This is a genomic window from Pseudoalteromonas fuliginea (assembly GCF_000690055.1).
In the GTDB taxonomy this organism is placed as follows: Bacteria; Pseudomonadota; Gammaproteobacteria; order Enterobacterales; family Alteromonadaceae; genus Pseudoalteromonas; species Pseudoalteromonas fuliginea.
Map to the genome: position 1 here is coordinate 1 of NZ_JJNZ01000020.1, position 57,671 is coordinate 57,671.

Here is a 57,671-nt window from a genome sequence, read left to right on the forward strand (position 1 = left end):
TAACACCCATACAAAAACTGGAAAAGTTAAACAACGAAAATTCTACAGATAGCCTCCATTAAAAATGGGGGGATTACCGGGGAAGCCCTTTTAAGCCAAAATAAAGCTACTGAAACACCCGTAATTCCTTCCAAAACGCCAATTAAAACAATACCAAACCAGCTTTTTATATTCTATGAAAAATACAGTAATCAATTGAACCAAAATAGGAACTCAGCTATGGTTGATTCATCAATAAAAATAAATAAAAAACGAGTTAATCTACAGGCTCGTTAGCCTTTTTCAAGGAGCAAGGATGAATTTTAAAAGTGTGGTTAAGTGGTTTTTGGGAGAAGATGGATACAAAAAGAGGGATTTAACGGCAATAGAAGAGTTAAATCGCTCTTTTATGATGGCTGCTAAATGCAGATACCTGGCTTCAGCAAGACTAAAGCACTTAGGAGAAGTCGCATCCCATACAACAACCTTATTATCTATGCTTCTAATTTTTATGCCTCTAATGCAGATTGCGGGATTAGAGTTTTCTTTTCCTACGGTTTTGATGAATGTAATTCAAGTCTTTTTGGCTGTTTCTGTTTTAGTGTTTTCTGTAATAAACACCAAAGCACGGTATAGTTTGAGAGCTGAGAAGTTAAATCAATGTGGAGATAAAATTAAAGAATTACAAAGACAGCTAAGCTTTGATCTAAATAATAATAAATCACCATGTTATCAAGACTTTCATAACCGTTATTTAGATATTGAAGTCGACTCAGAAAATCATGCTCGAGTTGATTATTGTTTTGCGCGTTTGCACCTTTCCACTATTTATAATTTGAATGGAGTTAAGAGGTTAGTTGTCATTATTAATGCGTACCTGAGAAAGTGGTTTACATTTATTGGCCCTGTTTTTATGTTTTTAATGGCTTCGTTAATAATCTTAGATATGCTAAAAATCATATCTGTTCTTAGTGATATATTGGTTCCGCTATTACCAAAAGGCTAACAACACGCCCTGAGGTGGACGGCAAGCGCTAAAGCTCACTTTCCATCGCAAATTTTAACAGCGGTGATCCCTTGCTTTTCAATGCAGTTAAGTAAGTTGATTCATCGTAAAATAATTAAACTAGACACCTACTCTAACTCGTTTACGTGTAGCACTTACTCATTTAGGTATTTCTAAAAAGCAGGCTAAAAATATAGAGCGCGCATACCGCGAATACCCAAGCGTATAATATTTAATAATAACGGCTCAATAGTCTGTTTTTAAAGGTATTAAAAGCCGAACTTAGTAAAATAAGCTCGGCTTTTTTGTGTCAGGTTGTTTTGTGATTAGGGTTTGTTTATCTATATTTTTTCTATTTTTATAAGTGTTTAGGTTTTTCATAAGATTTATTTTGCTTATTTTTTCATGATGGTACTTTCATTAAGAAGGAAAGGTAAATGAAACTAAACAAACTAATAATCCCCCTATTTTTATCAGTAAATAGCGCTGTAATTTATGCTAATCAAAATGCCAGTGAGCTAATTGAGCCCATTATGGTAACTATCCCTGCTGGTAGTTTTCAAATGGGTAACACCGAAGACGAAGATGCTCAACCTATTCATAAAGTGACACTAACTGAGTTTAGTTTAGGGAAATATGAAGTAACCGTAAGAGAGTTTCGGCAGTTTGTTGAAGAAACTGATTATGAAATGCCAACCAAGTGCATTCATCAGTTAAATGGTTGGTTTAATTATGGAGAAACCAATGGTTCATGGGAGAATAACTCTCTCAATACTAGTGATTTTCAACCAGTAAATTGCACTGGTTGGCTCGCAGCCAACGCTTATACTCAGTGTCTAGCAAAAAAAACTGGCCGTCCTTATCGTTTACCGAGTGAAGCAGAGTGGGAATATGCGGCGAGGGCTGGTACAACTAGTAAGTATTACTTTGGTGACGATCTTGAACAAGCCTTAGTTTGTGAATACGAAAACACCGCCGACTTAACCGGTGAGAATATTTTACAACGGGACTCGAGTACGAGTTATGTCAATTTTTTTAATGGCAAATCGAACTGTGTTGATCACGCGGCTTATGCAAGCATCGTTGGAATGTACAAACCTAATCCTTTTGGATTGCACGATATCGTTAGTAATGTGGTTGAGTTCATTACTGATTGTTATAAAGATAATTATAAAAACGCGCACAATAATGGTCAGGCTTGGATAGATAATGATTGTAAATACAGGGTAGCACGAGGAGGTAGTTGGCATTGGAATACTTTTCCCGTAAGCCAGAGGGGCGTTGTGGGTGAGGATTTTGTAGGGGCGGTAGAGGGGTTTCGAATTGCACTAGATGGAGCTGCTCCAGCTATACCTAGCAACACTGTAAAATTTATCAAAGCGCTCAAAACAGCTCAACGCAGTGAACAATTAAGGCGTGATGCTGTTTTACCTTACCCTGCCACTGTAACAAACTTAAAACTAGATAAAGAAGCGGGTATTATTACCTTAAAGTGGGATAAAAGTTCCCAAAGTGATATTGAAAGTTATCGAATCTATAGAAATGCAGCTACTGGCGGCGTGTTTAAACTATTGGCTGCAAATATAATTGAAACTACATTTAAAGATGCCAATATAGATAACCATCAATATGAATATACTGTTGTTGCGGTAAGGCATAACCAACAAGGTGATTACAGTAATGTCGTAAAAACGCCGACATCATGGGTGCATGCACCTGGCTGAGTGGAAGCAGAATCTGCCATTAAGTTCAGTAACGCTAGCATAGGAAGAACCTCTGATATTGATGGTAAATTTAATTTAACTGGAGGGGAGGGAATTAGTGATAATGCGATAATAAACTATCAGCTTGAAGTTGCACACTCAGGAAATTATAACCTTAGCTACCGTGTAGCGGCTCCTAGAGATACAAAAGGTTTTGCAGTTGTAATCAATGGTAAGGAATTAGCAGTAGAAAAAATAACGAGTACAGGTGGTTATAAAAAATGGCAAACACAAAGAGGATCCACTTATTTTTATCTGAAACAAGGTGAAAATAAGCTGACCCTAAAATCACTTGATAAAAACTGGAAATTAAATTGGGTAAGCTTTAACCCAAATTAGTTTCTGTAAAGTATAAAATAAGAGGCCGTGGTATTGCTGTCTCTTACTATTTTAAATCCAGTTTTGGATAACATTATAAATTTAATGCTAACAGTTTTTTTTCATTATTACGTCGCCAGTAGTCAGTCCCTTTTTTATCAATATATTGAGAATAAAAATCATAATTATCTTGCATACTTTGGGAGCTACAAATTAGTAACGCCATATCTAAGCTGAGATAAAGATCACCCGCCAACTCAGCTTGCTCAAAAGTGCGCTGTGCATGAGTTGTAAATGCATCATCATTTTTCAGTGCTTGAGCTAACAATGTTTTTAAGTAGGAGTTCTTGGCATTATCCGTAGTAATACCATTAATAAGATTTTGTGCTTCTGCCAGATTATTTTGATTTATATAATATTCCATCAATTGCTGACGACTGCTTTGTGCAGCCCAAAAATCAGGTGTTAATTTAGCAAGCTCTAGTACTTGTTTTAAATGAGGCTCTTTATCTTGTGGGCTTTTAGCAAAAATAGCATAGTGATAGGGTACTATAGCAAAGTGATAGTTAGGTATTTGATAATCCTTCATTTTATTTTCTGCTTGTTGTAAATAAAGGTATTTATCATCCTCTTGCTGATGCTTATGGGCTAATACAGATAGATAAGTTAAGGCGCTTAGCTCTCGTCGTTTATCTTGTGCATCAAAAGCTAATTGCACTGAATTAAGTAGGCTTTGTTTAATTGCCTTGGTTATGGTCTATCCAAGATTGCGTAAACCACGCGTCTGCTTGTCTGTGTAAATCATTAATACTTTGATACTGCTTAATAGCATTACTGAGCTTATATTTACTTAAATCAAATAGCTCTTTACGGATTAATACCTCACTTTGAAAGAGCAAAGCATTACCTACATGGTGTGTCTTATTTTGTGAAATAGCTATTTTTTCTAGTTTATTTGCCATCACCATCGCTTTATCAAGTTCTCCCATCATTATATAAGTATTAGCTAGATGACCAAGGATAATGAGATCATGTGGTGCTTGCTGATGAGCAATGGATAAATTTGCTTGCTTGAGTTCGAGTGTTTGGGCTTTATTAAGTAATTTTAAAATAACTGGCTGCTGTAAATGTTGTTGTAACTGATTTAAAGCGGCTTGTTGATTTACTCCAGATAATTGCCCTTGCCAATCTGCAAACGGGCCTTTTAATATAAAATCAATATATGTCAAATTATGATGTGTGCGAATAGTGCCAGATAAAATCAATGGGTGTTCTTTTGCTAAAAGCGGGTATTCAAACTCCGCTGAAACCTGAAAATGCGCCGTATTTAGCTGAGGTAATTCGGTAAAGTTAAAGAGTTCAGTATCATTGAGTTTAAAGGTTTCCGTCCCTCGTTGATTGCTTATTGCTATATAAGAAATATTAATAACTGAGCTCTCATCTGTTTGAGGTTGGTCAGTACTGTTATTAATGATAGTAAATACAAGAAGGGCAATACCGGTAAGTGCAATGGTTATCCAATGGTTTCGGTTTTTTGGTTTTGATAAAGTATTTGCATGCTGCAGTGGTTTATTTTGACTGATGTTGCAGTGTGCCTCAATATCAGAATGTTTAGAATCAATTTGGAGTTGCCACTGATAACCTCGTTTTGAAAAGGTTTTAATTGCGTGGTTACCCAACAGTCTCCTTAGATTGCTAATACTTTGAAAAACAGCTTGTTCCGATACAACTTTATTTTGCCAGACATGAGATAAAATATCTTCTTTGCTAAAGACTTGATTCGAATGCTCTAGCAATAGTTTTAGTACTTTGGCTTCATTGTGTCGAATGGCTAAGTCATCACCATTTTTTTTAGTACACAGCTTGTACTATCAAATTCAAAATTATTAAATTTATAACGCATTGTTTTTATAAAAATGGATCATTTGGTTATTTATTTCACTCATCTTAACTTATTAGCTGATAAAGAGTATAAGTTTGTTAATCATATATTAAAAATACTATGGCCCTGTATCCTGTGCAGCTAAAGGGGGCAATCCATGCTTGTCGCAAATAATTGTGAGTCCAGTGGGTGAGGGCAACGCAACCCCCGATTAAGGATTGGTTGCTATGAAACTATAACCTCCCCCTCACTTTTGTGCTTTTTGAAGTAATATCTAAAACCAAAATGTCTGCCGATTTATGTTCGCTTTTGAGTAAGATTATATTGTCACTTACTGCGGTTATTTGATCACAAAATTTCGCACAAAACTCTTCGGTTTTACTACTTAAATTTTGTACACCTAACTCGTAATCATAATAGTTTATTAATGGCTTGCCATTTTGTGTGTATTGATAATAAAAACCATTTTTTTCGGGATATATTTGAGTAAATAAATAGGGACTTTTGAGTAAAGTGTTATCTGAATCATGAGGTATAACTTGACCTTTTACAAAGCTCAGTAGTTCGTCTTTATGGTTTAAAAAGAATGTATCATGTGCTCGTTTTATTTTTAATGTCGTTCTTTCATCAGTTGTAAAATTAAACTTTACTAGTTCATCATTGTGAGTTTTTTTATCAACATACAATATAGCGTCAGATTTGTTGTACCAAGCTATAGGCTCACCAATAATCACGTTTAGCCATTTTATCGAGAATAGGTTTGACTCCAACTCAATAATAAACGGTTTGTTATTTACACTGCTCGCTATACGCTTTCCTGACCAGTGCCAAACTGGTTTGGTTAAAGCAAGTTCTTGCTTTGAATTTTCGAATAATATTCGTTCTTTGTTTGTCTCAAGATGTTTGACAAAAATCTGAGGATAGCCATTTTTTGTTGATATATAGGCTATGTGTTTTTCATCTGCTGAAAGCGCTGCAGCTTTATCAATTGTATTTGAGTTTATTATTTTTTGGGGAGGTGAAAGCTGTTTTAATTTACTCAGTAAAATGTCTTGATCTGATTTAGCTTCAATAAAGTACACTTTATCTTTAATAATTTGCGGATAAACTAAAAAGTTATAACTTTTGTAGTTAAGCGTTGTGAGGTCACCATTTAATGAGAGTTGCTTTAATTCACTGCCATTACTAAGCAATAGAGATTCACTGTTTTCAAACCAAGTTAAGAAGTACCAGTTATGATCTATTTGTCCGATTGAGACAACATCATTACTATCTAAGTTTAACAACTTTACTTCTGATAATGCTTGTTTATTAAAACCGACTAACGCTAATTGTGTTTGAGTCGGAGACAAAGCAAGTTTATAAGGTTTAAAGTAGTCATTTGGTTTAAGTAATTTTTCAGTTTGTCCTGACTCCAAATTATGCCGATATAAACTAACGTTTCGGCTATGCTCCGAACTGTTTTGATTGGCCAAATAATAAAGTTGTTGGCGCTTATCTATAAAAAATAAACTATTCCAAGTTATATCGTTACGCGAAAAAAGTAGCTCTTCACTTACTACTTTTAGTTGTGCGTCGAGTAGCAAACGATTAAATGAAATACCTTTCTCACCTTGGCATGAATACACCAAGGCATTTTTGTGAGAATCCCATGCAAGGTAGGTATATGCGTTTAAAGTATCCTTTAAGGGCCAACTTGAGCCAGTTACTAGATCTTTAATTAATATTTTTCTCTTGTTTGGTTGATTGGTATTTTGAATATACGCCATAAATCGTCCATCAGGACTGATTTGCATATAGCGCTCTTGTTCATTGCTTGCAGTTATTGGTTTTAGGTTTAACAAAGAAACCTGTTTGCTTGTATCTGATAAACTAAAAAATACGCTAATTAGGATGAAAACAGGAATGAGGAGTAAAGATAATTTTAAATACTTTATAAGGGGGCTTTTTCTTGATGATGCCTTTGCTTTTTTTTCTGGAAAGCTAACTTCTGAGTCTAGGCTGTAGCCTCGTTTAGGATGTGTTTTAATAATGCGTTTGTTGTCATCAGATAACGCTTGCCTTAACAAGGCTATATTTCTACGAACTGAGTTTGGACTGTAAATTGCCTGAGGCCAAACAATTTCAAAAAGCGTTTCAGCTGCAATAACTTTTTTGGGGTTTTGTGCCAACGCCTTCAAAAGCGCCATTACTTTTGGTTCAATTACCTGAGATTTTTCTTTATATATAATCTCACCGGTTTTGATATTAATTAAAAAATCATCAATATAAAATTTATTTGGTAGTTCGTTTACGCTCAAACCTTTCCCATCCCACTGTTATTAATAGATATATATCCCTTAAGCTTTTCTTAACGTTTTCTTAATTACTAATTCATCGCTTTCTCTTGGTAACAACAGTTAAAAAGGAATCGAAAGGTCAGCGCCATATTAATAAATAAATTACAAAAGGAATACATTATGAAGCGATATTTAGTAACACTATTATTTTTAATAACAATTATCTGCAATCAAGCGCTAGCAGCAGATAAGCTAAACTACAATAAGCTAGCTGATGAGTTTATATCTGTTTTAAACAGCAAAGATTTAAAACAGGTCGAAGATTTTATTGTAAAAAACTTTTCGCCGGATGCACTTTCTCGCTGGGATAATACAGGAAAAGATCGTTATGTTGGTTATTCGATGAACGTAGCACTTTTTCATGGGTCATTAAGCCTACTTTCAACGGAGCTTGATACTTCCAATAACCGCATACAGCACATTAGTAAAGTGTATTCAAAAAATACCGACATGCAGTACGAAATAGTTATCGATTTTAACGAAGAACAAGCCGTTACGGGCTGGTTTGTTGGAGAAAATCCCAAAAGCCTTGATATGATTTCTTTAACTGAGTCACAATTAGTTAATGAGGTAAAAAATTATAGCAATCTACTTGCTATAAATGGCATTTTTTCAGGAACAATACTGCTTGCCAAAGGTAACAAAGTTTTATTTACTAAAGCGCATGGCTTAGCCTCTCGACGCTATGACGTTAAAAATAATTTAGATACTAAATTTCAAATAGGTTCGATGAATAAGATGTTTACTAGCGTCGCTATTTTGCAACTTGTGGAAGCAGGAAAAGTATTGCTCGATGATCCGATTACTAAGTTCATTGATAAAACCCTTTTAGGTAAGGGAGACTTTGATAAAATCCAGATTCACCACTTACTAAGTCATACATCAGGAATTGGTAATATAGCTGGGTTTGACGAAATACAGCATAAAGTACGTTCACTTGAAGATATTCAACACTTATACAGCTCCATTGAAACAACGTTTAAACCAGGCTCTCAATGGCGATATAGTAATGCAGGTATGTTATTACTTGGTCAGGTGATTGAATCTGTTACTAAGGAAAGTTATTTTAAATACATTGATAAAAACATCTATCAGAAAGCTAATATGCAACATAGTGGTAGTTTTGATTTGGATGTGCCTATAAAGAACACTGCGCGTAACTATTGGTTTTCAGTAGAAACTGGAGAAATTACTGAAAACTTAATGTTTCAATCAGTTAAAGGAGGTCCCGCTGGAGGTGGGTATTCGACAGTAGGCGATTTATATAAGTTCGCTTTAGCAATGCAAAATGGAATTTTAATTAGTCGTAAACTTTCCCAAGAAGCTCTTACTTCGAAGCCCGAACTTGGTGCAGAAAACTGGGGGTATGGATTTTCAGTGAGAGGCGCTGATAATAACAAAATAGTGGGTCATAATGGTGCTCATTTAGGTATGACTGCCAGACTAAATATGTATCAAGACAAAGGTTACATTTTAGTGGTATTAGGTAACTTTCAATCTTCAGCATGGCCTATTGTAGCAAAAGTAGAACAGTTGATAGAGCGTTTGTAATAAGTACGTTCTAAGGAAATAAGTTGACGGGATTGGTCTTTTCTCCAGTCCCTTTTTAAATATTAGCAGGTGCCTACTTTTATATTTTTCGCACAATCGTTAGGCATTACTCGATTGACTCAGATTGGTAGCAAGGCGATTATCAAATTGATTGAATAGTAATTGAGCCCGGCTTGCCTAGTTTGTGTTTATTCAAATAGGCAAAAAATCACTAAAAGTGATCTATTAAACGCAGTGCTTTAAAAGTGGAATATAGCATTGGTTGTAACTAATCTAACAGATTCGACCTCTCAGTATTTTTTTTCTGGTAGTATGGACAGGTTATAAGCAGTTTAAGCAGTGAACACACTATGTTAAGTCCTTTTTTTCAGCAGCATGCTGATTATGTTTCTATCTCTCGTGAGCAGGGTTGTCGATTCGCTAAATGCGTTGCTGATGATTACAATCCACTTCATGACAAAGATGCCAAAAAGTTTTGCGCGCCAGGAGACTTACTTTTTTCATTGGTACTAGACCGCTACGGTATTAGTGAACAAATGGAATTTACTTTTGCCGGTATGGTTGATGAAAACACCAAACTTAACTTCCCTGAAGGAGCCGATGAGTTTGATGTTACCAATGGCGAAAAAGTTATTTTAAAGGTAAAGCGCAGCGGTAAAACCAGCCAATGCCCAGCACTAACTAATAGTCTAATAAAAAATTATGTTGAGTTTTCTGGTACTACCTTTCCGCATGTAATTATCCCATTAATGGGCAAGCAAGAGGTAATGATAAACCCTGCTCGTCCGATGGTAATTTACGAATCAATGCTTATCAATCTTGATAATCTTGATATAACAGCACCAGAACTTGAGTTTGCAGAGCCTAGTTTTGAGTATGCCGGTAAGCGCGGAAAAATTACACTACGTTTTAACCTGTTAGAAAACGGCGTTAAAGTGGGCAGTGGTGAAAAGCACATGGTGGTTTCGGGTATTCGCGAATACTGCCAAGCAACAGTTGACGATTTAATCGCGTTTTACAACGAACGTAAAGCAACACTAAAGCCAGCTTAAAGCTACAGCAAATTATAAAAGGCGCTAAATACAAAGGTTATTTAGCGCCTTTTTTATTGTTTTAGCGCTAAAGCGAAAGTGAGCAATCACGATTAAATACTTTTCTGGGCTGGTTAATTTACGCAGTACAGTAATATGCGTACAATAGCGCTCTTTGTTATTTTAAAGCTAAGCTTATGTCTGTCACTACGTTCTCATCACTTAATCTCGACCCGTTATTATTAACAGCGATTGAGCAAAATAATTACACTCAACCTACCGCAATTCAGATTAAAACCATTCCGCCTATTTTAGCCGGAAGTGATGTAATGGGCAGCGCGCAAACAGGTACGGGTAAAACAGCTGCTTTTGTTTTACCGCTGTTACATAAGCTTTTAAATACCCCTAAAAAAGATGAGCAAGGCCTTGCCCGCGTTGTAATTTTAACGCCAACCCGTGAGCTTGCTCAGCAAGTATTTGCCAGCTTTGAAAAGTACGCACAAGGCACTCATATCAATGGCGCTTTAGCCTATGGTGGCGTAAGTATTGGCCCACAAATAAAAGCACTTAAAACAGCGCAAGTTATCGTGGCAACACCAGGGCGTCTGCTCGATCATATAGTTAAAGGCAGTGTGGTACTTTCAAGCGTAGACTCTTTAGTGTTTGATGAAGCAGACCGTATGCTTGATATGGGCTTTATTGATGAAATTAGACGTATATTGCGACATATCCCGGGCGATCGCCAAACTTTACTCTTTTCTGCTACGTTTGATGACAGCGTGTTTGAACTCAGTAAAAAACTACTTAAAAAGCCAGAACTAATTGAAGTTGATAAGCGCAACTCAGCCGCAGTTGAAGTAGAGCAAGTTATTTACGCTGTAGATGAAGACCGCAAGCGCGAACTTGTATCGCACATGATTGGTATGAAAAACTGGCGCCAAGTGCTTATTTTTACTCGCACAAAACAAATGGCTGATCAGCTCGCTAAAGAAATGTGTAAAGACGGTTTAAAAACAGAATCAATCCATGGCGATAAATCTCAAGGCGCACGCGACCGTGCATTGCAAAATTTTAAAGAAGGTATTACACGCGTACTTGTTGCAACCGATGTAGCCGCGCGTGGTTTAGATATTTCTACACTTAGATACGTAATTAACTTTGAACTACCGTATATTGCCGAGGACTACGTACACCGTATTGGCCGTACAGGTCGTGCTGGTGAGCAAGGGCTTGCCATGTCGCTGGTAAGTCTTGATGAGCAATGGCTGCTAGAAGAAATTGAAGTACTACTCGATACGCGTTTAACGCCGCAGTGGTTAGAAGGTTACGAGCCAGATCCTAATAAAAAGCCAAAAGATAATCGTAAAAACACCAACAAGTCGCGAAAAGATCGCGATAAAAAACGCATCACAGGAAAAAGAGAGCCAAGTAGGCGTCGTAAATAATAGCTTTTCTTTTGCTTTTTTGCCTATACTGAAGCTAATAAGTAGCTGAGGTAAAGCAATGTTTGAAATTGATAAGTGGGCATTTTCTGGTATTGATGGCCAAATATCTTTGCATAAATGGCAAAAAACAATTGATCTTATCACGGGGCTATTTTCGGCCCCGTCAGGTTATATAGTTCAGGCAACAAGCAAAGGCTATCGCGTTGTTATTAGAAATAACGAAGGTGGCTCTAACTTTGAGACCAATCCTATCCTTCCTCCCCAAACACCTCTTTTTTGTAAGTACGTAGCAGAGAATAACAATACCTTATACGTTAATAATGCAAGTAATAATGATGCATGGAACACTCTACCGGAGGTTGTTGAAGATGGTGTTGAATCCTACTTAGGTTTACCAATCCATTGGCCAGAAGGCGAAGTATTTGGCACGCTATGCTTAAAAGACACTAAAAAAACAACTTATACCAATGAATATTTTGAGCTTATAGAACAACTACGCGATTTAATTGAAGACGACTTAGCGCTTATTTATAGTTATGAACAAATGCGCGAAATAGCCATGCTCGATGCGCTAACTAATATCTATAACCGCCGAGCACTTAGTTTACTCGCTCAGCAAAAGCTTAATTTAGCGCTGCGCTTAGGTTTTGATGTATGTTGTTTATTTATTGATATAAACGACTTTAAAAAATTAAATGACACCTTTGGTCATGAAGTGGGTGACAAAGCCTTAATTATATTGGCAGATACGCTAAAAACCCATTTAAGAGATGCTGATATAGTCGGGCGTATCGGAGGTGATGAGTTTGTTGTGGTAATGCAAGTAAGCGATAAAAGTAAGATTGGCTACATTATGGATAAAATTTCGACTGAGTATTCAAAAGCCTTACTCAAAGAAGACGTTTGCGATTTATCGCTCAGTATTGGTTATAGCTTTACTGACAAACAAAGGCAGTCATTTGAAAAACTATTAAATGATGCAGACCAGGCAATGTATAAAAATAAACAAGCGTATAAGCTCGCTAAAAAAGCACAATTATAAAAGGAGGTTCATGCCACACAAACTTGGCTAGTTTTTTCTGCGATAGGTTTTATTTTTTCCTTAGCAATAATAAGCTTATTTGAAACGTTCCCTAGCATTAGATTTATATCTAATGAGGGAATAATTTTTGGTGTTATGTGCTCATCGATGGGGGTTGCCTTAAAAAGGCTTGAGAGTAATAACCAAAAATAGCTTTCATTGATAGCTTAAGCTGCAAATCTTTACTTGTATTTATTAATTAATTTTTCAAAGAACGGACATAAAAAAGCAAGCCATGAGGCTTGCCAAGAAGGGTGTTAATTAGCTCTTACCTAGCCTTTAAGCTATTAGCTTTTCCGCAAGGTTTAATTCCATAATGGCTTTTAATAAACGGTATAAGTTAATTGACGCGTCAATTTCTTCTTTACGGTTTGTTAAGCTTTCAATATTTAAGCCCAGCGGTACATCTAAATGCGCACAGCTTTTAAGTATTAAGTCGAGGTTTTCGCGGCAAATACGGACTGATTCACTTAATGTATTGTCTGCATCAAGCATGCGCCATTTAGTTGCCTCTGGCACTGAGATACCCAACCATTGCATAAACTCTAAGGTTTTTTCGCCGCCGCACGGGGTAAACGTTAATATAATACGTTGAGGTGTAATCCCTTGTGCTTTACATGTACGTGCGTAGCTAGTAATTAACTCTATTGTAGCTTGTGCGTCGTAAACAGCTTGCGATATAAAAAACTGACAACCTTGTGCTGTTTTTTCTATTAATCGTTCGTGCTCATTTCGTTTACTTGAATGGCGCTCGGCAATCGTAACGCCACCTAAAAAGAAATCATCTGACTGCTCAGCCAATGCTTTATACGCATCTGGCAGGCTTAGCTTTATATCGCCTATCGATGATGGGCTACCTACTAAAACAACATTTTGTAAATCGTAGTCGTTTTTAGTTTCACTTAGCCAATCTTTAAATTCGCCTACACCACGCTGCGCCACACTTTTATAAGTAATCACATCTTGTGCAGATAAATTACGAAGTAAATGGCTGTATTCACGCGGATCAACGGTTTGTTTAAACGCAAATGGACGGTCTTGGTTAGTTCGGCTGCTTTCGTCTTGAATGTCGTAAATTATCACGCCGTCGTATTCAATTTCGTGTAAGCGACCTAATAGCTTTTCTGCAATGGTTTTTAATTGCGCTTTATCGGTGCCAATTTTAGGCGGGGTAGTACCAATAAGATAAACACCTTGATTGGTGTCCACTATCTTCTCTTTTAGTGATAAAGCCATAATCCTCATTCCAGCTAAGTTTGTTTTGATGGATTTAATATAGCAGCCATTTAGACGTCTAGATAGATTTATTTAATGAAAGTTTTTCAACTAACATGATGTTTATTCATAGGGCTTGTTCCCATAATTTATAATTGACACAGTTGTTTACATAATAAATCCCCTTGGGGGTCTTATATTTATTGGCTTTGGGGCATAATCGAGGGTGAGTTAGTAATACATCTGACAACAAATTTGCTCAATTTAAAAAGGGACAACAATGAAATTTAAATTATTAGCAACCAGCTTAGCGGTATCGCTGGCGTTAACAGGTTGCGCCATGCAACAAAACCAAAGCACGCAAACAACAGCACAACAAGAACAAGTAAATAAAGCTGATGATCGTGTTTTTTCACAAGATTACTTAATTGAAGAACTAGAAAACGGCTTACGTGTCATGGTTGTTAAAACCGATTACCCTGATGTAGTATCGCTGCAAATTCCGGTATCGGTAGGGTCGCGTAACGAAGTTGAAGAGGGTAAAACAGGCTTTGCTCACTTTTTTGAACACATGATGTTTAAAGGCTCACAAAAATACCCTGAAGATGTGTATTCAGACATATTAAAAAATTCAGGTGTTGATAACCGCGCGTATACAACAAACGATTACACAAATTACCATTTAAACTTTTCAAAGCAGCATCTTGATAAAGTACTTGAGCTTGAAGCTGATATTTTTCAAAACTTAACCTACACCGAAGAGCAATTTAGAACAGAAGCACAAACGGTAAAAGGTGAGTACTTAAAAAACAACGCGAGTCCAATTCGTAAATTATTAAGCGCTGTACGCGAAGAAGCGTTTGATAAGCACACGTATAAACACACCACTATGGGCTTTTTTAAAGACATAGAAGCGATGCCAGATCAAATGGCGTACGGGAAAGAGTTTTTTGCTAAATTTTATAAACCTGAGTATGTGTCACTTGTCATCGTGGGCGATGTAGACCCACAAGCAACAATGGCAATGGTTAAAAAGCATTGGGGCAGCTGGAAAAAGGGTAACTATGTTGCTGACATTAAAGCAGAACCTGTTCAACAAGCACCAAAATATTTGCACCAGCAAGATGAAGCGCTACCAGGGCATTGGTTACTCGTATCGTACAAAGGCGCTGCGTGGGAGCCTGCTAAAAAAGACAGAGCAGCACTAGATTTAATCTCACAGCTTTATTTTTCTAGTAATTCAGATTTATACCAAGAGCTAGTGGTCGACAAACAAATTGCCAGCCAAATGTTTACCTATAACCCAGAGACTAAAGATCCGGGTTTATTACACGTATTTGTTAAAGTAGAAAACGCAGACGATTTAGCCACTGCGCGCGATGCCATTAATCGAACTTATGCAAAAGCACGCACTGAGCTTGTTGATGAGCAAAAGCTCAGTGATTTAAAATCGAATCTTAAATACAGCTTTATTAATGGCTTAGATTCGTCGCAAGCGATTGCATCAACCCTTGCCAGCTACATGCATTTTGAGCGCGATCCTGAGGTTATAAACCAGCTGTATAAATCGGCAGATAACATCACCAGCGCAGATATTAAAGCCGTTGCTAATAAATACTTTACTGATAACGCACGTACCACATTAACAATGTCGGCACTTGATAAAGCCCCAGGTTTTGAGCAAGAAGTTGATTTAAATGCGCTTACTGAAAAGCTTGAACAAGCACCTGCGAAGCCTGCATTTAAAGTACTTGATAAAACCAATAGCTCGCCATTAATCGATGTTAACTTTTTATTCAATACCGGTGCGGCTGCCGACCCACAAGGCAAAAAAGGTGTTGCTGCGTTAACTGCGGCTATGCTTGCACAAGGTGGCTCAGAGGCGACAAGCTATAAAGATATTCAAAAAGCACTTTATCCGCTTGCGGGTAGCTTTGGCTATCAAATAGATAAAGAAATGCTGTCATTTCAAGGGCGTATTCATAAAGACAATGCAGCGCAGTGGTATACACTTGTGAGCGATCAATTATTAAATCCAGGCTTTAGAGATGACGACTTTAAACGCCTTAAAAAAGAAATGATCGATGGCATTAAGTCAGGCTTAAAAGCATCTAACGATGAAGAGCTAGGCAAAGAAGTGCTATACAGTGCGCTTTACAAAAATCACCCTTACGAAAGCTACAACTATGGTGATATTTCGGATTTAGAAGCGCTGACGCTAGATGATGTTAAAGCGTTTTATAACAGCGAGCTTACGCAATCTAAACTCACGGTTGGCTTAATTGGGGCTGTGCCTGCAAAACTTAAAGCTAAAATGATGAGCGACTTTGCAACGCTACCAAAAGGTGAGCAAAGCCGTTTAAGTATTCCTGATGCGCCAGCGCTTAAAGGTCATCATGCAACTATTGTAGAAAAGTCAGCGCAATCGACTGCGGTATCATTTGGTTTCCCTATTGATACAATAAGAAGTAGCGAAGACTGGACAACCCTTTGGCTTGTGCGTTCGTACTTTGGTGAGCACCGTAGTTCTAACAGCTTTTTATATGAGCGCATTCGTGAAACTCGCGGCATGAACTATGGCGATTACGCATACATTGAATACTTTCCACGTGGTATGTTTCAAACCAAGCCAGATGCAAACCTAGGGCGCTCAGAGCAAATATTTCAAGTGTGGTTACGCCCACTTCGCTCTAATAACGATGCGCACTTTGCAACACGTACCGCCTTGTTTGAACTAGATAAACTAATTAAAAATGGTATGAGCGAAGACGACTTTGAAGCTACGCGTAACTTTTTAATTAACTTTGTGCCGCAAATGGTTGCAAGTCAAAACCGCCAATTAGGTTACGCGCTTGATAGCGAATTTTACAACACAGATAGCTTTGTAAGTTACGTAACTAACAAACTTAAAACGCTAACGCTTGCTGATGTAAATCGCGTTATTAAAGAAAACTTACAAACAGACAATGTTCACTATGTATTTATTACTGGTGACGGCGCTGATATGCAAAAACGTTTAGCATCGCAGCAAACATCGCCAATGGTTTACAACACGAATAAACCTGCTGAGTTGGTTGCTGAGGATAAAGTAATTGCTGATTATAAATTAGCAATTCCTGTAAAAAATATTGAAGTGATGAAAGTCGATAAAGTATTTCAATAATTTAAGTGGTTTTTAAGTGTTAGAAAAAGCCTCAATGCTTAAAGTATTGGGGCTTTTTTATTATTTAATCTGAACTCTGGTTGAGAGATTTACTAACGTATTGAATCATGGTGGTATTTAAATTTATTTTCTCTAGCCAGAGATTTTCAGTAAATTCAACGCAGTTAGCGCTGAAAATAGCTGCTCGAGATAGATTTATCATCCACAGTTCAGGTTATTTAATAATGAAACTTAATAAACGGTTATACCTAATAACCAGAACAAATAACTAAGGGGTTAACACCTTAGGCTTTAAATCCGTTAGACTTGGCAAAAGGCTCTTTTATATCAATTTAAGGCAGTGCAGTATTATGCGTCATGAAATTTGGCAACAGCTTCGTAGTGAAGCAAATGAAGTCGTAACCCGTGAACCTCTTTTAGCGAGTCATGTGTATTCATGTATTTTGAATCATGAGTGTTTGGGTTCAGCGTTGAGCTTTATTGTTGCTAATAAATTGGCGGACGCGGTGGTATCTGCGTTTACTATTCGTGAGTTGTTCGATCAAGCATTTGTAAAGTGCGATCGTATGCTTACTTATGTAGCTGAGGATATTAAAGCGGTAAAAGACAGAGATCCCGCAGCTGAAACTTACCTTACGGTGATATTAAACTTAAAGGGTTTTCATGCTATTCAAGCGCACCGTTTAGCAAATTGCTTATGGCAACAAAACCGTAAAGAGTTAGCGCGCTTTGTACAAAGCCGAACATCTGAAGTGTTTGGGGTTGATATTCACCCAGCATGTAAAGTGGGTAAAGGTATTATGTTTGACCACGCAACCGGTATTGTTATTGGTGAAACAGCGGTAATAGAAGATAACGTATCAATTTTGCAATCTGTAACGCTTGGCGGTACGGGTAATGAGCAGGGGGATCGTCATCCTAAAATCAGAGCCGGTGTGTTAATAGGCGCTGGTGCTAAAGTACTTGGTAATATTGAAGTGGGCGAGGGCGCACGAATTGGTGCAGGCTCTGTTGTACTTAGCAATGTTCCAGCACACACAACCGCTGTTGGCGTACCCGCTAAAATTATTGGTCGACCGGATTGTGAGTGTCCGGCGCAAAGTATGAATCAAAACTTTTTAGCAAATCCTGAGCCTGAAAATGCTTCACATACAAGTGCAATGCTATAAAAGTAGGCGAAAATAAATGCCATATAAAAGTAACTTATTTGCAATGATACTCAGCTTTTTTGTGGGGGTAGGATTAACAAGTGGTTACTTTTTGCATTTGTATGAACCGTTTAACGATAAAACGGCTCAATTTATACATGCTAGCCAAGATGTTATTATTGAAGTAAGCGGTAATAAATCAGTTCAAAAATCACCTATAAACAGTACAACTAAAGCACTTCAACAGCCGCTGGAAAAAGAGTACATTACGAAAATAAGTGCGCTAAATAACGAATTGTCAGTAGCTACAAAACAGCTGAAAGTTGCTCAGCAGCAGTTAAAGCGAACTCGCTTAGAAGGCACTGATTTTGCTAAGCAGCTTGATGAAAAATTTGATAGTGAAAGTGAAAATACGCAGTGGAGCTTCGAAATAGAAACGGCACTTACTGACTTTTTAATCATCAGTGATTTAAGTAATACGGCGCAGCTAAGCTATTTAACTTGTAAACAAACTATCTGTAAATTTGAATTACTAGCCGATAAGAATAATGAACAAGGCCATGCACAGTGGCGTGAACTTAATGATAAGTTGGCAACGACACCTTGGTGGCAACAGTTTAAAATCACCTCATCAAGCTCAAACGACGAGCGAATAGAATTTATAGTGAGCACCAAAGAGTAAGTGCTCCTATTTTAGTTAAGCGTGCTAGCTCACTACTTTAGAATGTATAACACCATCAACAAGTTCGGTAATAAGTGCATCACCGGCTTTCACATCACTTACTGACTTAACCACTTTATTTTTTTCATTTTTTGTAATGCTGTAACCGCGTGCTAAAACATTTAGCGGACTTACCGAATCTAATTTACTTGCCTGTAGTGCCAAGTTGTTATTTGCTTGCTGCAATTGATGCTGTATAGCTTGGTTTAGTCTTGCGTGTAATTGCGTGAGTATATGGTTTGCTGTAGCGAGTTTTTTGTCTGGTGATTGGCGCATTAAACGCGGCGTTAAGTTATTAAGTGTGCGTTCTTGCTGGTATAAGCGATTACGCATAGCTTGTTGCAGTGCAATGCTTAGCTCATCCAAACGTTGCGTTTTTTGATTAAGCTGATTACGTGGATGACATAAATTAAGGCGGTGTTGTAACTGCGTTGCTAATGCGCGCTTGTCGGCAATGCCGTGCTTAAACGCGTTAGATAAACGATTAACTAATTGCGTTACTTTGTTGTGTAACTCTTGCGTATTTGGGCTTACAAGCTCAGCTGCCGCTGATGGGGTTGCTGCACGAACATCGGCAACATAGTCGCTAATAGTGGTATCTATTTCGTGGCCTACCGCACTTACTATGGGTAATTCACTTTTAAAAATAGCGCGGGCGAGCTGTTCGTGGTTAAAACACCATAAATCTTCAAGTGATCCGCCGCCTCGTCCTAAAATAAGTACGTCTACTTCATCACGAGCATTAGCTAATTCAATTTGATTAATTAAATGCAGGTGTGCTTCTTTGCCTTGCACCATCGCAGGGTAAATAATGACTTCTAATTGTGGCGCACGGCGTTTAAGTACCGTTAAAATATCTTTTATAGCAGCGCCGGTTGCTGAGGTAATAACACCAATACGATTAATATTTTGCGGTAATGGCTGCTTGTGAGCAGAGCTAAATAATCCTTCGGCGGCCAAACGCATTTTAAGCGCATCAAACTCTTGCTTTAGCTGACCTTCGCCGGCCGGCTCCATATGCTCAACAATAAGCTGGTAGTCACCGCGAGGTTCATAAAGTGATACACGCGCTTTTACTGTAACTTGCGCGCCATTTGCAGGGCGGTAGCTTTGGTTGCGGTTGTTGCCGCGCCACATTGCGGCTTTAATTTGTGCTTTATCGTCTTTTAGCGAAAAATACCAATGACCGGATGCAGGGGTAATGAAATTAGAAATTTCGCCTGTTAATACTAATGAGGCAAAGCCTTGCTCAAGTAATGTGCGAATTTCTCTATTAAGGCGTGACACGGTGTAAACCGTCTGCGAAGGCTTCGAAAACATAAAAAACAACCTAAAACTATTTATGAGGCAAGTTATAAGGTAAGTTTATCATAAATATTTACGAAATATTATTTACTCATGCCAACAACGCTGTTAAAATTTGGCCGCAATTCCTTATCGTAGTTCCACATGTGAGAAGTTGCCAAAATGCTTAGAATCGCTAAAGAAGCTCTTACCTTTGATGACGTACTTTTAGTACCTGGTCATTCTACTGTTTTGCCACACACGGCAAACATTTCAACTCGCTTAACGCGTGGTATCAAACTTAACTTGCCGCTTATTTCAGCATCTATGGATACTGTTACAGAAGCTCGTTTAGCTATTGCCCTTGCGCAAGAGGGTGGTCTTGGTTTTATTCATAAAAACATGACTATCGAAGAACAAGCGAAAAACGTACGTAAAGTTAAAACCTACGAAGCAGGTATTGTTTCTTACCCTGTAACGGTGACTGCCGATTTAACAATTGCTGATGCAGTTGAGCTTTCGCACGAAAAAGGTTTTTCAGGCTTTCCGGTTACTGACAGCAATAATGTACTTGTAGGCATTGTTACTAGCCGTGATATGCGTTTTGAAACTAAGCTTGAACAGCCTGTTTCTACCGTTATGACTAAAAAAGAAAAGCTTGTTACCGTTAAAGAAGGCGCAGCACGCGAAGAAATTTTAGGCTTAATGCACGAACACCGCATTGAAAAAATCCTTGTTGTTGATGATGAATTTAAACTCAAAGGCATGATCACAGTAAAAGATTACCAAAAAGCCCAAGACAAACCTGACGCATGTAAAGACGACCAAGGTCGTTTACGTGTAGGTGCTGCTGTAAGTGTTGGCGCGGGTACTGATGAGCGTATTGCTGCATTAGTTGAAGCGGGTATTGATGTTTTACTTATCGATACATCGCATGGTCACTCTCAAGGCGTTATTGACCGTGTTACTAAAACGCGTAAAGAGTACCCAGACTTACAAATTATTGCAGGTAACATTGCAACAGCTGAAGGTGCGATTGCACTAGCTGATGCGGGAGCGGATGCAGTTAAAGTAGGTATCGGCCCAGGTTCTATCTGTACTACACGTATTGTTACCGGTTGTGGCGTTCCACAAATTACCGCTATTTCAGATGCTGTTGAAGGCTTAAAAGGTCGCGACATTCCTGTTATTGCTGATGGTGGCATTCGTTTTTCTGGTGATATTGTTAAAGCACTTGTTGCTGGTGCATCGTGTGTAATGGTGGGTTCTCTTCTTGCTGGTACTGAAGAAGCACCAGGTGAAGTTGAATTGTACCAAGGACGTTATTACAAATCTTACCGTGGTATGGGCTCATTGGGCGCGATGGATCAAAAAGAAGGTTCATCAGATCGTTACTTCCAAAAATCAAACGAAGCAGACAAGTTAGTACCTGAAGGTATTGAAGGTCGCGTAGCTTACAAAGGCCCTATTGCAACGATTATTCATCAGCAAGTGGGCGGCCTACGAAGCGCTATGGGCTTAACGGGTTGTGCAACAATTGAAGAGCTAAATACAAAACCACAATTTGTACGTGTTACTTCAGCAGGTATGGGTGAGTCGCACGTTCATGATGTGCAAATCACTAAAGAAGCACCAAATTACCGCTTAGGTTAAGCAGCGTAATTAATTTAATATACTGGGCTTGCTTTGCAAGCCCTCTTTTTAGTCGTTTATATAAATACCAATTGCATTAATAAAGTGGTCAATTATTGCGACAGATAAATGGCTCAATAACGAGGCAAAAACTTCGACTTTTAGTTTCTTCTAAATAAGAAGTTTTTAACGTGGTTAGAGAGTTATTTAGCCTGCAAGAATTAGTAATGTTTAATAAAATTGGTATTCAAAACGGCATTTAGCATTAGCATCTACTTTACGAGATACTCCATGAGCAAAGATATTCACGATTCACGAATTCTCATTTTAGACTTTGGTTCACAATACACTCAACTAATCGCGCGCCGTATACGCGAAATTGGTGTTTACTGTGAACTGTGGGCATGGGATGTGACTGAAGAGCAAATCCGCGAGTTTAACCCACAAGGTATCATTCTTTCTGGTGGCCCAGAATCAACAACACTTGAAAACAGCCCGCGCGCTCCTGAGTATGTATTTAATGCAGGCGTGCCTGTACTAGGTATTTGCTACGGTATGCAAACAATGGCAGCTCAACTAGGTGGTAGTGTTCATAGCTCTGATAAAAAAGAGTTTGGTTACGCACAAGTTGAAAAAGCAGGCAACTGTGCATTGTTTGATGCAATTGAAGACCACATCACTGATGGTGGCAACGGCGTACTTGACGTTTGGATGAGCCATGGCGACAAAGTAATGGATATTCCAGCTGGTTTTACTACAACAGCTAAAACATCTACTTGCCCACATGCTGCAATGTCTAACGAAGAAAAACGTTTTTACGGTGTACAGTTTCACCCAGAAGTGACACATACACATCAAGGTCAGCGCTTATTAGAGCGTTTTGCTATTGATATTTGTGGCTGTGAAAAATTGTGGACTGCTGCAAAAATTATCGATGATGCTATCGAGCGTATTAAAGAAACAGTTGGCGATGACGAAGTTATTTTAGGCCTCTCTGGTGGTGTTGATTCATCGGTTGTGGCTATGCTTATTCACCGTGCAATTGGCGAAAGACTAACATGTGTATTTGTTGATAATGGTTTACTTCGTTTAAACGAAGGCCAACAAGTAATGGACATGTTTGGTAATAAATTTGGCTTAAATATTGTTAAAGTTGAAGCTGAAGAGCAGTTTTTAAATGATCTAGCGGGTAAGTCAGACCCAGAAGATAAACGTAAAGCCATTGGTCATACGTTTATTAATGTATTTGATGAGCAAGCCAAAAAGCTTAAAAATGCAAAATGGTTAGCGCAAGGTACAATTTATCCTGATGTAATTGAATCAGCGGCATCTGCTACAGGCAAAGCGCATGTTATTAAATCTCACCACAATGTGGGCGGATTACCAGATGACATGAAAATGGGCCTTGTTGAGCCATTACGTGAATTATTCAAAGATGAAGTGCGTAAAATTGGCCTAGAACTAGGTTTACCGTACGACATGCTTTACCGTCATCCTTTCCCTGGACCAGGTTTAGGTGTGCGTGTACTTGGCGAAATCAAAAAAGAATACTGTGATTTATTACGCCGCGCTGATGCGATTTTCATCGAAGAGCTTCACAAAGCTGAGCTCTACCATAAAGTAAGCCAAGCGTTTACTGTATTCTTACCTGTTAAATCGGTAGGGGTTATGGGCGATGCACGTAAGTACGATTGGGTTGTATCACTTCGTTGTGTTGAAACAATCGACTTTATGACAGCGCGCTGGTCACATTTACCTTATGAGTTTTTAGGTGTGGTATCAAACCGTATCATTAATGAAATAGACGGTATTTCTCGTGTTGTTTACGATATTTCAGGTAAACCACCTGCAACTATCGAATGGGAATAATTAATTTTAGTTTTAGTCAGATAAAATAAAGTGATTAAAAACGGCGGATTAGCATGCTAATTCGCCGTTTTGTTTATTTAAAAAGCAGTTGAACTAAAAGTGTGATTTTTCTCTTTACCTTTGGCGAAACTTCTCTATAATTCGTCGTCATTGCAGGGGCGTAGTTCCAATTGGTAGAACAGCGGTCTCCAAAACCGATGGTTGGGAGTTCGAGTCTCTCCGCCCCTGCCATTTCTTCTTTACATCGTATTTATTAATTCTTATATTACCTTACTTACTAATTTCATCGAGTCGTTATGCATTCACGGTACGCAGCTGTTTTTGGTATTGAAAACCTCGAATTAAATAAACACTTTAAACCAGCCGATAAATTTCCAGCGGATAGCCCTCCTGCAGATAATCTTTTAATAGATAGTGTTGCGGCAAGTAGTCATGCACCTGATACTGCACCAAAAAACAATGTACTTGAGCCTATAGTGCTTTGTGAACAATTATTTGCAGATATTAAACGTGCAGCATTACCAATTGCTATTAACAGCGTTGTACAAAGCGCTGAGATGCAATTAAATGACGATCAGCTAGTACTTACAACACCACAGCTCAGCACGGCCGATAAGCGCGCTTTATGGGCTTTAATGAGTGAACACCTTGATAAACTTTAAACCAGTAGACGAAACCGCAATACCTCAATTAATGGCAATAGAAACAGCATGCCATAGCCATCCGTGGACGTTAAATACAATGAGTTCGTGTTTAGGTGGGCGCTATTTTAATGTAGCCGCGTTTGAAAATGAGACTATGGTTGGTTTTTATATTGGTGAAAAAGCAGGTCCTGATTTTACGCTTATGGATATTTGCGTAACACCAAGTTATCAAGGCAAGGGCATTGCTAAGCAGTTGTTAGCTCAGTTTATTGAATACGGTGAGCAACAAAACGCTGAAAACTTATTTTTAGAGGTACGCGAATCTAACACGCGAGCAATTGCGCTGTATGAGTACGCTGGCTTTATAGAAATGTCAGTGCGTAAAAACTACTACCCAAGCGACAACCCAGCTAAAAATGGCTTTGAAGATGCCATTTTAATGGGGATGGCATTAAGTTTAGGTTTCCAATAACAGCGAGCATGTGTTGTTTATACTTGCTTATTATTTATAGAGTTTTCAATAGCGGTAATTAAGTCGGCTATAAGATCATCGCGAACTATTTTGTTATCACTTTTTAATGAATCTTCGAGTGCGCCTGCGCTGTGATAAATATCGTCAAAGTTAAAGCACCCAGCACTTCCTTTAATACTGTGGGCAACATTTCGTAGTGCTTCCCAGTCATCAGAACGTTGATATGTTTTTACTTCATCTAAGTAAGTCGGCAAATTAGCTAAGTAGTTGTCTGCAATTTGTTGGAATTTTTCACTTTTTAATAAGTTATCCCATTTATTTTGGTTATCTTTTTCAAGGTGTAAATAACTCACGAGTACGTTTTCTAATGCGTCTTTATCAATCGGCTTACCAAGTGCTTTATCACAACCAGCCTCCAAATAAGTGCCTATATCATGGTTCATTACGTTTGCGGTTAATGCGATGATAGGGCCGTCGTACGCAGCGTGGCGTAGCATTTTAGTTGCTTCTAACCCGCCCATAACCGGCATTTGCATATCCATAATAATTAACTGATAGTCGTTAACTAGCGCCATTTCTACTGCTTGTGCGCCATTACTTGCTATATCGGGTTCTAGGCCCCACGTTTGCAGAAGCAGTTTTATTAGTAATTGATTATCAGGGTTGTCTTCAGCCACTAAAATATTGGCATCAAAGTGGTTGGTTGCAAACGATAGTAGTGGATCTCTTTCTGGCGTTAGTTGGCTTTTATCTGTAAGTAATTGTAGTGCGGGTTTTCTGCCTGTTAAATGACACGACACGCTAATAGAAAACTTACTTCCTTTACCTATTTCACTTTTTAGTACTACATCACCACCGAGTAGTTGCGCCAAGTTTTTGGAAATACATAAACCAAGCCCTGTACCGCCAAATCGACGGGTAGTCGTTGCATCAGCTTGCTCAAATGGTTTAAATACACGCTTTATTTGATTTTCAGACATTCCGATGCCGGTGTCTGTGACAACAAATTCAAGCATTTTTCTTTTTTGATGAAAATGTACGCAAATAGAAACGCTGCCTTGCTCTGTAAATTTAACTGCATTATTCGCAACGTTAATTAATATTTGTTTTAAACGCGTAATATCACTGTATATGGTACGAGGCAGTGGTAATTCATAGTTTATATTTAAAGTAAGCTGTTTCTCTTTTGCTAAGGGTTCAATAATAGATTCAATATCATGTACGAGCTGTACTACATTGATAGGCGCTTGATCTACTGCAAGCTTTTCGGCCTCAATTTTAGATAAGTCCAAAATGTTATTGATTAGTTCTAGCAAGTGTTTTGAATTTCGTAAAATAGTACTGAGGTGCTGTTTATCGTTCGCTATTTTATCGTTGTGTAGTAATTGTTCTGTAAAGCCCATAATAGCAGTGAGCGGTGTACGTATTTCGTGACTCATATTTGCTAAAAAACGACTTTTAAGTTGATTCGCTTGTTCAGCTTGAGCAATCGCCAGCTCTAGTTGGCTGTTCATTGCTTCAAGTGCTTTGGTACGGCTTTCTACTTTATCTTCTAAGTGATGTTTATAATCTTCTAGCTGTTGTTGGTAGTGTCTTATCTGGTTAACCATGTGATTAAAATCGTTAAATAAAATGCCTACTTCATCATTTGTATGCGCAGGTAAATTCACCGATAAATCACCATCCCCAACGCGGTGGCTTGCTGCACCTAATAACTCGATAGGGTTGAGTAGTAAGTTACGCACAACCACAAAAATTAATATAGGCAGGGTGATCACCGAAATAAGAACAATTAAGCCTGTTATTAAACTAATAGCCTTACCAGATTGATAAAGTACAGCTTTAGGAATAGTAGAAACATAATAATAACCGCCACTCATTTGTACCGCAAAAATCATGCGCTCTATTTTATCTATACTTGATAGTTCGATAGTCGACAAGGTGCCAATATCAGCTAAATCATGTATTCGGTTTAGTTCGTATTCGCTAATGTATTGGCCGCGCATACTGTAATCGGAACTAAATAAAATTTTACCATCTTTGGTGAGTAGTAAATTAAGTGTATTGTTATAAGGCGCCTCTAAAATACTGGTATTGAGTATTGAAGGCTCAACATGGACAACGATAAAGCCTAACTGTTGAGGGCGTTTTAAATAGTAGTCAACACTATAAATTCGCTGAATAAAATACAAACTGGTTGTTCCGTCTGATTTTTGATCCATGAACTGTTGCTGGCTTAAATTACTTTGCAGTACTTTATTTAAAAAGGGATAACTTTTAGGGGCTGTAGTCAGATTGTTTGAATAATAAGCGTCGCTTTTTCCGCTTGCAGAGACTAAATTAATACTAACTATATCTGGATAGGCTTCGCTATAACTGGCAAATACATCCATTAAGGCACCTAGTTGGCGTGTATAACTGCCATTAGCTCGTACATCATTTGCTAAAAAGTCACTCAGTACGGGAGAAGTCGAGAGCAGCTTTGTAGTTGAGTGAAAAGAGTCTATATAGTTAAATACTTTTTGTTGTTGTTGCTCAACAAAACGACTCATTATTAGATCGGCTTGTTTTTGAGTGGAGTTAGTTACATTCGTGAGCGTGAAGCCCCCTAAAAATAATAGAGGCAATATAACAAGCGGCGTTATATACCATAATAATCGAATGCTTAACTTACTGGTTTTCATGACCAAACTACTTATCCTCCATGCAATTTATCAATAATATGCGTAACCGCTATATTACACAAGCCTGTAGGTGTCTTGATGGCTAATTTCTGTAACCAACCAAAGAAACTTACGTAAAATAATAAGGGGATGGGGAGGCGAGCTTTGCATTTTATTTTAGAACTCAACGGCCTTTAATAAAAAGATCAGTTAATAACTAACCATTGATTGTTTATAAGGCCAAGATCAGCGAAAATAGTCTTCAATTACGATTAACATAACGGATCGCATGTGAAGAGCCAATTTAGGGCTTTTCTGATGGTGTGTTGAGCTTTCGAGGTTGCTTTATACCAATTTTATTAAAAATATGATCATTCTAGCGTATTGAATAACTCACTAACTACGTTAAAAAATTATTCATAGAGAACAACTCTATGTGATAATTTTCGCCTTGTTATTACACTATTTACTTATCGCTATAATAGATCACTAATTTAATGCAATTGTTATTATTTAAGCCTTGAAAGCTCAGCATACTTAAAGTGGATAATATCCGTATACAAACTAAAAGAACTTTTTAATGGCAGATCAAAATCTCCTTAGCGAAATTAATAAACGACGAACCTTTGCTATCATCTCTCACCCAGATGCTGGTAAAACAACCATCACCGAAAAAGTATTGTTATTCGGACAAGCTATTCAACGAGCTGGTACTGTAAAAGGCCGTGGTTCTAACCAGCATGCTAAGTCTGACTGGATGGAAATGGAAAAAGAGCGTGGTATATCTGTTACTACCTCTGTAATGCAGTTTCCATATAACAACGCACTTGTTAACTTACTTGATACTCCAGGGCACGAAGACTTCTCTGAAGATACTTACCGCACATTAACAGCGGTAGATTCGTGTTTAATGGTTATTGATGCAGCAAAAGGTGTAGAAGACCGTACCCGCAAGTTAATGGAAGTTACACGCCTGCGTACCACACCTATTGTTACCTTTATGAACAAATGTGATCGTGATATTCGCGACCCAATGGAAGTGCTGGACGAAGTTGAAACAGAGCTAAATATTGCTTGTGCCCCCATCACTTGGCCAATTGGCTGTGGTAAAGAGTTCAAAGGTGTTTACCACATTCATAATGACGAAGCTGTTTTATACAAAACAGGTCAGGGTCATAAGATTCAAGAAGTTCGTACCATTAAAGGTCTTGATAACCCAGAGCTTGATATTGCCATTGGTGAAGATTTAGCTGCGCAATTACGCGATGAGCTTGAGCTTGTTATTGGCGCATCAAACGAATTTGATTTAGATCTGTTTTTAGCCGGTGAACTTTCGCCAGTTTATTACGGTACAGCACTTGGTAACTTTGGTGTTGACCACGTGTTAGATGGTTTAACTAAATGGGCGCCAACGCCATTACCACGCGAAACCGAAGACAGACTTATTGTTGCAACTGAAGAAAACTTTACTGGTTTTGTATTTAAAATTCAGGCCAACATGGATCCAAAGCACCGTGACCGTATTGCATTTATGCGTATTGTATCGGGTAAGTACAGCCAAGGCATGAAAATGAATCACGTGCGAATTGGCAAGCAAGTGAGCATTTCTGATGCGGTAACCTTTATGGCGGGCGACCGCGAGCGCGCAGCTGACGCTTACGCCGGCGACATTATTGGTTTGCATAACCACGGAACTATTCAAATTGGTGATACATTCACGCAAGGCGAAAAACTTAAATTTAGTGGTATCCCTAACTTTGCGCCTGAATTATTCCGCCGTATTCGTCTTCGCGATCCGCTTAAGCAAAAGCAATTATTAAAAGGCTTAGTGCAGCTTTCTGAAGAAGGTGCTGTGCAAGTATTTAGACCGCTTATAAACAACGATTTAATTGTGGGCGCGGTAGGTGTACTTCAGTTTGATGTAGTTGTAGCGCGCTTAAAAGCCGAATATAACGTAGATGCTATTTACGAAGGTGTAAACGTAAATACAGCGCGTTGGGTAAGTAGCGATGATGTGAAAAAGTTTGAAGACTTTAAGCGCAAGTGCGAAAGTAATTTAGCACTCGATGGCGGTGATAACTTAACTTACATTGCGCCTAGCCGTGTAAATCTTAACTTATCGGTAGAGCGCTACCCTGAAGTAACGTTTAGCCATACACGCGAAAACTAGAATCGACTGACTACAGTTAACTGAAAGCCTGCTTTGGCGGGCTTACAAAGGTAAAAAATATGAATATTCGTACTATTTTAATCGAAAAAGCCGTTGCAGCTATGGTTGGTGCAGGCTTACCTGAAGATACAAACCCAGCAGTAACGCAAAGCACACGTCCACAATTTGGTGATTACCAAATTAATGCAGCCATGGGCGCGGCTAAAAAAATGAAAAGCAACCCACGTGAGCTTGCGCAAAAAATTATAGATAACCTTGATGTAAGCGATATTGCTCAAAAGACTGAAATTGCAGGCCCAGGTTTTATTAATATTCATTTAAAGCCTGAGTTTTTAGCGCAAAGCGTACAAGCCGCTAACAGTGATGCAAAGCTTGCTGTAAATGAGCATGCTAAGCCACAAAAAGTGGTTGTTGATTATTCATCACCAAACCTTGCTAAAGAAATGCACGTAGGCCATTTACGTTCAACCATTATTGGTGACTCAATTGTGCGTGCGCTTGAATTTAGAGGCGATACGGTTGTACGTCAAAATCACATGGGTGATTGGGGCACGCAATTTGGTATGTTAATCGCGCATTTAGAAGATCAAATTAGCCAAGGTGTTGATTTAGATTCTGTAGCACTTGCTGATTTAGAAACCTTTTATCGCGATGCTAAAAAACGTTTTGACGATGAAGAAGGCTTTGCAGATAAAGCACGTGACTATGTTGTTAAACTACAAGGCGGCGATACGCACTGTGAAAAGCTTTGGAAACTATTTATAGCCACCTCAGTTAAACACTCTGAAGAAGTATACAAGCGTTTAAATGTAACGCTTACTCAAGCCGATATCATGGCTGAAAGCGCATACAACGCAGAGCTTAACGATATTATTAGCCTACTTAAAGATAAAAATATTGCCGTTGAGTCGCAAGGCGCGCAAGTGGTATTTTTAGATGAGCTTGCCAACAAAGATGGCGAGCCATCAGCGTTCATCGTACAAAAATCTGGCGGTGGCTTTTTATATGCAACAACCGATTTAGCAGCATGTGATTACCGTTCAAATAAATTAGGTGCCGATCGTATCTTAATTTTTGTAGATGCACGTCAAAATCTACACTTTAACCAAGTAGAGCTAACAGCGCGTAAAGCTGGTTTATTACGAGACGAAACAAGCTACGAGTTTTGCCCGTTTGGCACCATGATGGGCGCCGATAATAAACCATTTAAAACACGTACTGGTGGCACAGTAAAACTTGCTGATTTATTAGAAGAGTCAATTAACCGTGCAGCCGCAAAACTAGCTGAACGTGAGTCTGATTTAAGTGATTCTGAGCGCAGCGAGATTGCCCGTAAAGTAGGTATTGGTGCAGTTAAATATGCCGATCTTTCTAAGCATCGCACCAGCGATTACATTTTTAACTGGGACAGCATGCTAAGCTTTGAAGGTGCAACCGCTCCTTACTTACAATATGCTTATACACGTATACGCAGTATTTTCCGTAAATCAGGCGTTGATGCAACTACATTAAATTCAGATGTTGTAATTGTTGAGCCTCAAGAAAAAGCACTAGCACTTAAGCTACTACAGCTTGAAGAAGTCCTTGATTTAATGATCAACGAAGCAACACCGCACGTACTATGTGGTTACTTATATGAGCTTGCAAGCTTATACATGACATTTTACGAAGCTTGCCCAGTACTTAAAGAAGGCGTAGAGCCAAGCGTACGCGATAGCCGTTTAGTGTTGTGTAATTTGGTTTCTAAAACACTAGAAACGGGATTAGATTTGCTAGGTATTGAAGTTATGGAGCAAATGTAATCTGCTGCGTGTAGTTCGCTTTAGCTGCGTTGGTAAAACTATTTAGCCTAAGTCACATACAAACCGTATGCTCCTTGGCATAAATAGTTTTACCGCCTTGCTAGCACTCCTACACTTGCAGATATCTGAGTTGTGTAGTTTACGTTGTAGGTTGGGTTGAGTGAAACGAAACCCAACGATACACCTGAATCTTAATATTTGTTACTGCTCAACATCTAATGTTTTAAGCTCGCTACTCTAAGCTCTTTTCTAAGGCTTTATTTAAAGGATTTGTTATGAAACTCGAAGATATCCGCCGTGAATACCTGCAAGACGCGTTAAGCGAAGATAACTTGCAAGATGACCCATTCAAGCAGTTTGAAACATGGCTTGAGCATGCGGTAGCAAGCAAACTACCCGACCCAACTGCGATGGTTGTAGCAACTGTTGATGAAACCGGTCAACCTTCACAGCGCATAGTGCTTTTAAAGCATCTGGATGATAACGGTTTTGTATTTTTTACCAATACAGGTTCGCGTAAAGCGCAAGAGCTTAAAGGTAATAACAAAATTTCCTTGCATTTTCCGTGGCATCACATGGAACGCCAAGTTATTGTTTATGGCGAGGCTAAACCATTACCAACTTCTGCTGTGGCAAAGTACTTTTTATCTCGTCCTAAAGAAAGCCAATTAGCCGCCTGGGCATCAGCGCAAAGTCGTCCGGTGTCATCACGTAAAGTACTAATGGAAACCTTTGCCAATATGAAAAACAAGTTTGCTAAAGGTGAAATTCCACTTCCCGATTTTTGGGGCGGATATTGTGTAGTGCCCACTAAAATTGAGTTTTGGCAAGGTGGAGCGCATCGTTTACATGACCGCTTTATATATCAGCGCCAAGCAGATAATAGCTGGCAAATTACGCGCTTAAATCCTTAATAAATAGATGAGTAAGTAACTGTGCAATTTATTGACTCTCATTGCCATCTCGATTTTAGTGAGTTTGATTCAAATCGTGAATCTCTCATAAGAGAGTGTGTAGCAAAGGGAGTTAATCAGTTTATTGTGCCAGGCATTACCCTTGCTCAATCGCATGCCCTCATAGAGCTCAAAGCAACCTATCCAAGTATAAAAATAGCGGCAGGGCTACACCCTTATTTTTTAGAGCAACATAAAGAATCGCACATTGAAGCGTTATTTGAGTTTGCAACTACAAATACGCATCAGCTGGTGGCCATTGGTGAGTGTGGGCTTGATAGAAGTATTGAAAACCTCTGCAAACAAACTTATTTATTTGAACAGCAAATAGAGCTATCAAACGAGCTTAACTTGCCGCTCATTGTGCATCATAGGCAAAGCCATGACTTAATTGCGCAATCGTTTAAACGTTGTAAGCCAAAAAATGGGGGAGTGATTCATGCATTTTCAGGTTCAATCCAACAAGCGCAGTACTATATCAAACAGGGCTTTAAGCTAGGAGTAGGCGGTGTTATTACCTATGAGCGCGCAGTTAAAACACGCGCTGTTATTGCTGCTATCGAGCCAGAGAATTTAGTGCTAGAAACAGATTCTCCCTCAATGCCCTTAAGCGGCTATCAAGGTGAAGTTAACACGCCATTGCATATACCCGATGTATTTAATGCATTGTGTGATTTAAAGCCACACAGTAAGAGAGAGACGCTTGCTAAGCTGCTTTATGATTCTTGCTCAGATGTTTTTTGCATGTAGCGATTAACCTGCCAACGTTTTAAGCCTCGCCCTAATTGCCACGTGAAAATGCAGGCAATCACTAGCATTAAAAGTACTTGGCGACCTAAATCATGAAAATGATTATGACTGTCGGCAATTGCTGCTCGTGTTAAATACGTAACTGACACAAACCCAAGTGGACGATCATCATCACTTATCACAGGCTCTACAAAGGGGGTTTTTAATTTGCTAATACCTGGTGTTGAATCAGGAAGTTGGCCAAAAATATGATGCGATTGCCAGTTATCGCTACTGGCTATTAAAATACCTTGTTGATCGTAAATAGTTGCCGAAAGTACAAATTCATCTTTGCTTATATCGTTACAAACTGTATTTAGCTGTGGTTTGTTTTTTTCGATTAAAGGTGTTTTTACATTCAAAGCCATAAACTTAGTTAAACTTTTTGCAGTGCTATCGGCACTATCATAAAGCAGTTGGTGGCTTTGGAAACTGCTACTGACAGCAACCCAACTTAGCAACACAAAACAGGCAGCCGCAAGTAACAGGCGCACAAGCCGCTTTCTTTGAGAAGCCGATATAGGATTTTTAAGATGGTTATTTTTCATAGTCACCGTATATGCTGCTGACAGGATTTTGATTTGATGTTACAACTAGCACTATAACCTTAAACCTCACCTGATGGCGAATTTAGCGCTAATAATACCTACATCAATTAGTTTATATCAGGAAAATAAAAATAAATACGGAGATCTCATGGCGCAAACGAGCATGGCACAGCTCAATACTGAGCAATCATTATCAATGTTAACTTTAAATCAATGGTTTAGTTATCAGGATTGTACTTTCTTACCGCTTAATAATGTTCCAAATAAACAGCTGGGATTATTTAGTATCGCATTTGCAGGTGACTTTAACACAAGCCATGTGACTAGCATTATTGATTTTTTAGCTAAGCATAACCAAATAGTTACAGCTATATGTCAGTACCAACCTGATTTAGGGCTAGCCCCCGCACTGTGCTTTTATACGCAAAATGCAGAGCAAGCTATAAACCCGTTAGAGCTTCAAACGTTTTCAAGTACGCTTGATTTCCAGTTAGTGCAAGTAGCCACACCTCCTAACCTTTATGAGCCTGGTTTGTTGGTTATGGATATGGACTCAACGGCGATTACCATTGAATGTATTGATGAAATAGCGCGTTTGGCTAATGTGTATGACGAAGTAGCGTCGGTTACAGCACTCGCGATGGCAGGTAAACTCGACTTTAGCGAAAGCTTAAATCAACGTGTCGCTAAACTGGCTGGTATTGAAAAAAGCTTAATTGAGGAGCTTAAAAATACATTACCACTCATGCCAGGTATTAAAGTACTTTGCCAAATTTTAAAACAACATAACTGGTACTTAGCTATCGCATCTGGTGGTTTTGTACCGTTTGCAGAACGTGTACAAGCGCTTATTCATTTAGATGAAGTTCACGCTAATGTACTTGAATTTGAAGGCGATAAACTAACGGGTAAAGTACTGGGTACAATTGTAGATGCACAGCAAAAAGCGGTTGTTTTAGAGATGCTTCAGCAAAAGCTAGGACTTGAAAAAATACAAACGGTTGCTATCGGTGATGGTGCAAATGATTTAGTCATGATGGCTAAAGCGGGTCTAGGTGTTGCCGTACATGGTAAACCTAAGGTAGTTGAGCAGGCACAAGCTGCTATTTGCCAAGGATCATTACTACAGCTTTTATATATGTTGGCTATTCCGTTGGGAGAAGAGCCTACTTTTTAAATAGATTAGGTTAAACCGGTTAACGTAAGCGGTTTAACCAAATAAGTTTACGACGTCCCATTTGCTCAATTTGTTGTTGATTGAGGTCTAGGTGGCTAAGCGCTTCTTCAGTAATATCTACTACGTCACCTACGCCTGCTACAGACCATAATGCTTTTTCCAAATCTTTTGCTTTATGCATAGCGTATTGGCTTACATATTTTAATTCGTTAGATAAGTAATCGGTATCAGGACGTCCCGTACGTGATAAATATAAACGCATCACAAAAATTAGATCCGATTTAATACCTTGGCTAATTTGTTTCTCAAAGCCGCTGTAGTCTTCACCTAGAACACATTGGCTTGTAATAGCCTCTTTGATATCTCCTTTGCGGGGATCAAAATTAATAGCGATTGTAAATGCCAGAGGAGGATCTTGGCGGCTTCTATCTTTAATATGCGGCGAAATTACATTAATTATTTGCTCATCTGTCAATATACTAGATAAGTCTGTTTTATTACTCAGCAGCCCAAAGTTTTGTAAAATCACATGTAACGGGCTAGCGTATAAACCAAAACCAATGGCTCCCGTTTTAAAATGAGCAGCTTCTTTATGTAAGTATAATGGAAATTGACATACGCTTTTTGTAACCATGTTTCTAAGCGCGGTAGATAAGCCTTCTACTTTAGGTGCTTCTTCAGATACTTTAAGTTTGTCTTTGTTGTTTTCAATTAACTGAGTGAAAAAGGTAACGCCAGCATGAGGGAAGTCAGATACCCGACTTGCTTTTAAGTTAATGGTAGTAAACGATTTACCAATTGCCATTACTTCATATTTTAATTCACTAAGTTGGTGCTTTTTAGTTATTTTTTGCAAGTCAGGAAATGATAATAAAATAATGTCACCTTTTTTAAAGGTGATGGGTTGCTCGCACTCAAGTTGTAAGCCCATTACAGAAAAGTCACGCGTGTAGCCACTAAAGGTAATGTCACCTAAGGTTACTTTTGCTGCTGTTTTATATAGATAGCGCTTATGCGAACGTAAATTTACATATTCAAGTGCAACAATATCTAAATAAGGTGGTGTTTGATGTTTAGCATGACCAAAATGTTTAAGCTGATTAACAAGTGCTTTATCATAATTTAATTTTTTATACTGCTCTTGTTCTACAGCATTACCAATACTTGTTAAAACAACAATGTACTTTACATCTTTTACTAGCCCTTCAACGCGAGGCGAAGGCGGCTTATTAAGCTTTTCAATGTTTTCACCAGCACTATTGGGTAAAGAAAGTGGAATGTACGAATCGTCTGGGTGAGTAGGCATGATTTGAAGTTTAAAACATTGCCAACTTTCTTTTTGACTGCCAAAACTTAAAAATAAACTGCTCAACTCAGGCGTTTTTTCAAGTTCACTACGTGTTGCAGAATAATAGTAAATTTTACCTGAGGATACATGCGTAAAAGTATATAGATAATCTTCTTTAACGGCCGTTGTTTGCGTTAGCAATTGGGTTATACGCTGGTGATTGAGTACATTGTACAAGCAAGGGATTGCTCTTTCGTCAGTAAAATAGCGCTGAATAAAAATATTATTTTCTGTTGTTAAGCTCAAGCTTGGGTAATAGTGATCATCTTTTTTGCTTAAAAATACATATAAAGAAGTTACTCGCGGAATGTAATATTGCTCATAGCCTTTTGAAACGACAGCATCAAGAGTGTTATCAAGGTTGACTTTATAACGGCGTTTATTGCCATGAATAAAGCTCTTTAAAAAGCGATCAAATGCTTCATTATTTTCTACATAAGTACGCTTTAAACGAATGTGGTTGTATTCACGAGATATATTTTCCACAGCCACTACTTCGTATTGAATACCGTTTTTTAAGCCTAGCTCAAAGTCTTGCTCAAGCCCGACTAAACGCATTGCGATGAGTTGACCTTTCTTTAAAATATGGCGGGTAACGAGCTTTACTTTACAGCCACTAAGAGAAATGTCAGAGGTACTTGCCGCAATGTTTTTCTTGTCATCGTAGGCAATAGTGACTTTTATTGAGTAGTTCATCCGCTCTTCACGGCGACTCTCATAAGAGGCAAATTTAATGACATCGGTATCTAACGAGTCATTTAGTTCTGGTAATTCAGCCTTTTCTATAGCCTTTTTTTGTAACACACGATGATTATTCTCAGTATTCATTACTGCTTCGTAAACGGCTAACGTGTACTCACCATGTTGTTCTAAAGCTTTTTCAAAAACCTCAATGGCAGTATCATCCATAAAATGCTGTTTGCCATTGTGTTCATAGGGCTTTACATGTCCGGTAACTAAACCGCGTAAATCAACAAATCGGGCAACAGGCTGAGATAAGCGTGACATCTCCATTTTCATCAAAAATTGTTCAGGCTTTGTAAGCTCTGCCGTTTTTGATTTGAAAATCATGTCAAACTTGGTGTTACCTAAATATTGTTTTAGCTCATTCACGAGCTCTTCGTGTTTGAGCATTATGTCATCAGCCATTTATAAAACCATCACCGTCTAATTGAAAAAGTAGGTATACTGTTGAGTCTATTTATTAGAAAAAATAAACGTTAAACCATTCTATGTTGTTAATATAGGTACGGTTATTTGAGTAACTACAGTTTAGCTCTTGTTATTATGTGTTAAATGCCATTTTGTTGGCAAGTTACTTTAAATTATTTCAAAGCAAAAAGTATGCCCTAAATTACAGGGAATAAAAACAGAATTGTATTTAATGATTGTGATGCTAGGTTTTTCACAGGTAAAAATCGTTGCTGAGAAAAAGCGTGGAATGGCAAGATAATCATTTAATAGTAAGCATTTTAAAAATTAAAGAATAGTAGGTAAGGTTATTAATGGCAAAAGCGGCAAAAGTAGAGTTTGTTTGTACTGAATGTGGCATGAACTACCAACGTTGGCAAGGTCAATGCCGCTGCGGTGCATGGAACACATTAGCAGAATTTAAACCTTCAGCAGGGCACAGTAAAAAAGCGGCAGTGCGAGCAAGTGTAGGCGGTTATGCTGGTGGTATTGGTGGCGGCTCTAAAAAAATTAATGACATTACTACAACAGAGGCTGAAAAACAGCTAACTGAAATCGGCGAACTCGATCGTGTATTAAGCGGTGGTGTCACAACTGGGTCGGTTAATATAATCTCTGGCGACCCTGGCGCTGGTAAAACTACATTGCTGTCTGATTTAGTGGCTAGGATGTCACAGCGTATGCCATCACTTTACTGTACGGCAGAGGAGTCTTTATCACAGTTTAAAAACAGGGTTAACCGTTTAAAGTTAAACTACAACCCTGATGAACTTTATTTACTTTCAGAAACAAGCGTTGAAACAATTATTGATGAGCTTGAGAAGAATAAAATTAAGTTTGCTGTAATCGACTCTATTCAAGCTGTTGTAACCGATACCGCTAATGGTAGCCCAGGCTCGCCTTCGCAAGTAAAGAGTGCCGCACAAGCATTGACTCAATATTGTAAGCAAAATGATGTCACCATGTTCATTATTGCTCATGTAAATAAGAATAACGAAATAGCTGGCCCGCAGACTTTGGTGCATATAGTGGATGCGCTTTTACATATTGACACCAACGATGGGCAAATTCGTACTTTGCGAGCCAATAAAAATCGCTTTGGTGATATTGATACTGTGGGCATTTTTAAAATGTGCGAACGCGGTATGTTAAGTGTTGATAACCCAAGCGAAATATTTTTATCGGGTTCAACCACCGATTCACCTGGGTCTACAATTACTTGTATTCGTAAAGGAAATCGTAATTTATTACTCGAAATTCAATGTTTAACCACCGAAACTGAGGCGGAATTTCCGCAGCGTGTTTGCGTTGGTTTAAATATGAATCGTATAAAAATGCTGACCGGTATATTGCGCAAGCACACTAAAACTAAAATATTTCACGATACGTTTTTCAATATAGTAGGTGGTTTAAGAATTGATGAATCAGAAACCTGTATTGATTTGGCGTTAGTTACCGCATTACTTAGTAGTTTAAATGAATTTGTTGTACCTCGTACCACGTGTATTATGGGGGAACTTAGCTTGAACGGCGATGTACGTCCAATTGATAGTGGTGTACCGCGCGTTAAAGAAGCAGCACAACATGGTTTTACTGAAATATTTATTCCATTTCGTAATTATCATAAATCCATGGAAGGGTTGGGTGCTAAAATCACCCCAGTAAAAACAGTGCATGAGTTACTTAGTTTAATTAACTAGCCAGCAAAAACGCTTAACCGGTAATGTTCATCAGTGTTACTCTTGAGTTAAGACCATTTTATATTAAGAATTAAATAAGGAGATAACATGAAAAAATTAGTTATAGTTGCCGCTATTGTTGCAGCAGGTGTTGGTGGTGTAAGTTATGCAAATTATGTAGCAACACAAGAAGTACGTGCAGAAGTAGATAAGCAACTTGCTTTAGTAAGTGAGCAAACGGGCGCTATATTTAAATATGCTGGTTTATCAGCAAGTGTTATTTCAAAAAGCGTAGAAATAACAAATATGGAAGTAATAAGCCCTGAGGGTGACAATGTTGCTAAGATTCAAAGTATTGAAATAACGGGTTACGATCCGGATAATATTTCGCCTCATACATCGTTTGATGTAAAAAGCTTCCAGTTTGATAAAGACTTTGCCGCAAAATTACCAGCAGATACGAACGAAATGTTAGCATCGGCAAGCTATGACTTACACTCATCGCTTGATTACGACGAACAGTCGGGCAACAGTGATGTGGTTGTTAAATTAGATGCAAAAGATATTGTTAGTTTTAATATGGATATGGGCTTAGCTAATTCAAAAGCATTAATGGATGCGTCATTGGCTATTAGTAAGGCGCAACAAGAAGCCGGTAATCAACCTCTAACTTACGAGCAAGAGTTACAGCAGCAAACACTTGTTATGCAAGCAATGAGCAAACTGGAGCCGCGCAATGTTAGTTTTGCCTTAAATAATCAAGGTAAGCTAAAAGATTTATTATCAAGTGAGCTTGAAAAGCAAGGTATGACGTTAGAGCAAATGGAACTTATGCTACAGCAGCAGTTACAACAAGCTCCCGTAACGCAAGACATAGCTGAGGCTTTAACTAGCTTTGCTAAAGGTTTGAATTCATTTAGCGTATCTGCAAAATTACCTGAAGGTAAAACCATGATGGAAGTTAATCAACACATTATGATGCTAGTAGGGCAACCTGAAGAGCTCGTTAAGTTTATTAATTTAGAAGTAAAAGGTGATTAATAATCGCGTTGAGCTGTCAGTGAAGCGAAAAGGTGTTGATAGTTCAATTTAAATGATTTAAGCGTGAGTTTTACTCGCGCTTTTTTGTGCCTTTAGGTTTTTATTTTAAACGGTGTTATTTAATATATTTAGATATGTAAAGCGAGGTATAAAACCTCACCTACAACAGCACAAACACCGAACCTGTAGGTGATTTTATTTCGCGCTTATGTAACGCATGTTTTTAATATGTAAAAGCGAGGTATAAAACCTCACCTACAAATTATATATACCCAAGCGGTAGGTGCGAATTTATTTCGCGCTTGTGCAATATCGCTTTAATGTTTAAAAAGCGAGGTATAAAACCTCACCTACAAAATTATATATCCAAGCTGTAGGTGCTATTTTACATCGCGCACATGTAACTTATGAGAAATACACAGCTTATAAAAAAACACCGCGCTTAAATTAAGTGCGGTGTTTTTATAAAACTGTAGTTATTGCTCAAAGAGCCAATCCCATTATTAATGAAGAATACGTGCTCTAATTGTACCCTCAACAGCGCTTAGCTCTTTAAGTGCAACTTCAGAGTGATCAGTATCTACATCAATAACAACATAACCAATTGCTGAATCTGTTTGCAGATATTGCGCGGCAATATTAATACCGTGCTGTGCAAACGCTTGGTTAATTTGTGTTAGTACGCCAGGACGATTGTGGTGCACGTGTAATAAACGGCTACGATTAGCAAGCTCTGGTAGCGATACCTCGGGGAAGTTAACCGCAGTAATCGTTGAGCCGTTATCTGAGTATTTAGCCAGTTTACCTGCTACTTCAATGCCAATATTTTCTTGTGCTTCTTGTGTCGAGCCACCAATGTGTGGTGTTAAAATAACATTGTCGAATTGACGCAGTGGCGATACAAATTCTTCATCGTTAGATTTAGGCTCAGTAGGGAACACATCGATTGCTGCACCACTTAGCTTTTTCTCGGTAAGCGCTTCTGCAAGTGCATCAATATCAACAACAGTTCCGCGAGAAGCGTTGATCAAAATAGATCCCTGCTTCATAACAGCAAGTTCAGCTGTGCCGATTAGGTTTTTAGTTTGCGGCGTTTCTGGTACGTGTAAGCTAATAATATCAGAGCGTTGTAATAGCTGAGTTAGGTTATGAACTTGCTTGGCATTACCCAGTGATAACTTATCTTCGATATCGTAAAACTCCACGTTCATACCGATGTTTTCAGCCATAATACCCAGCTGAGTACCAATGTGACCGTAGCCAATAATACCTAATGTTTTACCACGTGCTTCAAACGAACCATTTGCTGTTTTTAACCAGCCACCACGATGAGCTGCTGCATTACGCTCTGGAATACCACGTAGTAAAAGCAGAATTTCGCCAAGTACAAGCTCAGCAACAGAACGAGTGTTAGAAAACGGTGCGTTAAATACAGCAATACCACGTTCGCGTGCGCTGTCTAGGTCAACTTGGTTTGTGCCAATACAAAAACAACCAACTGCAACGAGCTTTTCAGCGGCATCTAATACCGCTTCGCTTATATGAGTGCGAGAACGAAGGCCTACAAAGTGTACATCTTTAATGCGTTCTTTTAGTTCGTCCTCAGGTAAGGATGTTTTAACGTAATCGATGTTGCTGTAACCGTTACGCTTTAGCGTTTCAACAGCGCTTTGGTGAACACCTTCAAGCAAGAGAATTTTAATTTTGTCTTTTGCTAACGATACCTTACTCATAACCTCATCCTATTTAATTTGAGGCCCATTTTTAGTGCCGATAATCACTTTATCAGCACCACGCATCGCAAATAGGCCGTTGGTAACTACGCCAACAATTGAGTTAATTTGTGTTTCAAGTTGTTTGGCATTGGTAATTTTTAAGTTAAATACATCTAATATAACGTTACCATTATCGGTAACTACACCTTGACGGTAAACAGGGTCACCACCAAGTTTTAATAATTCTCGTGCAACGTAGCTGCGCGCCATAGGGATAACTTCTACCGGAAGCGGAAAGTCACCTAACGTTTCTACTAATTTGGTGTCATCTACAATACACACAAACTGTTTTGCAACTGCCGCTACTATTTTTTCGCGAGTAAGGGCTGCACCGCCACCTTTAATCATTTCGTTTTGAGCGTTAATTTCATCAGCGCCGTCAACGTATACATCTAAAGCATCAATGTTATTGAGCTCAAATACTTCAATACCTAATTCTTTTAAACGAACGGTAGAGGCTTCAGAGCTTGATACAGCGCCTACAATAGTGTCTTTTACTGAGCCAAGGGCATCAATAAAATGGTTAACTGTTGAGCCTGTACCGACACCTACAATAGTGTTTTCTTTTACAAACTCGAGTGCAGCCCAGGCAGCTGCTTTTTTTAATTCATCTTGTGTCATTAATGTGTGCTCATCTATATCAAAAGTATGCTGCTAGTATACAAGTTAACGTGTTACCAGCAGTAGGTTTTATCTGGAGTGATAATAGTTTTAAGTGGTACATCCCACGACTCAATGGGTAACACGTCTACTTTTTGACATTCATGTGCTAAGCCAATAAGTTGTGGTTTTTGCCAATTTTGTTCGTGTAAACGCGCCAGTGTTCTATCATAAAACCCGCCTCCCATTCCTAGGCGATTACCTTGTTTATCAAATGCAACTAACGGCATAAGGAGGTAATCAAGCGCTGCTAATGGGCATATTTGAGAGCAGTTGAGCTTAGGTTCAAAGATACCATAGCGGTTTGCCCTCATGGGTGAGTTTTTTTCATAGCGCTGAAAGAGTAAATTAGTCCCATTGAAGGGGTGGATTATTGGGAGGTAAATGCGGTGATTTAGATTCCATAACTCTTTAATTAACAGTGAGGTATCTAGTTCTCCCTCATTGCTTAAGTAGATTGCTATATGCTCTGTTTTATTCGTTTTTTTACTTTTTAAATGTTGAATAAAATTCATATATAGCGATTGCGCCGCTAAATTTTGTTGATTTTTTGACAAGTTATTACGTATTTCACGGATAGATTTTCTTATCTGTGCGCGGTTATTATTCATTTGATGATTTCACTATGCAATTATAAAGAAAATAAGCTAGGAAATGCCAAATATACAGCCAATATAATAAGTAACGTCACGGCTGTTGCTATTAAAGAATATAAAAGCACATTACTGCGTTTTTTAGGTGTGCTTACTAACTCTTCATCAAGCAATAAATCGTCGTCTTGCCAATCGTCATCCTCATCTATTTCAGGATTTTTTGATTGCTCTTCTGGTAAGCGTTGTTCAAGTTCTTCGAGTTTTTCTTCAAGGCGAATTAAGCTACTGGTGATGTAATCAAGGGCATCAAAAATACGTTCATCACGTTGACTGTTTTGAGGCTGCTCAGTTGAGGTATTAGCTGCATTTGAAACTGCCTGCAACTTACTTTTAATGCCCAAACTAGCTAATAGTTTGGCTTGTTTTAGTGCTTTGTCTTTATGGCTCGGTGCAAACAGTGGCTTTCCTTTAAAAAAAAGAGCTACTTTTTCTTCTGAGGTTTTTAGTTTATCTGCAAGGTTGATAGATGCAGCGTTACTATCTACTCCATCAGCAAGTCCAGCAAATATAACGCGAAAATTGTCGGCCATTTAAGTACCCCTAAAGCTTTTTAATAAAAAGAGTATAAACCGAACTCCTTTATAAAGGCATCCATATGTAAAATTAAATTATTTTAACTTATGAGCTACTTTCTGTGCGATCACAAAATAAAGTCTGTGGATTAGGGCTTGTTGGCCTTTCAGGATTAAAATTTGTTCAATCTAGGGGCTGTTTAATCGCGGCGTGAGGTTTGTAACCTAGTGGGCTCGGTAACGGCTCCTGCGCTGCGCTACTGGCTTACATCCATGTAAGAATAAGTAAAAACCGAGCAACAAAGAGTAAATTGCCTTAATATTTTTATTAATGTACCGTTATTTTAATTAAGTTTGAATTTATTCTGCTATTTATAATACATAAAAAAAGCGCCAATTGGCGCTTTTTTTGTATTTAGATAGTTACCTAACCAATTAAAGGCCAGCAGCTGCGCGAAGTGCTTCAGCTTTATCTGTACGTTCCCAAGGGAATTCGTCACGACCAAAGTGGCCGTAAGCCGCTGTAGGAAGGTAGATAGGGCGCTCTAAATCAAGCATTTGAATTAAGCCGTAAGGGCGCAGGTCAAAATGTTCACGAATAAGCTCGATTAAACGGCTTTCTTCTAGCTTGCTTGTACCAAACGTTTCAACGCTAATAGATGTAGGCTCTGCAACACCAATTGCGTAAGAAACTTGTAGCTCACATTTGTCAGCAAGGCCAGCAGCAACAATGTTTTTAGCAACATAACGTGCAGCGTATGCAGCACTACGGTCAACTTTTGATGGATCTTTACCAGAGAAAGCACCACCACCGTGACGAGCCATACCACCGTATGTATCTACAATGATTTTACGACCTGTTAAACCACAATCGCCCATTGGTCCGCCAATTACAAAGCGACCTGTTGGGTTAATGAAAAACTTAGTCGCGCTTGTAATAAGTTCTGCAGGAAGTACCGGCTTGATGATTGTTTCCATCACCGCTTCTACTAAATCTTTTTGCGAAATGTCTTCGCTGTGCTGAGTAGAAAGCACTACAGCATCAATACCTACTGGCTTGCCGTTTTCGTATGCAAAAGTAACTTGAGATTTTGCATCTGGACGTAACCAGTTAAGCTCGCCGCTTTTACGAACTTGCGCTTGGCGCTGTACTAAACGATGTGAGTAAGTAATTGGAGCTGGCATTAGTACTTCTGTTTCGTTACATGCGTAACCAAACATTAAGCCTTGGTCGCCAGCGCCTTGCTCTTCTGGGCTAGTACGGTCAACACCTTGGTTAATGTCTGGAGACTGTTTACCAATGGTGTTTAAAATTGCACATGAATCGGCATCAAAGCCCATGTCTGAATTTGTGTAGCCAATGTCACGAATTGTTTTACGTGTAATTTCTTCGATATCAACCCATGCGCTAGTCGTGATTTCACCACCAACCATAACCATACCGGTTTTCACGTACGTTTCACACGCTACGCGAGCATGAGAGTCTTGCTCTAGGATAGCATCAAGTACCGCATCAGAGATTTGATCGGCGATTTTATCCGGATGACCTTCAGAAACTGATTCAGAAGTAAATAAATGTTTTGCCATTGTATTTCTGCTCACAAATATTGCGCTTCACAAACGTCGGTATTAGCGCTAAAAAATTAAGGGGCGTATTTTATCGAAAACAAAACACCTTGCATAGTGTTTTTACGCCTAGACGTCTAAATAAAATTACGAATGTCGTTCTGGTCTTAAAAAATATTCATAATGCTCCCTTTTATGGGGTTTTTAATTGCACACCGCCCCCACAATAAGTAAGAATGGTCGGTATAACAGTATTCAATAAACTTGGATACATAAACGAATAATAAATACCCGTGCAAATACACATATAAAGGTAGGAGAATTCATGCCATCTCGCAAAGAACTTGCAAATGCAATTCGCGTCTTGTCAATGGACGCAGTACAAAAGGCCAAATCTGGTCACCCTGGAGCCCCTATGGGCATGGCTGATATCGCAGAAGTATTATGGCGCGATTATCTAAAACATAACCCAACAAATCCAGAGTGGGCTGACCGTGACAGATTTATTCTTTCAAACGGCCACGGTTCAATGCTTATCTATTCTCTATTGCACCTAAGTGGTTACGACTTACCATTGGACGAAATTAAAAACTTCCGTCAAATGCATTCTAAAACACCAGGTCACCCTGAATACGGCTATGCACCAGGAATCGAAACTACTACGGGTCCATTAGGTCAAGGGATCACAAATGCCGTAGGTATGGCCATTGCTGAAAAAGCGCTAGCTGCACAGTTTAACCGTGAAGGTCACGATATTGTTGATCACTTTACCTATGCATTTATGGGCGATGGCTGCCTTATGGAAGGTATTTCTCATGAAGCAGGTTCACTTGCAGGCACATTAGGTCTGGGTAAACTTGTTGCATTTTGGGATGACAACGGCATTTCAATCGATGGTGAAGTAGAAGGTTGGTTTACAGATGACACGCCAGCTCGCTTTAAAGCATACGGTTGGCATGTAATTAGTGGTGTTGATGGCCACGACAGTGATGCTGTAAGTGCTGCAATTGCAGAAGCTAAAAGTGTTACCGATAAGCCATCATTAATTTGTTGTAAAACAATTATTGGTTACGGTTCACCTAATAAATCTGGTAGCCACGATTGTCACGGTGCTCCACTAGGTGATGACGAAATTAAAGCATCTCGCGAATTTTTAGGTTGGACCGGCGATGCGTTCGAAATTCCTGATGATATTTACGCAAAGTGGGATAGCAAAGAAAAAGGTCAGCAGCTTGAATCAAGCTGGGACGAAAAATTTGCAGCATACGCAAAAGCATACCCAGAGCTTGCAGCTGAATATAAGCGTCGTATTAATAACGAACTGCCTGGCGATTGGGCTGAAAAATCTCAAGCGTACATTGAGCAATTACAAGCAAACCCTGCAAACCCAGCGTCTCGTAAAGCATCGCAAAATGCATTAAACGCATTTGGTCCGTTGTTACCAGAATTTATGGGTGGCTCAGCCGATTTAGCAGGCTCAAACTTAACAATTTGGGATGGCTCTAAAGGTTTAACACACGACGATGCAAGCGGTAACTACATTTACTACGGTGTACGTGAGTTTGGTATGTCGGCAATTATGAATGGTATTGCTCTTCATAAAGGCTTTATTCCTTACGGTGCTACGTTCTTAATGTTTGTTGAATATGCAAAAAATGCCGTACGTATGGCTGCATTAATGAAGCAACCAAGCATTTTTGTATACACGCACGATTCAATTGGTTTAGGTGAAGATGGTCCAACTCACCAACCAGTAGAGCAAATTGCAAGCATGCGTTTAACGCCTAACTTATACAACTGGCGTCCATGTGACCAAGTTGAGTCGGCAATTGCATGGCAACAAGCTATTGAGCGTAAAGACGGTCCTACATCGTTAATCTTTACTCGCCAAGGTCTTGAGCAACAAGCGCGTGACGCACAGCAATTAAGCGATGTTAAAAAGGGTGGTTACATCCTTAGCTGTGACGGCAATCCAGAGATTATTTTCATTGCGACGGGTTCTGAAGTGCAACTAGCACAAGATTCAGCAACTGAGCTACGCAGCCAAGGTAAAAAGGTACGTGTTGTATCTATGCCATGTACTGATGCCTTTGAAGATCAAAGCGCAGAGTATAAAGAAAGCGTATTACCGGCATCTGTTACACGCCGCGTAGCAGTAGAAGCGGGTATTGCTGATTACTGGTACAAGTACGTAGGCCTAAACGGCGCAGTAGTAGGTATGACTACCTTTGGTGAGTCAGCACCAGCTAATGAGTTGTTTGAGCACTTTGGTTTTACAGTGGCAAACATTGTAAGCAAAGCAAACGAGCTTTTTTAATCGATTGCTTTAAAGATTAAAAGCCCGCTCTGTTTTAAACAGAGCGGGCTTTTTTGTTTGTAGGTCGTGCTTTAGCGCGTTAAAGATAAATCAAAAATATGACGCCATAAATGACGACCTACAATGGAGCCAAAAAGGTGCAATTTAACATTAAAATACTGCGTTAAAAACTTTTGCTCTAACAAATAATTTAACGTAGTATTTTAACCCAGACTCATTTACAAGGAAGAAATATGTCTTGGTCTAAACTCAATAAAACTATCAATGCTCATTCTGTAATCCCTCTTGACGCGCTTAGCTGTCGAGATTTTGGTGTGATGCTACCCGTTAATTTTCCATTTAATAAAGTTAAATTTACTTGCCAAGCTCTCGCTATGCTATCGCAGCTCAATGACTATGATTTAAAAATGGTATGCGCCGATATTATTCAAATATGCGCGAACCCTAATGCTACAAACTCAATTAAGCATAGCCGTAACCCGCTGCGACGTTTATGGCGGACAAAATACCCATTTCGTAATTATCATTTTTTAATTGAATACTCACTTAAAAATAATTTTATCAATTTGGAAGATATACTTTTCGATAGGCAATTGCAGGGAGCTAAAGATAATTTTGCTGCAGAGCGTACGATGCTTTATGAAGTTCAAAGGCTTAGTAATCACACCTATGATAAAGCAATAAGCAAAGAAGAAATAAGAGAAATACAAGGAGCATGGAAACCTGATCCTATTCCGGTTACGCGAGTCAATACACAGCATGCAGCAGTCAATGGTATGCAAAATGAGCTTACCAAAGCTACATGGTTAATGGGCACCCACCTTGATAGAGCTTATGAGGGAGACGGCATAAAAGCTTATACGTTATTTCATAACCCCACAGATCGAGCAAAGCTCGACTTAGTGGAGTGCGTATTTGATAAACGCTTAGGTACAAAATCCCATAACGCCCAGCATTTGGCGGCCGTGCTGTCACAAAATAATCAGCAAGGGAAGCAGGTGAAATGGTTAGCACACAGTCAAGGCGCGATAATTTTTTGCGCGGCACTGGAGCATTATCGTATTCACTATGGTAAGCCTCTTACAGGCCAGCAACTTGCTGTGCATGGTTCAGGCTCAAATGTCGAACGTTTAAAACGCATTGCCCACAGCGTAGGTGTAAAAGTTGTCTCAGTGCGTAATAACCCTTATGATTTAGTGCCTAACCTAGCTGGCCGCAATGACTTATCGTCAAGCAGTCTTGTCCGTTCGATGAAATTTAAAGGCTTAGTTACAGGTGATGATGCTGCAGCAAGCCCACACACTTTACCATTTTTAGGCCTAGTCACCTATGCTGACCAACTGCAGATGCTAGGCTATACCGATAAGGCCGATGTAGTAAGAAAGTTTATTAAAACTCTACCACCTACGGATGCGCGATTATGATCAAATTAGCCAAAGCTTTTTACCGTGGTTTTGAAGGAGGCCCTAATTTTGAAAATTACATCCACCATCGTCTTATTCTAGAAGACAAGCTATTAACACTCGATGTGCCAGATAGTAACGTCGCAGCTGTACCGTCTACCATCGATATCTCATTCCCGCATAATTCAACAAGCTGGTTTAATCAACATAAGAAAAACTATTTACACCATGAATACGTACATATGCTCACTGAAAATTGGATGTATTTGCCACCAGTAAGTTATTTACCAAGCAGTGAGTATGGCATGCTTAGTTGCCAACTAAGAATTAAGCAAACCAATAAAATCAATGTTCTTGATACTATGCAATTAAAACGCTTTGTGATTGATGAGTATGATAATTATCATTGGGGGTCAGATGGTTATAACACTAAGCTTCAAAATGATACCAAGCTAGAGTCGAATAAAAGAGCAAACCCATGGCAAGGTGAGGCACTTAAAAAGGAAATTTTAGGGCGCGTTGAATCTTATGGTTATCCGCCACTGCCTGCGGCTAAAGAGGTAATTATTAATGATCGCCAATGGGTGTTTTATCAAATAAAAAAAAGTAATAAGCGTTCTCGCCAAGATTTTTATTGCTTACCATTAAGTGAGCATGCATTTTTAGAGGTTGAATTTAATCACCGTGTTGATCTTTCCCATAAGCATAAAAAATGGGCTAAGCATTCACTTGAATCACAACAGCGAATTATGGAATCAATAAAGCTCAGTGATTTACCTCCTGATCACGATAATTTAATTGCTGATAATTCTAAAAGTGTTTAATTTAGCCAAGGCGTTTTATCGTGGTTTTATTGGCGGGCCCAATTTTGAAAATTGCATCTACTATCGCTTTATTTTAGAAGGTAAGCTATTAACCCTTGATATGCCTAGCAGTAATGTTGCTGCTGTACCTTCTACAATTGATGTCTCATTTCCCTATAATTCAACAAGTTGGTTTAATCAGCACAAGGAAGATTATTTCCACCACGTATATGTACATATGCTTACTAAAAACTGGATGTACTTGCCACCAGTAAGCTATTTACCAAGTAGTGAGTATGGCATGCTTAGTTGCCAACTAAGGATTAAACAAACTAATGAAATCAATGTACTGGATACCGTGCAATTAAAGCGTTTTGTGATTGAATCATACGATAACTTCCATTGGGGGCCTGACGGCAGAAATACCGAAATTAAAAATGATACCACATTAGAATCTAGTAAAATGGCCGTCCCCTTTGAGCCTGATGAGTTAGAAGAAGAAATTTTAGGTCGTATTGAATCTTATGGAAAGCCGCCATTGCCTGCCGCTAAAGAGGCTGTGATTAATAACTGCCAATGGGTGTTTTATCAAGTAAAAAGGAATAATGCTCTCTCTCGCCATGATTTTTATTGCTTGCCACTGAGTGAACATGCTTTTTTGGAAGTAAAGTTTAATCATCGTGTTGATCGCTCTGACAAGCATAAAAAATGGGCTAAGCATGCGCTTGAATCACAACAGCGGATTATGGAATCAATAAAGCTCAGTGATTTACCTCCAGATCACGATAATTTAATAACAGATAACTCGCAGGGTTTTTAACTTTTTCAAAGCCCGCCTTTAATAAAAGAGTTACTTTTAAAAGCCAGAAATATGCACACCTACAAGTAGTTGTTCCCAAAGTTAAGGAGCGTTATTTGTAGACGTAGAGCTTGCTCACGTGAGAAGCTTAATGTTTTTCGCTCCACTTCCTTGCAAGCTCATTATGTATCAGGCAATGTGACCGCAATTAAATATAAAAATTAGCAGGAGCTAAAAATGCCAAAGTTCGATAACGTAAGTGTAGTAAAAAAAGCCAATGTATATTTTGACGGAAAAGTGTCAAGCCGTACCGTTATTTTAGGTGATGGCGAAGCGAAAACGTTAGGCTTTATGCAACCAGGTGAGTTTGTTTTTGATACAAACCAAAAAGAATGCATGGAGCTTTTAGCTGGCCAATGGGATATTTTATTACCAGGTGCAAGTGAGTGGAAAACATTTAACGCGGGTGAGTCGTTTAATGTTGATGCAAATGTAAGCTTTAAAGTAAAAGTATCTGATTTTGCTGACTACTGTTGTTCGTACACAGATTAACCAATCTTAGTTTAAGTTAAGTAGACGTCTGAAAGCCCATGTACAATGGGCTTTGCATAAACTTTGCACAACGCATGATTTAAATCACCAAAAGCCGCAAATAAACCTCAAATATCTCTCTTTTTTCCTTGTGTTAATCTAAATAGCCCCCAATACTATTTATGAGGTAACAAATAAAAGGATACCCTATGAAAATTAATCTTTCTGGTCACCATGTTGAAGTTACTGACTCTATTAGAGAGCACATCAACGAAAAATTTTCAAAAATCGAGAGCCACTTTCCATCGCTTATTGCACTCGATATTATTTTGTCTAAAGAGCATCATAAAATCCAAGCTGAAATTAGCACTAATTACGAAGGCACGCGCATATCGGTAAAAGGGGAAAACGAAGTTATGTACCCTGCCATTGCAAGTGCAGCTAAAAAACTCGATGCGGCACTAAAACATCGAAAAGGGCAGATAAAAGCAAACCTACACGAAAAGCCTGTTAGCACGACACCTGAAATCGCACACGAGATCATCCAAGAGATGGATCTTAAATAAAATTTAGTTCCAAAGTATTATAAAAAAGAGCCGTATGGCTCTTTTTTATTGCCTGTAATTTAGGTAAGTTATGCGTTCTTGCAGTTTATTAATCAAAAGAATTAATAAAAGCAGCGTACAACACACATATTTTGAGAAATTAATGCACACAACAAAAGCAGTATGGAAGTATCGACTAGGTGCGCTTGGACCTGGAATACTCATGGCAACAGCCGCTATTGGCGGTTCTCACTTAGTTGCCTCTACGCAAGCTGGAGCAATATTTGGTTGGCAACTATTTTGGCTAATCCTTGTTGTTAATGTTTTAAAGTACCCGTTTTTTCGCTTTGGTATGGAATACACACTTGCGACTAAAAATAGCCTAGTGGAGGGCTATAAGAGTCAAGGCCCGTTTTATTTTTACAGCTTTATCGGTTTAAACATTGTAGCCGCCGTCGTTAACACCGCCGGCGTACTACTACTTACCGCAAGCTTACTGCATTACGCGCTGCCTGTAGTGATAGAGGTAACACTGCTATGTTGGATATTATTAGGAGTGTGCTTAGCCATATTATTGTTAGGGCACTTTAAAGCGCTCGACAGTGTGGCCAAAGGCATAATGGGATTATTAACACTGGCTACCGTTATTGCGTTAGTTATCGCGTTTAGTAACGGCCCAATGGCGCCTGCTGACTATGTAGGGCCTTCACCATATGAACTTGCCATGCTTAGCTTTATGGTGGCTTTAATGGGCTGGATGCCAGCCCCTATCGAAATATCTGCATTAAGTTCTTTATGGCTAAAAGAAAAACAAGCGCAGCAAACAGTTTCTAAAAGCCAAGGCTTGTTCGATTTTAACGTAGGTTACTGGCTTACAGCTGGCTTAGCCTTGGTATTTTTTAGCTTAGGTGTATTAGTGCAATACGGGCAAACCAGTAGTATAGAACTTGGCGGTGTCGCGTTTGCCAAGCAGCTTATAGATATGTACGCACTCACAATAGGCGAGTGGGCAAGGCCGCTTGTATCAGCAATCGCTTTTTTATGTATGTTTGGCACTACACTTACTGTACTTGACGGCTATGCCCGCACACTTAACGAATCCCATAAATTACTTGGCTTTGGGCAATCAAAACACAGCTTAAATATTTGGTTAATACTACAAGCACTTGCCGGTATGGCGGTTATTTTATTTTTTAAATCAGCCCTTGGCCCCATGCTTACCTTTGCAATGACACTTTCATTTGTAACAACGCCTGTTTTTGCATGGCTTAACTTTAGCCTTGTGCGCTCAGAGCCTGCTATAAAGCACAGCGTGCTATTACGTAGTTTAACGTGGTTAGGGCTAGTGTATTTAGTTGGGTTTGCTGTTGCGTTTGTAGTATGGAAACTAGCAGCCTAAATAGAGCCACTTACTTTAGGGTTTTAATTAAAGCCCTAAAGCATTAAATTCTAGGATTAAACGAGGTATAAATGGATATTAGAATAGGTGAGCTTTCAAACCCACACGTTATAAAACTACTACAAGCGCATCATAACGATATGTTAAAACACTCACCTGTTGAGAGCGTACATGCACTTGATGTGAGTAAGCTCACTCAGCCCGATATAACTTTTTATAGCTTATGGATTGATAATAATTTAGCGGGTGTTGGCGCTTTAAAAGCACTAAATACAACGCATGGCGAAATTAAATCAATGCGCACATCAAGCAACTATTTACGCCAAGGCATCGCTGCTAAATTGCTCACGCATATTATTGAGCAAGCGACCTTGCGAGGTTATAAAAAGTTAAGTTTAGAAACAGGCACTGCAAAGGCATTTTTACCCGCACAAAAGCTTTACGCTCAATTTGGTTTTAAAGAATGCGAACCGTTTGGTGATTATGAGGTAGATCCGTACAGCTTGTTTATGAGTAAAGGGCTTTAGCTTAAATGTAGAGTTATATTAGTTCCACTTGGCTGGCTCACCTGAAAGCTAAGTTATTTATTTAATTGTTCTATTTAATCAACTGGTAAATTGTTCAACCTGTTTTTAGGTTACCAATAATCGCGTTTATCACAAAAGAAGTCTAAAAATGCGCGCACTTTGCTCTGAATAGGATTTGATGGGTGATAATAGGCGTACACTTGAGCGTCTTCCCACCAATGTTTTTTTAGTATTGGGACTAGGCGACCTTCATTGAGTGATTTTTGAATTTGACTTGAGTCTACTGGGGCGTTAATTAACCCTAAACCAGCTTCCGCCAGTTCGACGATACCGCTTACTGTTTTAACTTGGCAGTGCGGTGTTACATAAATAGGCTCACCATTTTCACTTTGCAACACTAAAACATTACTGGGTTGATTATACAAATAACCTACTACGTTATGATGTTCCAATGCCTTAATATCTGTCGGATCCCCTTGGCGCTGTATGTATTCAGGAGATGCAAAAACGCCATATTTCGAACGCCACAAAGGCTTGCGTTTTAACCCTGGATAGCGCTCTCCCAGATAGGAGCTAACAGCCCAAAAAACATCAAACTCGCTTTCATTAATATTAATAAGGGATTCTTTAACGTCCATTGTTATATTGAGTTCAGGATAAAGTGCTGTAAATTCTGCCATCCAAGGAACTAGGGTTTCTTTTATTATATCGTTCGCTTGGCAAATAACCCGTAGCTCTCCATTAATCATGCTATCACTATTGTGGCTCCACAATACCAACTCTTGATGTTGTTGAAGAAGCTGGGCTGCTTTGTGTTTAAAAGCACTACCAAATTCAGTAAGAATTAGTTTTCGTCTAGATCGAACAAATAAAGCTTGGTTCAGTTGAGTTTCTAAACGAGCAATTTGTTTGCTAATAGCCATAACTGTTTTGGCTTCGGCCTCTGCAACCCTAGACATGTTGCCTATTTCAGCAACCTTACAAAAGGTCGTTAAATCTCTTGGATGAAACATAGTAAACTTTTTGTTTAATTATTATCTGTTTTTAATATATTTATTTAATTAAGTCTAGCAATTAATCTTGCCTCACCAACCAAAATAAGTTCGACAGGAAAGATGATGACATTACATATAGGTGAATGGATTGTATTATTAATGATTATGGCAATGCCAATATACAGTTTCTGGGAATCTGACAAAACAAAGCGAGCGGTCATTGCTGGACATAAAACTAAATTGCGCATGTATCAAGAAACGATGGTTTATTTATGGTTCCCAACAGTTACGCTGCTTGCTTTAGTATTGATGCAAGTAGTCAGAATCAGTGATATTGGCCTTTATTGGCGCTCTAGTATGGCCAATTGGGTTGGCGCTTGTTTGGTAATGTGTTTATTCGTTTACTTGGTGTTGGGAGTCTATAAAACCAAAAGTAATTCCCAAAATAACGAAGAACTACGCAATACAATGAAAACTCATAGCTGGATGATGCCCGCATCTCGTTGCGAATTAACTTGGTTTACATTTGGCGTGTCTATGTCCGCAGGGATTTGCGAAGAGTTATTGTTTCGTGGTTTTTTACTTTCTGTTTTTAGTGATTATATTGGCTTATTTTCCAGCTTAATATTAAGTAGTTTTTTATTTGGACTTTGTCATATTTACCAAGGTTGGTTAAATGCCATTCGAACCGGTATTTATGGATTAGTTTTTAGTGGTATTTATATCCTTACAGATTCTTTGCTAATCGTTATTATTCTTCACGCCATGCTTGATATTTATAGCGGGATTATTGGCTACTTAATAAATCAAAGCTCTATTGATAATGCTAAGTTATATATTACGAAAAGCGATACAAAAGCAACTGCGCCATAATATTACACCCTCAAAGTTTATATATGAGTAAAGCTAAAGCAAAAAATACCTGCCGCTACTCGTTTAAAATCTTCAATTGAATTTATACGCTATCTGCGTACACTTCTGTGTATGAAAAGCCAATTTGTTTAATCAAGCATATTCGAAAAGTACTGAGAGCTGTACGCGAATGATGACGAGTATCGTTTATTTCAAGCAGATCTAATGGTTAATCCAAAACAGGGCGATGTGATTCAAGAAGCAGGCGGCTTACGTAAAATACGAGTTGCAAGCAAAGGAAAAGGTAAGCGTGGCGGTTCAAGAGTTATATATTATTACTTGGACGACAAAAGACGTTTTTATCTACTCACTATTTACAGTAAAAGCGAAGTAACCGATTTAACAGCAGATCATAAAAAGCAATAAAAAGAATTCTTAGAGGTGTGGCGTAATGAGCAAACGTGATTTATTTTCAGAATTAACTACAGCACTGAATGATGCTAAAGCGCATTCACAAGGAAAACTTACGTTACGTTCTCATGCAGTAAAGGATATCAACGACCTTGCTATCTCACCTGATGAAATAGTAAATATTCGAGAAACATTTAATATCTCACGCGGTGTATTTGCAAACATTCTACATACATCAGCAAGAACGCTCGAGAATTGGGAACAAGGACGAAGTACTCCTAATGGGCAAGCGATAACATTGCTAAAGCTTGTGCAGCGTCATCCTGAGACGCTAAATCATATAGCTGAGTTATAGATCTTTATGAAATACAACGCCATTGAAATTGAATCAATTCAGCTGAAAGTTATAACAGAAGCAATAGATGAAATGGTGAATCATGAGGCCATGAATTTTCCGAAACGAAATACTGATGTCATTGTAGGTTTTTCGTCAAGTACCCACAAAAAAGTATTTAACATCTTACTTGTGGATTTCTTATCCAATCTTGATAAAGGTTTATTTAATAACTCTTCGTCTTGCCTCAAGGCATTAAGAGAAGTATGTGACAGCCCATCCTTCAATGTCAGCAACTCAATTGCTTGTCTCGAAAAAAATGTTTTTATTCTTAAAGAATGGCTTGAGGAAGAAGTTAGCGTAGATACGTGGTTTCCTTCTATAGAGCTGAATATAGACTTAAAAATTCGACGTTTTGATTTTATAAAAATCTGCGGTAATACCTGCAAGCACAGTCTTGGCAGGCTTACTAAAACAGCAAACGATCTCCGCAAAATATTTCAAAATAATGGTACAAACATATCAGAAGAAGAATCATTCCTAGCGCTTGAAGACTTCTATGAAAGGTTTCATACAGACATATTAAGCTACCACGCTAGCTATCTTTGCGAAATGATAAATAATATACGCTGGGGAATACATTTGTATTTGCTTCCAGAGTTTCAGCGCAGTCATACATGGATAAATAGAGATGAAGGTAGTTATAAGTACTTGATTCCTAATAACATAAAAACCCAGTTTACGAAAAACTGTTACTGGGAGTTAATGAATGAAGTTAGGAGAAAACCTTATGTTCAACAGTTCTCCGCTGATAAACATCTTAAAATTGAGTATTAAGTGGTTTTCGGGGTACAACAATTTTGTTGTCTTCGATAGCGCAATTTATGCGAGTGTTATTTGAAACGCGGTAGGTCGGCTTGTTTCTGGTAAATTCATCATTTTTGTCGGATGGCGTGGCTTTGCCACTTATCCGACCTACGTCAAAAGGTAGGTTGGTTAAGCCGAAGGCGTCACCCAACAGAGTTTCATATAAACGCCTTGAGGGTCCGCTACTGGAGTTAAACTGTCGTTAATTCGCATCTAACTCAGCTCTTTTATCGCTCCACTGACCCCATCTAAACTAAGCGCATACATGCGGTTGTTCATTAGCTTTTTTATAAAGCCAATTGATTGGTAGTGCAGCCAATGCTCGACGAGTTGTGAGTTTAGCCAATCTAGCCTAATTGTTACTCATTTGAGTAAACAATAATTTCGTCAGAATTTGGTAATTTATAAAATCCAACATTTTTTGATTGCTTACCCATGAAATCAATAGCATATTTCATCTCTGCAATTGTTCTTACTGTAGAAAATTTATCTTTAAAACATGCTGAGAATTCGTATGTGAAAGATGTTGACTGATCATAACCTCCCAGCTCTAAAAGGTTATATTCAGTAAAGGGATCTGGTCCTAAAATTTGATGAGAGGTAATAAAAGGCACCCCAGAGTCTTGTGATTTCCAATCATTCAAGCATTTAGCTTCAACATTGCTTGCTAATAAATAAATGCTTTCATTTTTTTTAGAGTCCCTTATAAAGTTAGTAATAAAAACCATATTTATTATAAGTGATGCAAACAAAACTAATTTTAATATATTTCTATTATTCATTTTAACTCAGCTCTTTTATCGCTCTACTTATCCCAT

At 38.6% G+C, this 57,671-nt stretch carries 49 protein-coding genes, 1 tRNA gene and 1 pseudogene (1 of these 51 running past the window's edge); 34 read left to right on the plus strand and 17 right to left on the minus strand.

Translation table 11 applies throughout. From position 1 onward, the window contains the following. Positions 1-295: 295 nt before the first annotated feature. The 3 genes from DC53_RS13990 (at position 296) to DC53_RS22535 (ending at position 3,087) form a co-directional block, all read left to right on the plus strand. Positions 296-985: an SLATT domain-containing protein gene (locus DC53_RS13990; protein ID WP_050482417.1), complete on the plus strand. Its 690-nt coding sequence runs from the start codon at positions 296-298 to the stop codon at positions 983-985. 437 nt (positions 986-1,422) lie between these two features. Beyond that, on the plus strand, positions 1,423-2,709 hold the full coding sequence (locus DC53_RS0120425; protein ID WP_239462851.1) for a formylglycine-generating enzyme family protein: 1,287 nt from the start codon (positions 1,423-1,425) through the stop codon (positions 2,707-2,709). Then, entirely contained in the window at positions 2,710-3,087 is a 378-nt protein-coding gene (locus DC53_RS22535; protein WP_232224775.1) for a carbohydrate-binding protein, read from the plus strand. It abuts the gene before it with no gap. Between the two features lie 73 nt (positions 3,088-3,160). Here the strand turns inward: DC53_RS22535 and DC53_RS22540 are convergent, their stop codons facing one another. The 4 genes and pseudogenes from DC53_RS22540 to DC53_RS13985 all read right to left on the minus strand — a co-directional run bounded on the left by DC53_RS22540 (position 3,161) and on the right by DC53_RS13985 (position 7,248). Further along, a complete protein-coding gene (locus DC53_RS22540; RefSeq protein WP_239462852.1) occupies positions 3,161-3,784 on the minus strand; it encodes a hypothetical protein in 624 nt (207 codons plus the stop codon). A 19-nt stretch (positions 3,785-3,803) separates the two neighbouring features. Continuing rightward, positions 3,804-4,745: a hypothetical protein gene (locus tag DC53_RS22545; RefSeq protein WP_239462853.1), complete on the minus strand. Its 942-nt coding sequence runs from the start codon at positions 4,743-4,745 to the stop codon at positions 3,804-3,806. A 15-nt stretch (positions 4,746-4,760) separates the two neighbouring features. Next, positions 4,761-4,862, minus strand: a pseudogene (locus DC53_RS22550) (hypothetical protein); the annotation flags it as partial. A 319-nt stretch (positions 4,863-5,181) separates the two neighbouring features. Then, entirely contained in the window at positions 5,182-7,248 is a 2,067-nt protein-coding gene (locus DC53_RS13985) for a winged helix-turn-helix domain-containing protein (RefSeq protein ID WP_033028916.1), read from the minus strand. A 159-nt stretch (positions 7,249-7,407) separates the two neighbouring features. On the opposite strand from DC53_RS13985, the gene DC53_RS13980 reads away from it, so the two are divergent. The 4 genes from DC53_RS13980 to DC53_RS13965 all read left to right on the plus strand — a co-directional run bounded on the left by DC53_RS13980 (position 7,408) and on the right by DC53_RS13965 (position 12,356). Then, the gene (locus DC53_RS13980) at positions 7,408-8,838 is read left to right on the plus strand and encodes a serine hydrolase domain-containing protein (RefSeq protein ID WP_033028917.1); all 1,431 of its coding nucleotides are present in this window, start codon (positions 7,408-7,410) and stop codon (positions 8,836-8,838) included. Between the two features lie 350 nt (positions 8,839-9,188). After that, positions 9,189-9,890, plus strand: a complete 702-nt coding sequence (locus DC53_RS13975) for a DUF3581 domain-containing protein (protein ID WP_033028918.1) — start codon at positions 9,189-9,191, stop codon at positions 9,888-9,890. A 176-nt stretch (positions 9,891-10,066) separates the two neighbouring features. Then, positions 10,067-11,314 (plus strand): DEAD/DEAH box helicase, encoded by a 1,248-nt coding sequence (locus DC53_RS13970; protein WP_033028919.1) that lies wholly within the window; start codon positions 10,067-10,069, stop codon positions 11,312-11,314. A 58-nt stretch (positions 11,315-11,372) separates the two neighbouring features. After that, positions 11,373-12,356: a sensor domain-containing diguanylate cyclase gene (locus DC53_RS13965; protein WP_007377824.1), complete on the plus strand. Its 984-nt coding sequence runs from the start codon at positions 11,373-11,375 to the stop codon at positions 12,354-12,356. 318 nt (positions 12,357-12,674) lie between these two features. Here DC53_RS13965 and DC53_RS13960 read toward each other — a convergent pair whose 3' ends face one another. After that, positions 12,675-13,631 carry a methylenetetrahydrofolate reductase gene (locus DC53_RS13960; protein WP_024597318.1) on the minus strand — a complete coding sequence of 319 codons (957 nt, stop codon included), beginning with the start codon at positions 13,629-13,631 and terminating at the stop codon, positions 12,675-12,677. Positions 13,632-13,890: 259 nt separating this feature from the next. Here DC53_RS13960 and DC53_RS13955 point away from each other — a divergent pair, with 259 nt between their 5' ends. From DC53_RS13955 to DC53_RS13945, 3 genes are all read left to right on the plus strand, one after another. Then, positions 13,891-16,773 carry a M16 family metallopeptidase gene (locus tag DC53_RS13955; RefSeq protein WP_033028920.1) on the plus strand — a complete coding sequence of 961 codons (2,883 nt, stop codon included), beginning with the start codon at positions 13,891-13,893 and terminating at the stop codon, positions 16,771-16,773. A gap of 350 nt (positions 16,774-17,123) precedes the next feature. Further along, positions 17,124-17,942, plus strand: coding sequence for a serine O-acetyltransferase (cysE, locus tag DC53_RS13950; protein ID WP_007377821.1), 819 nt, complete (start codon positions 17,124-17,126; stop codon positions 17,940-17,942). 16 nt (positions 17,943-17,958) lie between these two features. Beyond that, on the plus strand, positions 17,959-18,603 hold the full coding sequence (locus DC53_RS13945; RefSeq protein ID WP_033028921.1) for a hypothetical protein: 645 nt from the start codon (positions 17,959-17,961) through the stop codon (positions 18,601-18,603). A gap of 24 nt (positions 18,604-18,627) precedes the next feature. Here DC53_RS13945 and xseA read toward each other — a convergent pair whose 3' ends face one another. Beyond that, positions 18,628-19,962 carry an exodeoxyribonuclease VII large subunit gene (xseA, locus tag DC53_RS13940; RefSeq protein ID WP_033028922.1) on the minus strand — a complete coding sequence of 445 codons (1,335 nt, stop codon included), beginning with the start codon at positions 19,960-19,962 and terminating at the stop codon, positions 18,628-18,630. A gap of 147 nt (positions 19,963-20,109) precedes the next feature. Between xseA and guaB the strand changes: the two genes are divergently transcribed. The 5 genes from guaB to rimI all read left to right on the plus strand — a co-directional run bounded on the left by guaB (position 20,110) and on the right by rimI (position 24,543). After that, a complete protein-coding gene (gene guaB, locus DC53_RS13935; RefSeq protein WP_007377818.1) occupies positions 20,110-21,579 on the plus strand; it encodes an IMP dehydrogenase in 1,470 nt (489 codons plus the stop codon). Positions 21,580-21,849: 270 nt separating this feature from the next. Beyond that, positions 21,850-23,427 (plus strand): glutamine-hydrolyzing GMP synthase, encoded by a 1,578-nt coding sequence (guaA, locus tag DC53_RS13930; protein ID WP_033028923.1) that lies wholly within the window; start codon positions 21,850-21,852, stop codon positions 23,425-23,427. 154 nt (positions 23,428-23,581) lie between these two features. Continuing rightward, positions 23,582-23,658: transfer RNA gene (locus tag DC53_RS13925), tRNA-Trp, on the plus strand. A gap of 65 nt (positions 23,659-23,723) precedes the next feature. Further along, on the plus strand, positions 23,724-24,089 hold the full coding sequence (locus DC53_RS13920; RefSeq protein WP_033028924.1) for a hypothetical protein: 366 nt from the start codon (positions 23,724-23,726) through the stop codon (positions 24,087-24,089). Further along, entirely contained in the window at positions 24,076-24,543 is a 468-nt protein-coding gene (rimI, locus tag DC53_RS13915) for a ribosomal protein S18-alanine N-acetyltransferase (protein ID WP_007377815.1), read from the plus strand. Before DC53_RS13920 ends, rimI begins: the two co-directional genes overlap by 14 nt. A 17-nt stretch (positions 24,544-24,560) precedes the next feature. Here rimI and DC53_RS13910 read toward each other — a convergent pair whose 3' ends face one another. After that, the gene (locus DC53_RS13910; RefSeq protein WP_007377814.1) at positions 24,561-27,227 is read right to left on the minus strand and encodes a hybrid sensor histidine kinase/response regulator; all 2,667 of its coding nucleotides are present in this window, start codon (positions 27,225-27,227) and stop codon (positions 24,561-24,563) included. A 559-nt stretch (positions 27,228-27,786) separates the two neighbouring features. On the opposite strand from DC53_RS13910, the gene prfC reads away from it, so the two are divergent. The 4 genes from prfC (at position 27,787) to DC53_RS13890 (ending at position 32,881) form a co-directional block, all read left to right on the plus strand. Beyond that, a complete protein-coding gene (gene prfC / locus DC53_RS13905) occupies positions 27,787-29,376 on the plus strand; it encodes a peptide chain release factor 3 (RefSeq protein WP_007377813.1) in 1,590 nt (529 codons plus the stop codon). Between the two features lie 59 nt (positions 29,377-29,435). Beyond that, positions 29,436-31,178 (plus strand): arginine--tRNA ligase, encoded by a 1,743-nt coding sequence (gene argS, locus DC53_RS13900; RefSeq protein ID WP_033028925.1) that lies wholly within the window; start codon positions 29,436-29,438, stop codon positions 31,176-31,178. 275 nt (positions 31,179-31,453) lie between these two features. Continuing rightward, positions 31,454-32,092, plus strand: a complete 639-nt coding sequence (pdxH, locus tag DC53_RS13895; RefSeq protein ID WP_033028926.1) for a pyridoxamine 5'-phosphate oxidase — start codon at positions 31,454-31,456, stop codon at positions 32,090-32,092. A 21-nt stretch (positions 32,093-32,113) separates the two neighbouring features. Further along, positions 32,114-32,881 (plus strand): TatD family hydrolase, encoded by a 768-nt coding sequence (locus DC53_RS13890; RefSeq protein WP_033028927.1) that lies wholly within the window; start codon positions 32,114-32,116, stop codon positions 32,879-32,881. Here DC53_RS13890 and DC53_RS13885 read toward each other — a convergent pair. Next, positions 32,848-33,468, minus strand: a complete 621-nt coding sequence (locus DC53_RS13885; protein ID WP_033028928.1) for an AhpA/YtjB family protein — start codon at positions 33,466-33,468, stop codon at positions 32,848-32,850. The two genes, DC53_RS13890 and DC53_RS13885, sit on opposite strands and share 34 nt — an antisense overlap. A 148-nt stretch (positions 33,469-33,616) precedes the next feature. Between DC53_RS13885 and serB the strand changes: the two genes are divergently transcribed. After that, the gene (gene serB, locus DC53_RS13880) at positions 33,617-34,645 is read left to right on the plus strand and encodes a phosphoserine phosphatase SerB (RefSeq protein ID WP_033028929.1); all 1,029 of its coding nucleotides are present in this window, start codon (positions 33,617-33,619) and stop codon (positions 34,643-34,645) included. 19 nt (positions 34,646-34,664) lie between these two features. Here the strand turns inward: serB and DC53_RS13875 are convergent, their stop codons facing one another. Further along, positions 34,665-37,142, minus strand: coding sequence for a PilZ domain-containing protein (locus tag DC53_RS13875; protein ID WP_033028930.1), 2,478 nt, complete (start codon positions 37,140-37,142; stop codon positions 34,665-34,667). A 356-nt stretch (positions 37,143-37,498) separates the two neighbouring features. Here DC53_RS13875 and radA point away from each other — a divergent pair, with 356 nt between their 5' ends. Next, positions 37,499-38,884, plus strand: a complete 1,386-nt coding sequence (gene radA / locus DC53_RS13870; RefSeq protein ID WP_008137434.1) for a DNA repair protein RadA — start codon at positions 37,499-37,501, stop codon at positions 38,882-38,884. Positions 38,885-38,971: 87 nt separating this feature from the next. After that, positions 38,972-39,904, plus strand: coding sequence for an aq_1923 C-terminal domain (locus DC53_RS13865; protein ID WP_007377805.1), 933 nt, complete (start codon positions 38,972-38,974; stop codon positions 39,902-39,904). 503 nt (positions 39,905-40,407) lie between these two features. Here DC53_RS13865 and serA read toward each other — a convergent pair. From serA to metK, 5 genes are all read right to left on the minus strand, one after another. Then, a complete protein-coding gene (gene serA, locus DC53_RS13860; RefSeq protein WP_007377804.1) occupies positions 40,408-41,637 on the minus strand; it encodes a phosphoglycerate dehydrogenase in 1,230 nt (409 codons plus the stop codon). 9 nt (positions 41,638-41,646) lie between these two features. Further along, a complete protein-coding gene (rpiA, locus tag DC53_RS13855; protein WP_033028931.1) occupies positions 41,647-42,300 on the minus strand; it encodes a ribose-5-phosphate isomerase RpiA in 654 nt (217 codons plus the stop codon). 53 nt (positions 42,301-42,353) lie between these two features. Next, entirely contained in the window at positions 42,354-42,950 is a 597-nt protein-coding gene (locus DC53_RS13850; protein WP_033028932.1) for a 5-formyltetrahydrofolate cyclo-ligase, read from the minus strand. 20 nt (positions 42,951-42,970) lie between these two features. Then, positions 42,971-43,522 carry a hypothetical protein gene (locus DC53_RS13845; RefSeq protein ID WP_033028933.1) on the minus strand — a complete coding sequence of 184 codons (552 nt, stop codon included), beginning with the start codon at positions 43,520-43,522 and terminating at the stop codon, positions 42,971-42,973. A 417-nt stretch (positions 43,523-43,939) separates the two neighbouring features. Then, positions 43,940-45,091 carry a methionine adenosyltransferase gene (gene metK / locus DC53_RS13840; RefSeq protein WP_007377800.1) on the minus strand — a complete coding sequence of 384 codons (1,152 nt, stop codon included), beginning with the start codon at positions 45,089-45,091 and terminating at the stop codon, positions 43,940-43,942. A gap of 304 nt (positions 45,092-45,395) precedes the next feature. Between metK and tkt the strand changes: the two genes are divergently transcribed. The 8 genes from tkt to DC53_RS13800 all read left to right on the plus strand — a co-directional run bounded on the left by tkt (position 45,396) and on the right by DC53_RS13800 (position 53,394). Beyond that, entirely contained in the window at positions 45,396-47,387 is a 1,992-nt protein-coding gene (gene tkt / locus DC53_RS13835) for a transketolase (RefSeq protein ID WP_033028934.1), read from the plus strand. 233 nt (positions 47,388-47,620) lie between these two features. Beyond that, positions 47,621-48,811, plus strand: a complete 1,191-nt coding sequence (locus DC53_RS13830; protein WP_033028935.1) for a hypothetical protein — start codon at positions 47,621-47,623, stop codon at positions 48,809-48,811. After that, positions 48,808-49,614, plus strand: a complete 807-nt coding sequence (locus DC53_RS13825; RefSeq protein ID WP_033028936.1) for a hypothetical protein — start codon at positions 48,808-48,810, stop codon at positions 49,612-49,614. Before DC53_RS13830 ends, DC53_RS13825 begins: the two co-directional genes overlap by 4 nt. Then, positions 49,589-50,413 carry a hypothetical protein gene (locus tag DC53_RS13820; RefSeq protein ID WP_045984439.1) on the plus strand — a complete coding sequence of 275 codons (825 nt, stop codon included), beginning with the start codon at positions 49,589-49,591 and terminating at the stop codon, positions 50,411-50,413. Before DC53_RS13825 ends, DC53_RS13820 begins: the two co-directional genes overlap by 26 nt. Before the next feature lie 216 nt (positions 50,414-50,629). Then, positions 50,630-50,944 (plus strand): pyrimidine/purine nucleoside phosphorylase, encoded by a 315-nt coding sequence (gene ppnP, locus DC53_RS13815; RefSeq protein ID WP_002958974.1) that lies wholly within the window; start codon positions 50,630-50,632, stop codon positions 50,942-50,944. A 188-nt stretch (positions 50,945-51,132) separates the two neighbouring features. Beyond that, the gene (hpf, locus tag DC53_RS13810) at positions 51,133-51,489 is read left to right on the plus strand and encodes a ribosome hibernation-promoting factor, HPF/YfiA family (protein WP_007376058.1); all 357 of its coding nucleotides are present in this window, start codon (positions 51,133-51,135) and stop codon (positions 51,487-51,489) included. Positions 51,490-51,691: 202 nt separating this feature from the next. After that, the gene (locus DC53_RS13805; RefSeq protein WP_108912444.1) at positions 51,692-52,867 is read left to right on the plus strand and encodes an NRAMP family divalent metal transporter; all 1,176 of its coding nucleotides are present in this window, start codon (positions 51,692-51,694) and stop codon (positions 52,865-52,867) included. 71 nt (positions 52,868-52,938) lie between these two features. Further along, positions 52,939-53,394, plus strand: a complete 456-nt coding sequence (locus DC53_RS13800; RefSeq protein ID WP_033028938.1) for a GNAT family N-acetyltransferase — start codon at positions 52,939-52,941, stop codon at positions 53,392-53,394. Between the two features lie 110 nt (positions 53,395-53,504). Here the strand turns inward: DC53_RS13800 and DC53_RS13795 are convergent, their stop codons facing one another. Then, on the minus strand, positions 53,505-54,407 hold the full coding sequence (locus DC53_RS13795; protein WP_033028939.1) for a LysR family transcriptional regulator: 903 nt from the start codon (positions 54,405-54,407) through the stop codon (positions 53,505-53,507). A 102-nt stretch (positions 54,408-54,509) separates the two neighbouring features. Here DC53_RS13795 and DC53_RS13790 point away from each other — a divergent pair, with 102 nt between their 5' ends. The 4 genes from DC53_RS13790 (at position 54,510) to DC53_RS21635 (ending at position 56,823) form a co-directional block, all read left to right on the plus strand. Continuing rightward, positions 54,510-55,262: a CPBP family intramembrane glutamic endopeptidase gene (locus tag DC53_RS13790; protein ID WP_081824548.1), complete on the plus strand. Its 753-nt coding sequence runs from the start codon at positions 54,510-54,512 to the stop codon at positions 55,260-55,262. Positions 55,263-55,466: 204 nt separating this feature from the next. Beyond that, positions 55,467-55,667, plus strand: coding sequence for a type II toxin-antitoxin system RelE/ParE family toxin (locus DC53_RS0120435; protein WP_204247264.1), 201 nt, complete (start codon positions 55,467-55,469; stop codon positions 55,665-55,667). Between the two features lie 25 nt (positions 55,668-55,692). Next, complete coding sequence (locus DC53_RS13785) at positions 55,693-56,007, plus strand: helix-turn-helix domain-containing protein (protein ID WP_033028940.1); 315 nt, start codon at positions 55,693-55,695, stop codon at positions 56,005-56,007. A gap of 6 nt (positions 56,008-56,013) precedes the next feature. Continuing rightward, the gene (locus DC53_RS21635) at positions 56,014-56,823 is read left to right on the plus strand and encodes a hypothetical protein (protein WP_050484127.1); all 810 of its coding nucleotides are present in this window, start codon (positions 56,014-56,016) and stop codon (positions 56,821-56,823) included. A 389-nt stretch (positions 56,824-57,212) separates the two neighbouring features. Here the strand turns inward: DC53_RS21635 and DC53_RS13780 are convergent, their stop codons facing one another. Next, complete coding sequence (locus DC53_RS13780; protein ID WP_033028941.1) at positions 57,213-57,635, minus strand: hypothetical protein; 423 nt, start codon at positions 57,633-57,635, stop codon at positions 57,213-57,215. 1 nt (position 57,636) lies between these two features. Then, on the minus strand, positions 57,637-57,671 hold the final stretch of the coding sequence (locus DC53_RS13775; RefSeq protein ID WP_033028942.1) for a vWA domain-containing protein. 1,153 nt of this gene lie beyond the right edge of the window; 35 of the gene's 1,188 nt are visible here — the last part of the coding sequence; its start codon lies beyond the right edge, outside the window — the gene reads right to left on this strand; it ends in the stop codon at positions 57,637-57,639.

Coding starts and splice junctions, on each gene's coding strand:
- DC53_RS13845 (WP_033028933.1), bottom strand. CDS start 43,522: ATGGCCGACAATTTTCGCGTTATATTTGCTGGACTTGCTGATGGAGTA.
- DC53_RS13980 (WP_033028917.1), top strand. CDS start 7,408: ATGAAGCGATATTTAGTAACACTATTATTTTTAATAACAATTATCTGC.
- DC53_RS13790 (WP_081824548.1), top strand. CDS start 54,510: ATGATGACATTACATATAGGTGAATGGATTGTATTATTAATGATTATG.
- guaA (WP_033028923.1), top strand. CDS start 21,850: ATGAGCAAAGATATTCACGATTCACGAATTCTCATTTTAGACTTTGGT.
- DC53_RS21635 (WP_050484127.1), top strand. CDS start 56,014: ATGAAATACAACGCCATTGAAATTGAATCAATTCAGCTGAAAGTTATA.
- DC53_RS13875 (WP_033028930.1), bottom strand. CDS start 37,142: ATGGCTGATGACATAATGCTCAAACACGAAGAGCTCGTGAATGAGCTA.
- DC53_RS13955 (WP_033028920.1), top strand. CDS start 13,891: ATGAAATTTAAATTATTAGCAACCAGCTTAGCGGTATCGCTGGCGTTA.
- guaB (WP_007377818.1), top strand. CDS start 20,110: ATGCTTAGAATCGCTAAAGAAGCTCTTACCTTTGATGACGTACTTTTA.
- DC53_RS13885 (WP_033028928.1), bottom strand. CDS start 33,468: ATGAAAAATAACCATCTTAAAAATCCTATATCGGCTTCTCAAAGAAAG.
- xseA (WP_033028922.1), bottom strand. CDS start 19,962: ATGTTTTCGAAGCCTTCGCAGACGGTTTACACCGTGTCACGCCTTAAT.
- argS (WP_033028925.1), top strand. CDS start 29,436: ATGAATATTCGTACTATTTTAATCGAAAAAGCCGTTGCAGCTATGGTT.
- metK (WP_007377800.1), bottom strand. CDS start 45,091: ATGGCAAAACATTTATTTACTTCTGAATCAGTTTCTGAAGGTCATCCG.
- DC53_RS13965 (WP_007377824.1), top strand. CDS start 11,373: ATGTTTGAAATTGATAAGTGGGCATTTTCTGGTATTGATGGCCAAATA.
- DC53_RS0120425 (WP_239462851.1), top strand. CDS start 1,423: ATGAAACTAAACAAACTAATAATCCCCCTATTTTTATCAGTAAATAGC.
- DC53_RS13850 (WP_033028932.1), bottom strand. CDS start 42,950: ATGAATAATAACCGCGCACAGATAAGAAAATCTATCCGTGAAATACGT.
- DC53_RS13800 (WP_033028938.1), top strand. CDS start 52,939: ATGGATATTAGAATAGGTGAGCTTTCAAACCCACACGTTATAAAACTA.
- DC53_RS13785 (WP_033028940.1), top strand. CDS start 55,693: ATGAGCAAACGTGATTTATTTTCAGAATTAACTACAGCACTGAATGAT.
- DC53_RS13960 (WP_024597318.1), bottom strand. CDS start 13,631: ATGGCTTTATCACTAAAAGAGAAGATAGTGGACACCAATCAAGGTGTT.
- prfC (WP_007377813.1), top strand. CDS start 27,787: ATGGCAGATCAAAATCTCCTTAGCGAAATTAATAAACGACGAACCTTT.
- DC53_RS13970 (WP_033028919.1), top strand. CDS start 10,067: ATGTCTGTCACTACGTTCTCATCACTTAATCTCGACCCGTTATTATTA.
- DC53_RS13920 (WP_033028924.1), top strand. CDS start 23,724: ATGCATTCACGGTACGCAGCTGTTTTTGGTATTGAAAACCTCGAATTA.
- DC53_RS13910 (WP_007377814.1), bottom strand. CDS start 27,227: ATGAAAACCAGTAAGTTAAGCATTCGATTATTATGGTATATAACGCCG.
- DC53_RS13825 (WP_033028936.1), top strand. CDS start 48,808: ATGATCAAATTAGCCAAAGCTTTTTACCGTGGTTTTGAAGGAGGCCCT.
- DC53_RS13990 (WP_050482417.1), top strand. CDS start 296: ATGAATTTTAAAAGTGTGGTTAAGTGGTTTTTGGGAGAAGATGGATAC.
- hpf (WP_007376058.1), top strand. CDS start 51,133: ATGAAAATTAATCTTTCTGGTCACCATGTTGAAGTTACTGACTCTATT.
- DC53_RS13795 (WP_033028939.1), bottom strand. CDS start 54,407: ATGTTTCATCCAAGAGATTTAACGACCTTTTGTAAGGTTGCTGAAATA.
- serB (WP_033028929.1), top strand. CDS start 33,617: ATGGCGCAAACGAGCATGGCACAGCTCAATACTGAGCAATCATTATCA.
- DC53_RS13975 (WP_033028918.1), top strand. CDS start 9,189: ATGTTAAGTCCTTTTTTTCAGCAGCATGCTGATTATGTTTCTATCTCT.
- pdxH (WP_033028926.1), top strand. CDS start 31,454: ATGAAACTCGAAGATATCCGCCGTGAATACCTGCAAGACGCGTTAAGC.
- tkt (WP_033028934.1), top strand. CDS start 45,396: ATGCCATCTCGCAAAGAACTTGCAAATGCAATTCGCGTCTTGTCAATG.
- rpiA (WP_033028931.1), bottom strand. CDS start 42,300: ATGACACAAGATGAATTAAAAAAAGCAGCTGCCTGGGCTGCACTCGAG.
- cysE (WP_007377821.1), top strand. CDS start 17,124: ATGCGTCATGAAATTTGGCAACAGCTTCGTAGTGAAGCAAATGAAGTC.
- ppnP (WP_002958974.1), top strand. CDS start 50,630: ATGCCAAAGTTCGATAACGTAAGTGTAGTAAAAAAAGCCAATGTATAT.
- DC53_RS13865 (WP_007377805.1), top strand. CDS start 38,972: ATGAAAAAATTAGTTATAGTTGCCGCTATTGTTGCAGCAGGTGTTGGT.
- DC53_RS13830 (WP_033028935.1), top strand. CDS start 47,621: ATGTCTTGGTCTAAACTCAATAAAACTATCAATGCTCATTCTGTAATC.
- radA (WP_008137434.1), top strand. CDS start 37,499: ATGGCAAAAGCGGCAAAAGTAGAGTTTGTTTGTACTGAATGTGGCATG.
- DC53_RS13805 (WP_108912444.1), top strand. CDS start 51,692: ATGGCAACAGCCGCTATTGGCGGTTCTCACTTAGTTGCCTCTACGCAA.
- serA (WP_007377804.1), bottom strand. CDS start 41,637: ATGAGTAAGGTATCGTTAGCAAAAGACAAAATTAAAATTCTCTTGCTT.
- DC53_RS13780 (WP_033028941.1), bottom strand. CDS start 57,635: ATGAATAATAGAAATATATTAAAATTAGTTTTGTTTGCATCACTTATA.
- DC53_RS13945 (WP_033028921.1), top strand. CDS start 17,959: ATGCCATATAAAAGTAACTTATTTGCAATGATACTCAGCTTTTTTGTG.
- DC53_RS0120435 (WP_204247264.1), top strand. CDS start 55,467: ATGGTTAATCCAAAACAGGGCGATGTGATTCAAGAAGCAGGCGGCTTA.